54 protein-coding genes (2 of these 54 running past the window's edge) are annotated in these 57671 nt (G+C 34.9%); 45 read left to right on the top strand and 9 right to left on the bottom strand.

What is annotated here, in order from left to right:
* The 5 genes in view from MKY80_RS11790 to MKY80_RS11770 are tightly spaced (at most 45 nt apart) and all read left to right on the top strand, a layout consistent with a single transcriptional unit that may run on beyond the window.
* Positions 1 to 484, top strand: the end of a protein-coding gene (locus tag MKY80_RS11790; RefSeq protein ID WP_008177727.1) for a bifunctional 2-methylcitrate dehydratase/aconitate hydratase. The gene continues 950 nt to the left of window position 1, outside the view; only the last 484 of its 1434 coding nucleotides appear in the window; the start codon falls outside the window, past its left edge; it ends in the stop codon at positions 482 to 484.
* 42 nt (positions 485 to 526) lie between these two features.
* Positions 527 to 1441, top strand: coding sequence for a methylisocitrate lyase (prpB, locus tag MKY80_RS11785; protein WP_342529337.1), 915 nt, complete (start codon positions 527 to 529; stop codon positions 1439 to 1441).
* Between the two features lie 45 nt (positions 1442 to 1486).
* Positions 1487 to 3145, top strand: coding sequence for an acyl-CoA dehydrogenase family protein (locus MKY80_RS11780; protein ID WP_089986475.1), 1659 nt, complete (start codon positions 1487 to 1489; stop codon positions 3143 to 3145).
* A gap of 10 nt (positions 3146 to 3155) precedes the next feature.
* Positions 3156 to 3941, top strand: coding sequence for an enoyl-CoA hydratase-related protein (locus MKY80_RS11775; protein WP_239354633.1), 786 nt, complete (start codon positions 3156 to 3158; stop codon positions 3939 to 3941).
* A gap of 14 nt (positions 3942 to 3955) precedes the next feature.
* Complete coding sequence (locus tag MKY80_RS11770) at positions 3956 to 5014, top strand: enoyl-CoA hydratase/isomerase family protein (RefSeq protein ID WP_089986477.1); 1059 nt, start codon at positions 3956 to 3958, stop codon at positions 5012 to 5014.
* A 116-nt stretch (positions 5015 to 5130) separates the two neighbouring features.
* Here MKY80_RS11770 and MKY80_RS11765 read toward each other — a convergent pair whose 3' ends face one another.
* A complete protein-coding gene (locus MKY80_RS11765) occupies positions 5131 to 5763 on the bottom strand; it encodes a YitT family protein (RefSeq protein ID WP_090001399.1) in 633 nt (210 codons plus the stop codon).
* 122 nt (positions 5764 to 5885) lie between these two features.
* Between MKY80_RS11765 and MKY80_RS11760 the strand changes: the two genes are divergently transcribed.
* The 7 genes from MKY80_RS11760 (at position 5886) to MKY80_RS11730 (ending at position 13719) form a co-directional block, all read left to right on the top strand.
* Complete coding sequence (locus MKY80_RS11760) at positions 5886 to 6404, top strand: GNAT family N-acetyltransferase (RefSeq protein WP_008177739.1); 519 nt, start codon at positions 5886 to 5888, stop codon at positions 6402 to 6404.
* 473 nt (positions 6405 to 6877) lie between these two features.
* Positions 6878 to 8701, top strand: coding sequence for an IucA/IucC family protein (locus MKY80_RS11755; RefSeq protein WP_090001401.1), 1824 nt, complete (start codon positions 6878 to 6880; stop codon positions 8699 to 8701).
* Entirely contained in the window at positions 8673 to 10424 is a 1752-nt protein-coding gene (locus MKY80_RS11750; RefSeq protein WP_342529330.1) for an IucA/IucC family protein, read from the top strand. The genes MKY80_RS11755 and MKY80_RS11750 overlap by 29 nt, the downstream gene beginning before the upstream one ends.
* Positions 10424 to 11656, top strand: a complete 1233-nt coding sequence (locus MKY80_RS11745; protein ID WP_342529328.1) for an AMP-binding protein — start codon at positions 10424 to 10426, stop codon at positions 11654 to 11656. Before MKY80_RS11750 ends, MKY80_RS11745 begins: the two co-directional genes overlap by 1 nt.
* The gene (gene asbD / locus MKY80_RS11740) at positions 11653 to 11910 is read left to right on the top strand and encodes a petrobactin biosynthesis protein AsbD (RefSeq protein ID WP_008177745.1); all 258 of its coding nucleotides are present in this window, start codon (positions 11653 to 11655) and stop codon (positions 11908 to 11910) included. The genes MKY80_RS11745 and asbD overlap by 4 nt, the downstream gene beginning before the upstream one ends.
* A gap of 13 nt (positions 11911 to 11923) precedes the next feature.
* A complete protein-coding gene (locus MKY80_RS11735) occupies positions 11924 to 12898 on the top strand; it encodes a DUF6005 family protein (RefSeq protein WP_089986480.1) in 975 nt (324 codons plus the stop codon).
* A complete protein-coding gene (locus MKY80_RS11730) occupies positions 12895 to 13719 on the top strand; it encodes a sugar phosphate isomerase/epimerase (protein WP_342529323.1) in 825 nt (274 codons plus the stop codon). The genes MKY80_RS11735 and MKY80_RS11730 overlap by 4 nt, the downstream gene beginning before the upstream one ends.
* A 141-nt stretch (positions 13720 to 13860) precedes the next feature.
* Here the strand turns inward: MKY80_RS11730 and MKY80_RS11725 are convergent, their stop codons facing one another.
* Both MKY80_RS11725 and MKY80_RS11720 read right to left on the bottom strand, forming a co-directional pair.
* Positions 13861 to 15339 carry an Lsa family ABC-F type ribosomal protection protein gene (locus MKY80_RS11725; protein WP_008177752.1) on the bottom strand — a complete coding sequence of 493 codons (1479 nt, stop codon included), beginning with the start codon at positions 15337 to 15339 and terminating at the stop codon, positions 13861 to 13863.
* A gap of 449 nt (positions 15340 to 15788) precedes the next feature.
* Positions 15789 to 16754: an arsenic resistance protein gene (locus tag MKY80_RS11720; RefSeq protein WP_096364606.1), complete on the bottom strand. Its 966-nt coding sequence runs from the start codon at positions 16752 to 16754 to the stop codon at positions 15789 to 15791.
* A gap of 547 nt (positions 16755 to 17301) precedes the next feature.
* On the opposite strand from MKY80_RS11720, the gene MKY80_RS11715 reads away from it, so the two are divergent.
* From MKY80_RS11715 to MKY80_RS11675, 9 genes are all read left to right on the top strand, one after another.
* Positions 17302 to 17670 carry a DUF2089 domain-containing protein gene (locus MKY80_RS11715; RefSeq protein ID WP_342529317.1) on the top strand — a complete coding sequence of 123 codons (369 nt, stop codon included), beginning with the start codon at positions 17302 to 17304 and terminating at the stop codon, positions 17668 to 17670.
* Positions 17671 to 17682: 12 nt separating this feature from the next.
* On the top strand, positions 17683 to 18072 hold the full coding sequence (locus MKY80_RS11710; RefSeq protein ID WP_036126002.1) for a hypothetical protein: 390 nt from the start codon (positions 17683 to 17685) through the stop codon (positions 18070 to 18072).
* Positions 18073 to 18082: 10 nt separating this feature from the next.
* The gene (locus MKY80_RS11705; RefSeq protein WP_008177759.1) at positions 18083 to 18364 is read left to right on the top strand and encodes a hypothetical protein; all 282 of its coding nucleotides are present in this window, start codon (positions 18083 to 18085) and stop codon (positions 18362 to 18364) included.
* 368 nt (positions 18365 to 18732) lie between these two features.
* Positions 18733 to 19170, top strand: a complete 438-nt coding sequence (locus MKY80_RS11700; RefSeq protein WP_008177764.1) for a winged helix DNA-binding protein — start codon at positions 18733 to 18735, stop codon at positions 19168 to 19170.
* A gap of 402 nt (positions 19171 to 19572) precedes the next feature.
* Positions 19573 to 20451 (top strand): Hsp33 family molecular chaperone HslO, encoded by an 879-nt coding sequence (hslO, locus tag MKY80_RS11695; protein ID WP_342529312.1) that lies wholly within the window; start codon positions 19573 to 19575, stop codon positions 20449 to 20451.
* A 379-nt stretch (positions 20452 to 20830) separates the two neighbouring features.
* Complete coding sequence (locus MKY80_RS11690) at positions 20831 to 21922, top strand: low temperature requirement protein A (RefSeq protein WP_089986484.1); 1092 nt, start codon at positions 20831 to 20833, stop codon at positions 21920 to 21922.
* A gap of 862 nt (positions 21923 to 22784) precedes the next feature.
* A complete protein-coding gene (locus MKY80_RS11685; RefSeq protein WP_342529309.1) occupies positions 22785 to 24092 on the top strand; it encodes an opine metallophore biosynthesis dehydrogenase in 1308 nt (435 codons plus the stop codon).
* Positions 24093 to 24190: 98 nt separating this feature from the next.
* A complete protein-coding gene (locus tag MKY80_RS11680; protein WP_342529307.1) occupies positions 24191 to 24943 on the top strand; it encodes an SDR family oxidoreductase in 753 nt (250 codons plus the stop codon).
* A gap of 59 nt (positions 24944 to 25002) precedes the next feature.
* A complete protein-coding gene (locus MKY80_RS11675) occupies positions 25003 to 25830 on the top strand; it encodes a GNAT family N-acetyltransferase (RefSeq protein ID WP_342529305.1) in 828 nt (275 codons plus the stop codon).
* Between the two features lie 62 nt (positions 25831 to 25892).
* Here MKY80_RS11675 and MKY80_RS11670 read toward each other — a convergent pair whose 3' ends face one another.
* Entirely contained in the window at positions 25893 to 27371 is a 1479-nt protein-coding gene (locus MKY80_RS11670; RefSeq protein ID WP_090001421.1) for an L-lactate permease, read from the bottom strand.
* A gap of 142 nt (positions 27372 to 27513) precedes the next feature.
* Here MKY80_RS11670 and MKY80_RS11665 point away from each other — a divergent pair, with 142 nt between their 5' ends.
* The 6 genes from MKY80_RS11665 (at position 27514) to MKY80_RS11640 (ending at position 32999) form a co-directional block, all read left to right on the top strand.
* Positions 27514 to 28080, top strand: coding sequence for an XRE family transcriptional regulator (locus MKY80_RS11665; protein WP_008177781.1), 567 nt, complete (start codon positions 27514 to 27516; stop codon positions 28078 to 28080).
* A 343-nt stretch (positions 28081 to 28423) separates the two neighbouring features.
* Positions 28424 to 29548, top strand: coding sequence for an ABC transporter (locus tag MKY80_RS11660; protein WP_170844146.1), 1125 nt, complete (start codon positions 28424 to 28426; stop codon positions 29546 to 29548).
* 17 nt (positions 29549 to 29565) lie between these two features.
* On the top strand, positions 29566 to 30777 hold the full coding sequence (locus MKY80_RS11655) for an ABC transporter permease (protein WP_089986489.1): 1212 nt from the start codon (positions 29566 to 29568) through the stop codon (positions 30775 to 30777).
* 11 nt (positions 30778 to 30788) lie between these two features.
* Entirely contained in the window at positions 30789 to 31709 is a 921-nt protein-coding gene (locus MKY80_RS11650; protein ID WP_089986490.1) for an ABC transporter ATP-binding protein, read from the top strand.
* 73 nt (positions 31710 to 31782) lie between these two features.
* Positions 31783 to 32412, top strand: coding sequence for a DUF3885 domain-containing protein (locus MKY80_RS11645; protein WP_239354617.1), 630 nt, complete (start codon positions 31783 to 31785; stop codon positions 32410 to 32412).
* A gap of 179 nt (positions 32413 to 32591) precedes the next feature.
* Positions 32592 to 32999, top strand: coding sequence for a stage III sporulation protein AH (locus MKY80_RS11640; protein WP_342529295.1), 408 nt, complete (start codon positions 32592 to 32594; stop codon positions 32997 to 32999).
* Positions 33000 to 33299: 300 nt separating this feature from the next.
* On the opposite strand, the gene MKY80_RS11635 is transcribed toward MKY80_RS11640, so the two are convergent.
* Both MKY80_RS11635 and MKY80_RS11630 read right to left on the bottom strand, forming a co-directional pair.
* Positions 33300 to 34208: an ABC transporter ATP-binding protein gene (locus tag MKY80_RS11635; protein WP_008177795.1), complete on the bottom strand. Its 909-nt coding sequence runs from the start codon at positions 34206 to 34208 to the stop codon at positions 33300 to 33302.
* Positions 34208 to 34894, bottom strand: coding sequence for an ABC transporter permease (locus MKY80_RS11630; protein ID WP_036125970.1), 687 nt, complete (start codon positions 34892 to 34894; stop codon positions 34208 to 34210). Before MKY80_RS11630 ends, MKY80_RS11635 begins: the two co-directional genes overlap by 1 nt.
* Positions 34895 to 35119: 225 nt before the next feature.
* On the opposite strand from MKY80_RS11630, the gene MKY80_RS11625 reads away from it, so the two are divergent.
* From MKY80_RS11625 to MKY80_RS11585, 9 genes are all read left to right on the top strand, one after another.
* Positions 35120 to 35851: a response regulator transcription factor gene (locus MKY80_RS11625; RefSeq protein WP_342529290.1), complete on the top strand. Its 732-nt coding sequence runs from the start codon at positions 35120 to 35122 to the stop codon at positions 35849 to 35851.
* On the top strand, positions 35848 to 37569 hold the full coding sequence (locus MKY80_RS11620; RefSeq protein WP_342529288.1) for a HAMP domain-containing sensor histidine kinase: 1722 nt from the start codon (positions 35848 to 35850) through the stop codon (positions 37567 to 37569). The genes MKY80_RS11625 and MKY80_RS11620 overlap by 4 nt, the downstream gene beginning before the upstream one ends.
* Before the next feature lie 804 nt (positions 37570 to 38373).
* A complete protein-coding gene (locus MKY80_RS11615) occupies positions 38374 to 38808 on the top strand; it encodes a hypothetical protein (protein ID WP_008177804.1) in 435 nt (144 codons plus the stop codon).
* Between the two features lie 125 nt (positions 38809 to 38933).
* A complete protein-coding gene (locus tag MKY80_RS11610) occupies positions 38934 to 39707 on the top strand; it encodes a hypothetical protein (RefSeq protein ID WP_342529285.1) in 774 nt (257 codons plus the stop codon).
* A gap of 36 nt (positions 39708 to 39743) precedes the next feature.
* Positions 39744 to 40193 carry a hypothetical protein gene (locus MKY80_RS11605; RefSeq protein ID WP_342529283.1) on the top strand — a complete coding sequence of 150 codons (450 nt, stop codon included), beginning with the start codon at positions 39744 to 39746 and terminating at the stop codon, positions 40191 to 40193.
* A 19-nt stretch (positions 40194 to 40212) separates the two neighbouring features.
* Positions 40213 to 41124 carry a tetratricopeptide repeat protein gene (locus MKY80_RS11600; RefSeq protein ID WP_008177808.1) on the top strand — a complete coding sequence of 304 codons (912 nt, stop codon included), beginning with the start codon at positions 40213 to 40215 and terminating at the stop codon, positions 41122 to 41124.
* The gene (locus tag MKY80_RS11595; protein ID WP_171364878.1) at positions 41117 to 42403 is read left to right on the top strand and encodes an ATP-binding protein; all 1287 of its coding nucleotides are present in this window, start codon (positions 41117 to 41119) and stop codon (positions 42401 to 42403) included. Before MKY80_RS11600 ends, MKY80_RS11595 begins: the two co-directional genes overlap by 8 nt.
* Before the next feature lie 260 nt (positions 42404 to 42663).
* Positions 42664 to 43077 carry a DUF4279 domain-containing protein gene (locus tag MKY80_RS11590; protein WP_342529279.1) on the top strand — a complete coding sequence of 138 codons (414 nt, stop codon included), beginning with the start codon at positions 42664 to 42666 and terminating at the stop codon, positions 43075 to 43077.
* A 78-nt stretch (positions 43078 to 43155) separates the two neighbouring features.
* Positions 43156 to 43812, top strand: coding sequence for a Type 1 glutamine amidotransferase-like domain-containing protein (locus MKY80_RS11585; protein WP_342529277.1), 657 nt, complete (start codon positions 43156 to 43158; stop codon positions 43810 to 43812).
* 342 nt (positions 43813 to 44154) lie between these two features.
* On the opposite strand, the gene MKY80_RS11580 is transcribed toward MKY80_RS11585, so the two are convergent.
* Positions 44155 to 45054: a PhzF family phenazine biosynthesis protein gene (locus tag MKY80_RS11580; RefSeq protein WP_008177815.1), complete on the bottom strand. Its 900-nt coding sequence runs from the start codon at positions 45052 to 45054 to the stop codon at positions 44155 to 44157.
* Positions 45055 to 45145: 91 nt separating this feature from the next.
* On the opposite strand from MKY80_RS11580, the gene MKY80_RS11575 reads away from it, so the two are divergent.
* Entirely contained in the window at positions 45146 to 46060 is a 915-nt protein-coding gene (locus MKY80_RS11575; RefSeq protein WP_342529274.1) for a LysR family transcriptional regulator, read from the top strand.
* A gap of 89 nt (positions 46061 to 46149) precedes the next feature.
* On the opposite strand, the gene MKY80_RS11570 is transcribed toward MKY80_RS11575, so the two are convergent.
* Positions 46150 to 47061, bottom strand: a complete 912-nt coding sequence (locus MKY80_RS11570; protein WP_171364874.1) for a DNA-3-methyladenine glycosylase — start codon at positions 47059 to 47061, stop codon at positions 46150 to 46152.
* A gap of 164 nt (positions 47062 to 47225) precedes the next feature.
* Here MKY80_RS11570 and MKY80_RS11565 point away from each other — a divergent pair, with 164 nt between their 5' ends.
* The 4 genes from MKY80_RS11565 (at position 47226) to MKY80_RS11550 (ending at position 50037) form a co-directional block, all read left to right on the top strand.
* Positions 47226 to 47939 (top strand): 2OG-Fe(II) oxygenase, encoded by a 714-nt coding sequence (locus tag MKY80_RS11565; protein ID WP_089986501.1) that lies wholly within the window; start codon positions 47226 to 47228, stop codon positions 47937 to 47939.
* A gap of 87 nt (positions 47940 to 48026) precedes the next feature.
* Positions 48027 to 48665: a bifunctional transcriptional activator/DNA repair enzyme AdaA gene (locus tag MKY80_RS11560; RefSeq protein WP_089986502.1), complete on the top strand. Its 639-nt coding sequence runs from the start codon at positions 48027 to 48029 to the stop codon at positions 48663 to 48665.
* On the top strand, positions 48649 to 49182 hold the full coding sequence (adaB, locus tag MKY80_RS11555) for a methylated-DNA--[protein]-cysteine S-methyltransferase (RefSeq protein ID WP_342529266.1): 534 nt from the start codon (positions 48649 to 48651) through the stop codon (positions 49180 to 49182). Before MKY80_RS11560 ends, adaB begins: the two co-directional genes overlap by 17 nt.
* 36 nt (positions 49183 to 49218) lie before the next feature.
* Positions 49219 to 50037, top strand: a complete 819-nt coding sequence (locus tag MKY80_RS11550; RefSeq protein WP_342529264.1) for a radical SAM protein — start codon at positions 49219 to 49221, stop codon at positions 50035 to 50037.
* A 696-nt stretch (positions 50038 to 50733) separates the two neighbouring features.
* Here MKY80_RS11550 and MKY80_RS11545 read toward each other — a convergent pair.
* Positions 50734 to 53283, bottom strand: coding sequence for a Spaf_1101 family AAA-like ATPase (locus MKY80_RS11545; RefSeq protein WP_342529262.1), 2550 nt, complete (start codon positions 53281 to 53283; stop codon positions 50734 to 50736).
* 268 nt (positions 53284 to 53551) lie between these two features.
* On the opposite strand from MKY80_RS11545, the gene MKY80_RS11540 reads away from it, so the two are divergent.
* From MKY80_RS11540 to MKY80_RS11525, 4 genes are all read left to right on the top strand, one after another.
* Complete coding sequence (locus tag MKY80_RS11540) at positions 53552 to 54193, top strand: TnsA endonuclease N-terminal domain-containing protein (RefSeq protein ID WP_342529259.1); 642 nt, start codon at positions 53552 to 53554, stop codon at positions 54191 to 54193.
* Positions 54186 to 56108, top strand: coding sequence for a hypothetical protein (locus MKY80_RS11535; RefSeq protein WP_342529258.1), 1923 nt, complete (start codon positions 54186 to 54188; stop codon positions 56106 to 56108). The genes MKY80_RS11540 and MKY80_RS11535 overlap by 8 nt, the downstream gene beginning before the upstream one ends.
* Before the next feature lie 15 nt (positions 56109 to 56123).
* Complete coding sequence (locus tag MKY80_RS11530; RefSeq protein WP_342529256.1) at positions 56124 to 57107, top strand: ATP-binding protein; 984 nt, start codon at positions 56124 to 56126, stop codon at positions 57105 to 57107.
* A gap of 75 nt (positions 57108 to 57182) precedes the next feature.
* On the top strand, positions 57183 to 57671 hold the start of the coding sequence (locus tag MKY80_RS11525) for a hypothetical protein (protein WP_342529254.1). 828 nt of this gene lie beyond the right edge of the window; 489 of the gene's 1317 nt are visible here — the first part of the coding sequence; its start codon is at positions 57183 to 57185; its stop codon lies off the right edge, out of view.

The raw sequence follows: 57671 nt of genomic DNA, 5'->3' as shown, positions 1-57671 counted from the left end.
TACGACGCATGAATCAGCCATACGAATTATCGATAAAGAAGGGCCACTTCACAATCCTGCTGATCGTGATCACTGCCTTCAATATATTACAGCTATTGGTCTTATTTATGGTGACATTACAGCAGATCACTACGAAGATGAGGTGGCTGTAGACCCACGTATTGATGACTTGCGAAATAAAATGGTTGTCGTGGAAAAAAGCCAATATACAATCGACTATTTAGACCCTGATAAACGATCCATTGCGAATGCTGTTCAAGTTTATTACAAAGATGGTACATCATCCGAGCTAATTGAGTGTGAATATCCTTTAGGACATCGTTTCCGCCGTGAGGAAGCATTTCCTCAGATCATTGATAAATTCCAGCAAAACATTAGTACGCATTATTCTCAAAAACAACTCAATACAATAAATGAGGTTTGTGCAAATAAAGAGCTGCTTGAACAAATTGCTGTCCATGAATTTATTAATCTATTTATTTAATTTAGAAGGATTCCGAACGCAATAAAGAGGAGGTTTTTAAAAATGGCGTGGATTGTTCAAGAAGCGAAGACACAAAAACAATTAGCTGAACAATTTAAAGCTCTTATTGCTCGTTCAGCTATTTTGCAAATACCCGGAGCACATGATGCAATGGCAGGTTTAATGGCTAAAAAAGTTGGCTTTGATGCACTGTATCTTTCGGGTGCCGCGTATACAGCGAGTAGAGGCCTGCCAGATTTAGGGATGATTTATTCAAATGAAATAGCTCAGCGTGCTAGTGATATTATTCGGGCTACTAATTTACCTATGCTAGTGGATATTGATACGGGCTTTGGTGGTGTATTAAATGTTGCCCGTACTGCTCGTGAAATGGTAGAGGCAGGGGTCGCTGCCGTACAGCTAGAGGACCAAAATCTTCCTAAAAAATGTGGACATTTAAATGGCAAAACTCTTATTTCAATAGAGGAAATGATACAAAAAATAAAAACGATTAAACAAATAGCCCCTACATTAGTAATTATTGCTCGCACGGATGCAAGGTCTGTTGAAGGCTTAGAGCAGGCTATTCTAAGAGCCAAAGCATATGTTGCTGCTGGGGCAGATGCTATTTTTCCAGAGGCATTACAAACTGACAAGGAGTTTAAACAATTTGCCAATGAGTTAAATGCACCCTTATTAGCCAATATGACTGAATTTGGTCAAACTCCTTATTATACCGCTAAGGAATTTGAAAAAATGGGCTACTCGATGGTCATTTATCCTGTTACGTCTATGAGAGTTGCAGCGAAAGCATACGAGCGTATATTTGAATTAATAAAAAATACTGGAACACAACAAGAAGCAGTTGAGGATATGCAAACAAGAAGCGAATTATATGAAACGATTTCCTACTATCAATTCGAGGATTTAGATCGTGAATTAGCGAAAACCATTTTACCTAAGGAGGAAATAAAGTAGGGGAGCTGAATGGTTTCTCTCCACTTTCTTTCAAGGAGGACTCATATGGATCAACTAGAAGACAAAATGACGATCTTTACACCAGAGGATTTTCATGATGAAGAGGAGCTCATTGCAAAAACTGCTGAGCTCTTCATTAAACAGGATGTCTCACCGAATATTTCATCTATTGAACAGCAACAGTATGAGATCACTCGTCAACTATTTCAAAAAGCAGGTGATCTTGGCTTACTGGCCATTGAAATTCCCGAGGCTTATGGAGGACTCGAGCTCCATAAAACAATTTCCGGTCTTGTAGCAGAGAAAATGGGTTTTGGGGGCTCTTTCAGCGTTTCCTACAATATCCATGCTGGGGTGGGCACATTACCCTATGTCTATTTTGGCAATGAGGAGCAAAAGCTGAGGTACTTACCAAAGCTTGCATCTGGAGAATGGGTTGGTGCCTATGCACTTACAGAGTCCGATGCAGGTTCTGATGCACTGCGCCCCAAAACGAATGCTAGATTAACAGAAGATGGTACAGCATGGATAGTAAACGGAGAAAAGCAATGGATTACGAATGCTCAGCTAGCAGACGTCTTCGTTGTTTTTGCCCAGACGCATAATGGCATGACTGCGTTAATTGTCGAACGCTCCTTTAAAGGGGTATCCGTAGGTCAGGAAGAGGAGAAAATGGGCATTAAAGGCTCTTCAACGGCAACGCTCATTTTAGAAGACGTTATAGTGCCAATCGATCATGTTCTTGGAGAGGTTGGCAAAGGGCATATTGTCGCTATGAACATCTTGAATATGGCACGTCTAAAGCTAGCCTTTTCCAATATAGGAACTGCCAAACAGGCATTTCAATTAGCTGTGAATTACGGAAAGGGACGGAGACAATTTGAACGATCTATCGTTGATTTTACAATGATACAGGAAAAACTTGCTGACATGGCCGTATTGATTTATGGAGCAGAAAGTGCTGCATACCGAACGGCTGGAAAAATGGATGAGGCTATTGCATCAGGAAGTAAGGAAACGATGGTCCAGAAAATATCCGATTTTGCACTCGAATGCGCACTCCATAAAGTACATTGTTCCGAAGCACTTGGAAAAATTGCTGATGAAGCTGTCCAAATACATGGTGGATATGGCTATATGCAAGAATATGATGTGGAACGTTTGTATCGGGACGCAAGAATTAGTCGTATTTTCGAAGGTACAAATGAAATCAATCGCCTCACATTGGCTAAAATGCTGTGGAAAAAAAATGTACAAACAACTGCAATTGCAGATGATTTTATTCACTGTCAACCATTAGAAAAAAATCACCATTATATCCTTCTCTCCAAGCATTTGATGCAACTAGCAATTACAGTCATTACGAATGCACAGATTCAACTCGAGCAGGAGCAAGAATTTATGCGTTTGTTGGCGGATATAGCCACGGAAAGCTATGTCATGGAATCAGCTTGGCTGAGGTCGAAAAAAGCTGTACATGAGCAAACAAAACAATTGATGACAGACATATTATGCCAAGAGGGTTACCGAAAAATAGAAGAAAGTGCGATTACTATAATTACGGCTGCTGAAAGCAGTGAGCAAAAACGAGTAAGCTTGCTAAATAATATTCGACAGTTAAATATTCCACTACAGCAAAATCTATTTATGAAAAAAAGGGCACTTGCGAGAACATTCATTGACAACCCAAAAATGATTAGTTAGGAGGAGCAACATGATGGATACATTGGCAAACGTTACGAAAGAGGGGTCTATTTCTATTATTCATTTAGATCATCCACCTGCAAACACTTTGTCATCAGCCTCTATTGAAAACCTGCGTCGTATTTTCCAAGAGCTAGCGGAGGATGAAGATACAAGTGCCATTATTATTACAGGCACTGGCCGATTTTTTGTCGCTGGGGCTGATATAAAGGAGTTTGTTTCAGCCTTTGGCCAACAGGACAAAGCATTACAAATGGCTCAAGCAGGGCAAGCGCTATGCGATGAAGTAGAAGCCATGAAGAAACCAGTTATTGCGGCCATTAATGGACCGGCCCTTGGAGGAGGACTCGAACTAGCGTTAGGATGTCATTTCCGAATTGCTTCGAATCAAGCCATTCTCGGCTTACCAGAATTAAAGCTTGGGCTACTCCCTACATTCGGGGGGACTCAACGACTTAGCAGAATAACAAATCAAGCAACGGCGCTCCAATTAATTTTAACAAGTAAACAATTGAGTGCAGACGAGGCATTACAGCTCGGTATTATCCAACTCGTAACAGAACCTGAGGGACTTTTGATGACGGCTAAGACTGTTGCGCAGTCTTTTGTTGAGGGTAAAAGTATGACAAGTGTCTCTCGTACAATTGAATGTGTAATTCAAAGCACGAAGGCTAATTTACAACAAGGACTAGAGCTTGAACGAACGCGTTTTGCTGAGCTATTGTTAACAAATGATGCTAAAGAAGGTGTGCAGGCATTTATTGAAAAAAGACAGCCACACTTTAAACATTGTTAAAGGAGGGTTCCAACATGGCAAACGAAGTATTATTTTCGGTCGAAGATGGAGGTGCGGCAATCATTACATTGAATCGCCCTAAAGCTTTAAATTCTCTTTCCACTGACATGCTTAACCCCATTAGAGAAAAATTAAAAGAATGGGAAGCGAATGATGAAATACGTCTTATTCTACTACAAGGGGCAGGGGAGAAGGGATTTTGCGCTGGGGGTGACATCAAAACACTTTATCAAGCACAATCCAGTCAAGATGCATTACAAGGGGCTGAAAACTTTTTCGAAGTAGAATATGAAGTGGATTTGGTGATCTATCATTATCCTAAACCCATTATTGCTTGTCTTGATGGCATTGTCATGGGAGGTGGAGTCGGTTTAACCTATGGAGCAAGCCACCGAATCGTTACAGAGCGTACAAAATGGGCGATGCCGGAAATGAATATTGGCTTTTTTCCAGATGTTGGAGCGGGCTATTTCTTAAACAAAGCGCCAGGTTTTATTGGTTACTACCTAGCATTAACTGCATCCACTATTAAAGCAGCAGACGTCCTTTTTGCTAATGGTGCAGATCATTATATGACGAGTGATAAGCTATTTGATTTCCTTCAAAGTGTAAAACAGACGGACTGGCATTCTAACAATATAAACTCAATCTTAAACCAACTAATAAAGAAATATTCTAGTAAGCCAGCCGCGAACAGTGAACTTGAGAAGCTTCAAACAGTAATAAACCATCATTTTTCAAGAAATACAATAGAGGAAATCATACAATCCCTAGACTATGACCCAAGCGAATTTGCTCGTGACACGAAGCACTTGCTTCTATCGAAATCACCCTCCTCTTTAAAAATTACGTTACAGCAGCTCATTGACGCTCGTGAAAAAACAGTAGAAGAATGCTTTAAGACCGATTTCATTTTGGCAAGGAATTTTTTAAGACATAGGGATTTCTATGAAGGTGTACGCTCCGTCGTCATTGATAAGGATCGAAATCCTCATTATACCTATCAATCATTAGAAGAATTTACCGAAGAGGATAAGAAAAGGTTTTTTCAAGAAAACAGTGTAACATTATAGATTTCGTTTAAAAATCCTGTTAGTAGCAGGATTTTTTTATGGAAGAAATGGGGGACTGCCAGCTACTAGGCAAAAAAACTTTATCAAATGACATCCCCCCATTCAAAACAAGAATACTAGCTTTTGAGCTCTTCATTTTGAGATTGAGTAGAGCGGTGTAGGATGTTATCTAGTATTCTACCAGTAATCGGCATAAAGAGATGGAGGATGAACCCTCCAAAACAAACCGTTATGATTGTGCCAAAGCCAATTGGGCCTTTCACTATTAACGCTAGCACTAAAAACAGGATATAAATAGTCGTTCTTGCAAAAAAGATGCTCCTTTTCGTTAGCTCTTTAATTATTAATGTTAATCGGTCAACAGGAATCGGTGCAAAATTCGTATGTAAATAGGTGGCAGTCCCTAACCCAATCACAACTAAACCAACACCAAAACAAACAACTTGATTATACCAAGCTACAGGTGTTAACTGATTGTGTAACAAAAATAACCACAAATCAATCCCAATTCCCGTAATAAAAGCAGTAATAAAGCCCAAAAATTCGGGCCTTTGTTTAGTTAGTATGGAATTACAGCCTATTAAAATAATGGCCAATATAATTTCCCAGCTACCAACTGTCAGCCCTATATTTTTAGATAGTCCTACTAAAAGAGCATCGAAGGGGGAAGTACCTAGATTGGATCGAATAGTTAAAGAAATGCCCAGCGTTAAGATGAAAATGCCTATGACATAAAAAACATATTTCACTTTTACAACCTCCATTCATATTTTTATTGCATATACAACAAAAATAAGTTACATTCAATATATACTCTTTTTGTTGCATTTGCAACATAAAATCTATAAAGAGTTTTAAAGGAGTGTAATCAATGTCAATCAAATTAGCAAAATGTAGCTTAGGTGATTTAAAAAAACTCCAAGAGGTGAGTATTGAAACATTTAATGATACCTTTAAAGATCAGAATTCACCTGAAAATATGACTGCTTACTTGGAAAAAGCATTTACAGAGTATCGGCTGGAAAAGGAATTATGTAATGAAGCTTCAGAATTCTATTTTATTTATGACAATGATGTCATTGCAGGTTACTTAAAGGTGAATGTCAATGATGCCCAATCTGAACAAATGGGGAACGAGTCCCTTGAAATTGAGCGTATTTATATTCGACAGTCATTTCAAGGAAGAGGTCTTGGCAAATATCTTATGAACAAGGCTATCGAATTAGCTGAAGCCCAAAATAAAAGTAGCATCTGGTTAGGGGTTTGGGATAAAAATGACAATGCTATAGCCTTTTATAAAAAAATAGGCTTTGTTCAAACTGGAGCGCACAGCTTTTACATGGGCGAGGAAGAACAAGTAGATTTAATTATGACAAAAACACTCATTTAAATTTTAAATGGCAGAAACGTTGATATCGCAACATTTCTGCCATTTTTCTATACATACTTAATATTTTTCTGCATGAACATCTAGATGCCATAGCTCGTAAAAATAAAAACATTCAAGCCATAAGAACCATTTCGAAATGGAGCTCTCCCTTCTATTTCTTTGTAATATTTCATCTTTATAACCCGTTAAATATTAATAATCTTTCATAACTGATACAAATAACGACGTATTTTTCTATACTTTTACCTATTTCGATGGTTTATATTGCCATATAGGTCTTTAGACAGTTGAGTCATTTCCAAATTACCTATAATATGTAATTAATATTGAAAACGATAATCATTATCAATTGTAATCAATGTTCTAATTTACTTCTCAGTCTTTCTAATAAGGGAGACTCATTTTTTTAACAACGAGTGATAATGATTATCAATTAATAGTAAAAAGGCTCTGTGAAAGGATTGGTTTATTTCATGCAACAGATTGCTAAACAGATTGCAGAAAATGCAACGTTTCAGGCGTTTATAAATTGTTATATACGAGAGGTGAGAAGCGGGCATTGGGTCAAAAAGGAGGAGTGGATTAAAGAACAACGACTATCAGCACTGATTACAGAGGCACATATATTAGAGCTTGAATTACCAAAACAAAACATACGTTTTGCATTTGGGGTGGAATATAAATCTCTTGTCGGAAGACAGGTAATTGGTACGCCGTGGAAGTATTGTACAAAACAAAAACAATGGCTTGTCGAGGATAAATTATCGATACTTATTACGCTCATTCAGGAACTACATTTGATGGCTAAGAGGGATAGCAGTCTTAATCTTTCTTCCCATTTTGACGAACTCATTCTTCGCATAATTGAAAGCTACCAAACGATGGCCAATTATATTGAAAATAGTTTGGAAGGTGACAAGCAACCTGGGGCTAGCGGTACGTTTATTGAAGCGGAGCAGTCTCTCTTACTTGGTCATTGGCTTCATCCAACACCAAAAAGTAGACAAGGGATGGCAGATTGGCAACAAACCAGTTTTGCTCCAGAGTTACAAGGTTCTTTCCAACTTCACTATTTTCGTGTCGACCGTAAAATGGTACAAGAGTCCTCCGTATTAGAAAAAAGTGCGAGTGATCACATTGTTCAATCGTTAATAACATCACAGCCTAATTTTGTTACGTCCGTGAAGGATTGTTTCATTCCGGTCCACCCCCTACAAGCACAATGGCTTCTACAGCAACAATATGTAAAAAAGGCGATTGCTGAAGGATTCATAAAATACGAGGGTGCGCTAGGAGCTTTTTATACAGCAACCTCTTCAATCAGAACGGTTTATAACTCACAGGAAGAAATGATGTATAAGTTTTCAATTCCTGTCAAAATAACAAATTCATTGAGAGTCAATAGAACTCATGAACTTAAAGCTGGGATTGCTATGGCTCGATTAATGAAAAAAATAGATTTTTTACAAAATCATCCATCCTTTCAGATGATTCATGACCCTGCTTATATGACTGTAGAGTTTCCTAACCAGACGGAATCAGGGTTTGAGGTTATTTTTCGCTCAAACGTATTTCCTAAAGGCCAAGATGAAGGAATCTGCATGATCGCTACGCTTGTGCAAGAGCCCCTGCTAGAAGAAAAATCAAAGCTATGTCAGCTCATCATGAAAATTGCTCAATCCGAACTCCGGTCATTAGAGAGTGTCAGTTTAGATTGGTTTAAAGTTTATTGGACATGTGCGATTGAACCATTATTAAAATTATACGATGAGCATGGGATCGCTCTCGAAGCCCATCAGCAAAACAGTCTATTAAACATCTCTTCTGGTTATCCAACCACATATTATTATCGTGATAACCAAGGTTATTACTTATCAAAAGCCTATAAAGATGTACTTCTTGCAATAGAGCCATCTTTACATGAAACGGAAGAACTGTTTTACGAAGATGCCCTTATACAAGATAGATTTACGTATTATTTATTTATGAATCAACTGTTTCCTGTTATTTCTCGATTTGGAGCGGATCAACTTATTAACGAAAATGTTCTTTTGAAGTGGTCTATAGAACAACTGCACTTATTAGAAAACGAATTGACAGGTTTCGGGAAGGCATTTGTTCGGAACATTTTAAATCAAGAAGAGCTTGCCTTCAAAGCAAACCTTTTAACAAGGTTCCATGATGTAGATGAACTTGAAGCCGAACTAGAACAAGCCGTATATACGAAAATTCCAAACCCATTTGTTCGACAGTATGAGGAGGCAGACTATGCAGCAGCTACAGCCTTTAGCTTCTAAAAGAGGAGAGCTACGTGTAAGGCGACAGCTTGTAGAAGCGATGATCTTTGAGGGACTAATCAACTATGAAGAAACACGTCTGGATCAATGGACTTCAATTTTTACTCTTATTGGACAGACATACACCTTTCGCTGTGAAGGAAGAAGAATGGCATTTGATCGCATCCGAATAAAGGGAGATCATATTTTTCTAATAAGCAAGGATGAGACGATACAGGAGGCAACATTTGAGGAACTAGTCGATGAATTACTGACGAGTCGTCAAGATAAAGTTCGGTTACTGAAAGAACTTCATTTAACGAGTAATCTTTGCGATTGGAATGATAGACATCTCCAAATGCCGATGTCGAGAAGAAATTCGAGCTATGAGGAATTAGAATCGGAAATTATTGAAGGACATCCGTATCATCCTTGTTTTAAATCTAGAACCGGTTTTACGATTGACGACCATATAGACTATGGCCCTGAAGGAAAGCAATCATTCACCCTTCAATGGGTGGCAGTGAGAAGAAGCTATGTACGAATCGCTGTTCTTGAGAAAGAAGAAGATTTCTGGAAAAGAGAGCTAGGGCATTTACTGTGGGACGACCTTCTTAGCAAGCTTGCGAGATTCAATGGCATATTCGAAGACTATACGTTCTTACCTGTTCATCCATGGCAATGGCGTACCATGAAACAGGAGCTTGCTGAATTAATAGAACAAAAGGATTTCATACCTCTAAATGTGAAAGGCGATTACTATAGGGCAACTCAATCAGTGCGAACATTATGGAATTCTTCACATCCACAAAAAGCACAATTAAAATGCTCAATGAATATGGTGAATACCTCTTCATTACGAAAGTTACATGCTCATGCTGTTTGTGCTGCTCCTCATATTTCTGCATGGCTTAAACAGGTACTTCAATCAGATGCCTATTTACAAAAGACTGTTATTGTACTGGAAGAATACGCAGGCATTATTTTTGAACCGCATGCCACAAAGCATAGTAGCAAATTAGAAGGTCAGCTTGGCACCATATGGCGAGAAAGTGTGCGCGTGTATATGAAGGAGGAGGAGGAAGCAGTACCCTTTACGGTACTCATGATGATGGAGTTAGATGGGCGTTCGTTTATTGATGATTGGCTATGCCGATATGGAACGGAGGCGTGGATAAAACGCTTGATTGAAGTGAGTGTTATTCCAATTTGGCACCTACTTGTCGCTCATGGAATTGCAGTGGAGGCCCATGCGCAAAATATGATTTTATTGCATGAAAATGGGTGGCCGACTCGGGTTGTACTGAGAGATTTCCATGACAGTATCGAATATACGGAAGAATTCATAGCAGATAGAAACCTCATTCCCGATTTTGGAATGATACATGACCGATTTAAAGATGCACCTGCCGATGATTATTATTGGATGTCTTCTATAGAGGCTTTACGTGAGTTAGCGATGGATACACTATTCGTGTTTCATTTAAGTGAGCTATCTAATTTGCTAGAAGAGCAATATGGATATGAAGAAATACGCTTTTGGAATCAAATTAAGGACGGCATACAGAAGCACTTTGAACGCTTTCCATCTTTCCATACAAGAAATGAACAGCTTCAGTATACTAGCACACCTATTTATGTTGAATCCTTACTAAAAAAGAAATTGCAAAATAAAGAAGAAGGTAATTTTCGCCATATCGTCAACAATGCGTTGGCACAAGCGAATGAAAAGGGGAAATCGTGATGTTTTATGTCAATGATCAATTTTATACAGTAGAAGATATTGAAAAACAGTTTGATATATATGAACGCTTACCACATCTAAAGGAATGTAACAATCGGAGATTAGCAATTTGTACAGATGATATTTTCCAATATATAGCTCTTTGTTTATACATTCGTGAAAAAAGAGGGTCAGTTGTCCCAATCCATTCAGCGACGCCAAAAGAGGGTGCCATAAGAATCGCTTCGACAGCGGGTAGTCATCTGTTACTGTTCCAATCCATTGATGATTTCATCGAATTATCCAATCTTTCCAATAACCAAGAAGGGGTATTAGTTCAAATGAGCTCTGGTACAACAGGAGCTCCGAAATGCATTGAACGAACGTGGAGCTCAGTGGACGAGGAGATTGAAAGCTATGTTACTACATTACCTGTTGATTCCTTGACAAATTCTATTGTTGCTTGCCCGGTTACTCACTCTTATGGATTTATTTGTGGTGTCCTAGCTTGTATAAGAAGAGGAGCAAAACCGGTTATTATAACGAATAATAATCCTAAATATATGTTGAAAAAGCTAAAAGAATATCCTCAGCACTTACTCTATGGAGCCCCAGCATTACTTTATACATTAAGTCGATTATTACCGATTGATCAACAATTTGATCGTGTGATGACGTCAGGGACTGTGATGCCACATGGCTGGTTAACATCATTAAGAGAGAAATCTAACCAAGTCCTTCAGCAGTATGGATGCTCCGAATCCGGCTGTGTTGCCATTCACCCTAATGTGGAAGATCCGAAAGAAATGGGGTATCCTCTTCCTCATGTGAAGGTGACAGCTGGTGACAAACAAACACCAAGCGAGATTATCATTGAAACATCTGCACAAATTATTTATACGAAAGATCTTGGCTATCTAGAAAATAATATTCTTTCTTTTCTTGCAAGAATCGATGACACGATTAATGTAGCGGGCTTGAATGTGTATCCGCAAGAAGTGGAAAACGTGTTAATGGATGAGCCAAGAATAGTAGAAGCAGTCGTATATAAGAAACAAGACCATTTATCAGGAGAGCGAGTTTGCGCACTCTATGTGTCTGATGAACCGATTGATCATATAGAACTTAGAGAGTGGTGTCGGAAATTTCTTGCTCCACATCAAATTCCGGTGGAGTTCGTGTTTGTTCGTGAAATCGAAAAGCTACCTAATGGAAAAATAAGTAGAAAAAAACTTGGAGGCATACCCGTATGACACGGCAACAACTGATCAAAAGCATCTATGATATTATGGAAAATTCATTAGAGTTGCAGACATTGTCTTCTTTTAATGAAGATGCCCGATTAAATGAGGATTTGTATATGGATTCCATTATGGTCCTTCAACTCATTCTTCATATAGAGTTGGACCTTGGCATTGCCATCCCTGATGAGGTGCTTGTTCCTAAAGATTTCAAAACAGTAGGGACACTAGCAAACTTCTTAGAAAAACAGCAAAAGGTAGAATAATCGGAGGCTAAAAATGATAAAAGTTCATTGTTTTGTAAGCTGTGTTTGTGAGGTTATTAAGAAGACTAAAGGCGTCGATCATAGGCCTTATTATTTTGGGGTATGGGATGCGGATTTCGATGTGCTTGATAATGGTGTGCTTACATACCACTCTGATGAAATTGATCATGATTTCTTTCAAACATGGTATGAAATGCTTTATGGAATCAAGCTTCACAAATGGTATGACGAAAATCAAACAAAACACGAAAATATAAATAAGCTACTAGCGTTATTAGAGCATAAATCTCCCCAGCAACATGTAATGGTGATGTTAGATTTATCAAAGCTTCCAGAGCGAGAGAATAAATTTCATCAAAGTCCATTTCCTCATTATGTGATGCTAGAATCGACAGAAAATGAAGAAGAGTGGTTTATGTATGACCCTGATTTTCGCTGGGAGGGGTTATTACCGAAGGAAAGAATTATAGCTGCCATCCTAGAGCCAACTGTAGGAGGAGGTTATTATTTTGATTCCGAGACGATCATTGCTCCAACTTCTGATACAGTTGAAGCCTATTTTAATACATGTATCAAGCTCCAGCGTAATCCATTGACAGATGCCATTGCTGAAATAATTAATGAGCATACTGCAGAAAAAGACAAAGAAAGTATCTCAAAACTTCCGGCTGCAATAAAACAATTGCCAGTTATAGCGATAAGAAAATATGCATATGAGCATGCATTTGCATATTTTTGGGAAGCCCTTGGCCGTGCTGAGGAAGGCTTTGACACATGGTGTGATGAAATTGAGCGTTTAGTGAAGGGCTATACAACGGTTCAATATCGAGTGATGAAACTTGCGATGACGCATGATTCATTATTAATAGAAGATATTTATGTGAAGCTAGAAGAACAAAATCTACTTGAGTTCAAGATTAAGCAAGGATTACAAGAATGCTTTCAAGCATGGTTAACACTACAACACAAGAAAGAGGTCACATTATGAAACTATCTATTTGTACAATCTCGTTTCGACACCATCTTCATTCAATAGATCAATTAGCTCACTTTGCCAAAGCACAAGGCTTTCATGGTATTGAGCTTTGGGGTGTTCATGCAAAGAACTTAGCAGATGATCTTCATTATGGAGCAGATTGGCTAAGATCCTTCAGTTTGGAAACGAGTATGCTTAGTGATTATTTACCATTAGAGGCACCAGTAGCTGAAATGATGGCTGAAACAGAGAGGTTATCTGCACTTGCAGAGCGCTGGGGAACAAACAAGATTCGTACTTTTGTCGGCAAGCAGGGCAGCTTAGAAACGAGTAAGAAGGAAAGAGAAGAACTTACTTTCAGACTTGAATTGATCTGTGATTATCTCGAGTCAAAAGGACAATACTTGCTTGTTGAAACTCATCCGAATACGTTGACAGATAATCTACCCTCAACCATACAGTTACTCGAAGAAACGAATCACTCAAGCTTACGAGTTAACTTTGACGTTTTACATGTATGGGAATCAGGGATGGACCCAATTATCGCCATGAAGCAACTTCGTCCTTATATTTCACATTTTCACTTGAAAAATATTGCCTCTCGCACACAACTGGATGTTTTTGCTCCACACAATGTCTATGCTGCATCAGGGACTCGAGAAGGGATGGTTCCATTATTTGAAGGGGCCATTGATTACGGTGAATTCCTAGCAGAAATAGATTCAAATGGGGAGATAGATGCTTCATTAGAATGGTTTGGATCAAATGTAAAGAATGTTTTAACAAAGGATATACAGGATATAAAGAAGGCTTTACAGCTAGTGCAAATTTAGTATAAGGCTATAGAGAATCCCAAGAAAAAACATTTGTCACCTTTTCCTTGGGATTTCTTTTTTATATTGCTTTATTATTCTAAGCGATACGTCTGGAAAGCAACTGATTACAAACGATCAGTTTTCAGCTTCCATACTTAGCTACATAGAAATAATTTTGGTCGCCACCGTTTGCTGAAATACCTGGTCATGCTCTACAAACACCATTGTAGGATTAAAGCTCTGGATGAGCTCTTCAATTTGTAGACGGGAATAGATATCTATAAAGTTTAATGGTTCATCCCAAATATATAAATGAGCTTTATCACATAAACTTTTGGCAATAAGTAGTTTTTTCTTTTGCCCACCTGAATAATGAGCAATATCCTTCTCAAATTGAATTCGATCAAAATCCATTTTACGAAGGATGGATTTAAATAATGTTTCATCAATCTCATGCTCTTCAATAAAATCAGATAATGATCCCTTCAAGTGGGAAGTATCCTGCTGAACATAAGATATAATAAGACCTGAGCCTACATGGATAGTACCCGTATGCTGTATGTCGTTTCCATGAATAAGTTTTAAAACACTACTTTTACCGCTTCCGTTTTTTCCATCAAGAACAATACGATCACCCTGTTCAACTTTAAAGCTTAATGGTTGATTAATCATGTGGTCATCATATCGAACAGATACATCGGTCAAAGTTATAAGTTCCTTTGACTGAAATGCCAATGGCTCTAGTTTCAAAGACTCCGTTTTTTCTACATTTTTTAGCAATTTTGATTTTTCATCAATCGCTTTTTGCTGTCTTGATTCAATGTGCTTCGCTCTCTTCATCATCTTAGCTGCCTTATGTCCGACAAAACCTTTATCTAGCTTAGACCCTGAATTCGTCGTCCCATTTTTAGAAGCCTCAACTTGATTGGACCAGCCTGCCGAACGCTTCGAGGAATGTTTTAATCTTTCAATGTCCTTTTGTAGACGATGGTTTGTTGCTTCCTCATGTTCCTGCTGTCTATCAAAATTTAACTTCCATGAAGAATAGTTACCACTTTGAACGTCAATATTGGCTCGATTGATGGAAAGGATATGGTCCACACAGCCATCTAAAAACGTTCTGTCATGCGAAATCAAAATAAATCCTTTTTTCTTCTTTAAATAGTTAGCGACAATTTTTCGTGCATCTGTATCTAGATGGTTAGTCGGTTCATCAATTAATAGAAATTTTCCCTCCGTCAAGAAAAGGGCAGCAAGCAAAACCTTCGTTTGTTCTCCGTTCGATAATGTATAAAAGGGGCGATACATAACCTCAGCATCTACATGTAGATACGATATTTCACGAAGATACTCCCAATCCTCTGCCTGCGGGCAAATCTCCTCAAAAATTTCATACGTATATTTGTTCCGATCTGCAACAGGGTAGGGGAAATAAGTAAAATCTACTGAAGCATTAATTTTCCCACTATACTCATATTTCCCTAATAATAACTGAAAGAATGTTGACTTCCCGCGACCATTTCGACCGATAAATCCTAGTTTCCAATCCGTATCTAATTGAAAGTTAACACCTTCAAAAATAGGATCAAAGCTACCTGGATAGGAAAATGTTAAATTTTGAACTTGTATCATTGACATGATAACTCCTCCTTTGTATAGCAAACCTTTTTTCTTTCTTTTATACAAAGTCGGCATATCCATCTGGAATCCATGTCTCCGCATAAGTAGGATGGATATTAACGACTTATACGGAGATTTACATGTGTAACAATTGTGTCTAAATCGCTCATTTTCCACACTCCTTTTTTAGAATTTTGATGTAACTATGAGAGAATAAAAAAATCCCCCCAATTGTCATTGGAAGGATTAGTCGGTTACAGGTATTGATTAAGGACTTTTTTGCCATAGGAAAATGACGAAAAAAGTATAAACTGATTGATAAAAATGGACAGACTAATCCTATATTTTGTAGTTTGAAGTAATTGATTTCAACTTAAAATATAGTTTAGTTCATCATTGTTCATCCATCAGTCCTCTCATAATTGTATATTCATCGTACCAAATTTTTTCTTGAATTACAAATCAGCCTATTGTTCGTGTAAAAATAGATGGGGCACAACACGAATATAAATGATTTCTCCTATAATTTCGACAATCGTTTGTGTAACGATAATAGCAGCCACTACTGTATGTATTGGATCTGGCAAAGATAGGGCCAAGGGTAGAACAACAAGCGAATTACGTGTTGAACCACTAAATATTAAAGCTCGACCAGATGCAGGATCAAGTTTGAATTGTTTGCCAATAAATTTTGAAATAAATGGCATGATAAGCATAAAGGCCATGTAAACGGGAATGACCTTAACTATCAAATCAATAGATGTCGATAATTTTCCGATTTGTGAAGCGACAACAACAAACAATGTCAATGCCATAAAGGGAACTGGTAGCCATGCAGAAAATTGAATGATTGTATGACCGACTATAGATTTTTTAGCAAGTAGCTGAACAATAATCGCGATGACTAATGGGATGACGATGAGCTTAAAAAATGCCTCTAGGAAAGGGCCCGCTTCAACTATTTCCGCTGCTTCATGTCCAATAAATATCCACAAATAGAAAGGTAGTAATAGCATTTGGGTCATGAAAAGAATAGGTGTTGAAATCAGCATGGCTTTTTCATTTCCACCACCGAGTGCTGTAAAAACAATGACATAATCAATACAAGGTGTCAGTAATACCAAATAGACGCCAAGTAATAAAGGTGGGTGGTTTGGTAAAAACAAAGTTAATAGCCATACAACAATTGGTACCGCTATATAGTTGACCGTTAGCAATGCCCCCAAAAAACGACGAATAGCAAAAGCTTCTTTTAAAGAGCTGAAAGGAATTTGTGAAAACATGCTGTACATTAATAATGCAATAACAAAAGAAAGGGTAATGTCCAAGCGTGTGCCTATATCAGGGGCAAATAACCCTATAGCTCCTGCCAGTAATAAAACGAATACATACAGGGAAATCTGATTTTTTTCTAATGCTTCTCTTGAAATCATTGTGATTTTACTCCTATTTATTAAACCTAGCCGATAAACATTCCTCTATTAGGGTACCATACAATATGAGATTGGAACTATATAGTTCTTGTTATTTTACTTAGTGAAAATTACCATAAGACGGGTAGCCAAAAGGTGGATACACTCCAAACCATACTGAGAGAAAAACATTGTTCCTATAGAATTGCGTGCAAAATCTCCAAATTGTGTTCCTCTGAATGCACCATCCTTTCGCATATTGAAAAATTTATAGACTCCTTAAAACCACCTACTACAAGTGGATACCATTCAACTAATGAGTTATGTTTAGGAGGTGAAGTTGTTTCAGTATATAAAATTAAAATCATCGGCAGGGGGATTGGTTCCCCTTATTGTCTTACATACTTCAAGTTGGTTATCTTTAAAAAACGCCATATATCTAAAACTTAATTATTTTAAACTGTTAATTAACATTTTTAATTTTTAAGTACAAAAAATTAATTTTGGTTATTTAATTTTTAAATTCTTTGGTATATAATCAAATCAACCTAAAGAAAGGAATTTCATTATGGCCTATCAAGTAATCACAAATTGTCCTGTTTGCAGTAACACGTTAAAAATTACCAAGTTGCAGTGCTCTCACTGCCACACTACGATTGAAAATGAATTTGAATTATCGAAACTGGCATCCTTATCAAAGGATCAGCTTCATTTTGTGGAAGTATTTTTAGCGTGTAGAGGGAATATTAAAGATGTTGAAAAAGAACTTGGAATTTCCTACCCAACGGTTCGAGGAAAGCTAACAGATATTATTTCATCCCTTGGATATGAGCAGAAGAAGAAGAAAAATGAAGTAGATAAAAAGAATGTTGTTACTCTGCTAGAAAATGGCGAAATCACAGCAGAAGAAGCCATTAAGCTTTTAAAAGAAGAATAGGAGGAAATGATCATGAAAGAGGAAATTGCACGAGTATTAACGATGGTTCAGGAAGGGAAAATTGATGCAGAAAAAGGCTCTGAACTAATTCAAGTATTGCAAGATAAAGATGACGCGGGAAATAAGCTTTTAGATAAACCAGCTAAATATTTAGATAAAACATTAAAAGTTCGTATTGTTTCAACTGAAAATGATAACGTAACGGTTAATTTACCCATCAAGCTAGTGAAAGTTGTTTTAATGGCTGGACACAGTATCGCAGCTAGTATTCCACAATCTGAAAAATATGTGAAAGATCTAGATATCAGCCTTATAATGGAAGCCATCGAAAATGAATTAGATGGCCAAATCGTTGATATTAAATCGGCAAACGGGGATTCCGTTTCTGTGTTCATTGACTAGTGACCGACTGATGATACATGTTAAAGTGAAAACAAAGGATGTTCGACTTACCATCCCAATCCCATATGCGATGTTAAACATTGTTATTTCCATTTTGTCTTCAACATTATTTCAGCGTAATATAAACAAATGGACAAAAGAATACTTTGAAAGAAAAAAACTGGACTTTACCTTGCCGCCAATAGACAAAAAAACACTCAAGCCCATTGTCCAGGAACTGAAGAATTATAAAGGGATCTTGCTAGTTGATGTCAAAGCACAGGACGGTACAGTGGTAAAAGTTAAACTATAATTTATTGAAATACAACCACTTACATCTAAAATAGTAGGTGGTTTTTTTACTTATTAGCTACGAATAGACAGGTAACACACCTTCAAAAAACCTTGGATTTTCATAGTTTTTTCCAGAAATTTTATTTAAACCACTACCTAAATCGTCCATTTTTTGTACCTTATTGTTTCCTTTAGTGAAATCACCACACTGCATCATAAACTTTTAAAAACATCTTACATCGATGTACCTCCTTATTGTTTCATCACTTTAAAATCTTGATCATAAATAGCTACTGAAAATCATTGTGAAAGGAAAAGGGAGCGTATTAAAATGTATATTAGTTGAAATAACTTCAAAATTGAACTATTCTAAAGGCGGTGATACGAATGGCAAATATACAATCACATGAAGCAATTTTATTGAACTCCATAATTTCTACCGCTGTACAAGATGAATTAAAACAAGAGTTAAAGCGACTAGGCTATACTGACTTAGCCCCAAGCCATTTCATGCTGTTATACATTGTGTACAAAAATGGGGGACGCATACAAATCAAATGTATTTGTGATGCAATGCTCAAACAAAAATCAACCATTACTGAAATGATTATCCGTTTAGTCAAAACTGGTTATCTTGTAAAAGAGGGGCATAGTGAGGACAAACGAGTAATGTATGTCGTTGCAACTAAAAAAGCACTGGATGTCCAGAAATATTTTGAAGAAATCTTTGATCATCTTACAAACAAAATGTTTCATGGATTTAATGAAGAGGAGAAAGCTACTTCTTTTTCTTTACTTCAAAAAGTGTTAGGTAATTTGAGTTAGAGCAGATCTGTTCTAACTTTTATTTCCCCTTGTAGTTCATAATTGAACTATTTGTTTTCTTTTGTCCTCTCAAAATGTTGATTTATGTTGGGCATCAATATAAATAGGTGAAATATTGGAATTATGCACTAATATGTGTATTTCCACTGTGTGCGCTTTACAATACTTAGGTTGATTATACAGAAACGGGAGCCAATGAAAATAAAAGAGATTATGACAGTAAAAATATCCTAAATTTCCACAAACGGTACTCGCATGATATGCAACTGAGGGCTTTGTTAAATGTATAACACGATAATAAAGCCGAAGGGAAATTGTTGGGTTAGGGGCGTCAGAAGATGCTGATTTATGAAACGGAACCCTCAAACATCTATTAAAAAATTGAAGAAATGAGAGATAATAATGAAGGATTATTTAGTGAAAGGTTTAGCATATAACGGACAAGTTCGAGTTATAGCAGCAAGAACAGTCGATACAGTAGGGGAAGCTCAACATCGACACTATACATGGCCGACCGCATCAGCAGCGTTAGGACGTTCAATGACTTTCGGCGTGATGCTTGGTTCTATGTTAAAAAATGAAGACAAATTAACCATTCGTATAAATGGTGGGGGTGATTTAGGTACAATCCTTGTTGACGCTAACGCAAATGGTAAAGTACGAGGCTATGTAACAAACCCGCAAACACATTTCCCCCTAAACAGTATTGGGAAATTAGATGTTAGAAGAGCCGTGGGAACAGATGGCATGGTAACCATTTCAAAAGATATCGGTCTACAACACCCCTTTGTAGGACAGGTACCTATTATTTCAGGGGAATTAGGGGAAGATTTCACATACTATTTAGCACAGTCTGAGCAAATTCCTTCTTCCGTTGGGGTAGGAGTTATCGTTAACCCTGATAATACAATCCAAGCAGCAGGGGGCTTTATTATTCAAGCATTACCTGGCACGGAGGCAGAAATTATTGAAGAAATTGAAAAACGCTTAGAAAGTATTCCATCGATTTCAGCAATGGTACGTGATGGACTAACACCAGAAGAAATCCTAACAATGGTTGTAGGAGAGGGGAATGTAAAAATTCTCGAAACACAAGAAATCCTATTCCAATGCACTTGCTCAAAAGATCGCTCAACGAATGTGCTAGTGAGCTTAGGTAGCGAAGAACTCCAAGATATGATTGATACAGATGGGCAAGCAGAAACACAATGTCATTTCTGTAATGAAACGTATCAATTTGACAAAAATGAATTAGAAGCAATGCTAGAACAAGCCGTTTAATCTTTAAAATAAGTTACTTACTATAAAAATACCTCCTTTGAATGTAATATCCAAAGGAGGTATTTTTTTAGAATAGCTAAAGTTTTGGCATACGGACAAGCATTTTAGATTTTTCATCTAAAATGATAAGACTGAGATCCCTGTATCATTATTTCTGTAAATATAGGTCTATTTTTACTCAGCTTTGCTATGTTACCAATTTTCATACTAGCATTGTTAAGTGGGATGGATCGTATTCGCAAGGCAAACAAAAAATGAACTGACTCCAGTTCCTTTTTTGTTTGTCTAAAATTTTTTGATTTAAGCTTAAACAGGTTCTTTATTAAGAAAAGCATTTTATTATATGATTAGCTAATAGGATTTGAAGGAGTATGATGAGATGGAAGAAAAGAAAATAACATGGTTAGAACTTTTTTATGATTTGATTTTTGTAGCAGCTGTTTCAACTGCCACTAATGTATTACTTCATGTTGAAAAAGGTGAAATTCGCCCAGAGTATTTTTTGAAGTTTGTTTTAATATTTATCCCTATTTGGTGGTCTTGGGTAGGACAAACATTGTTTATTAATCGTTTTGGACAGGATTTTTTACACCAAAGGATTTTTACAATATTCCAGATGCTATTTGTCCTGATTATGACATCTAGCTTATCGGTTAACTTTGATCAATACTATTTGCCATTTCTAATTGGCTATATTGGATTAAGAGCCCTTACTGCGGTCCAATATCTAGTTGTTCACCGTTATGAAGAAGGCAATAGAAAGGACGTTGCTCACTATTTAGGCACACGTTTTTGGATTGGCATAATCATATCCTGTTTTTCTATCTTATTTGATTCATGGATTCGCTATAGCATATTATATATAGGCATTCTGATTGATATCCTTGTACCTTTTTGGGGACGTAAATATTTGGTGAAGGCTCCGACTAATACATCTCATTTATTAGAACGTTTTGCTTCATTGACATTAATCCTTTTCGGAGAATCAGTTGTTAGCACCTTGTATGTGCTACAGCCACAAAAAGGGGATTGGGATTCTATTTTATTTTCAATCATCTCGTTTATTTTAATTGTTTCGATGTGGTGGCAGTATTTCGAAAATGTAGAAAAGAAAGTGGATAAATCAATCGAAACATCTGGTCAGACCATTATTTATGGCCATCTTTTTGTATTAATGTCTTTGAGCATGATTGCCGCTTCCATCAAGCTTCTGTTTCTAAATGAGGTTCGTTATTCATTTGATTTATATTTTATATTCGGCTCTGTATGCCTTTATTTCATGACAACTAGTATAGTTTTTCATCAGTATAGGTTTAAACAAGATCGTTTAACGCTTTATCATTTAACATTATTTATTGGGATCTTAGCCACTTTCTTTATCATTAATTTGATAGTAGAAGTCCCAAACGTTGTCATCATGGGAGAGTTGACGTTGTTTTTTATCATATACGCTAAATTAACAACTACATGAATAAAATGCTATAGAACTAAAAGACATGCTTATTTAAGTACTTAACGAAAGATGTCTAGGAACATCTTTGTTCTTAAAATTTTTAAAAGTAATTCATTTCGTTTTTGACCTCTGCTGAGCTAAAGAAGACGTTAGCCAATTAATTCAATAAGCAAAAGGCTATGAATGATCATCATTCATAGCCTTTTTAATTTTATCGATAATGTAAGCCAAGGCACATGGTATACAATTTTCTAACATCATTTATGGCATCTAATTTACCTAGTGGGCCTCTGACGTCCCGTAGCAAAACCATTCTAGAATCTTCTAACCACTAACAAAATGAAAGCTAAATCAAAGATGACATAAAAATACAATTTATACTGTGACATTAAAAAATACATCGAAATAGTCATAAAGAATACGGCATATATTGAATTTTAATCCTCTAAAATAGAAGTTGGGAAGTGATCGATATAGATATCATTAGTCGAGAATCTAAAAAATAACTCTTCTGTCTGTATTCATAACATAGAAAAAGAGTCTAATAGTTTTTAGTTAAAGGACCTCATGTTAGTATCTGATCTTTTTATAAAGAAGTATTCTCTCAATTGAACAATAATCAGTAAGGAAACACGCCGTTGTACAAGATTATTAGCTCAACTTTTTTAGCGTAAATATGACATAAACCAATAATAAGCCGGATTAAGTAAAGATGTTCTAGTTGATATGCGTCATGGAGAGGGGCTACCATCTTTTTTAATGATTCAATGTAAAAAGTAGACCAGAAAAAATGGCGAATAATGGTGAAATAATACTTCCTCAAAGTGATGTTATTTTACATCAAAAAGAACAATGACTTTTTTTAGATGAGGAGATAGCTATGACATATTTTAATAGTTTGTTGATATTAGGAACAGGACCAACAGCCATTCAATTAGCTGTAAATTTTAAAAGTCATCTTAATAGTAAAGTAGCTATTGCAGGTCGTGAATCTATACGCTCTAAAATTTTCTTTGAAACTATCGTTCAACATCAGCTTGCACTTCAGGTTTCTATTCAAAATACACAACATCAATCTGTTGCAGGAGAATGTACAATTGATGGATTATTTAAAGGATACCATACAATATACGGTAATTGGGATACCGTTGTACTAAGCGTTACTTCAGATTCCTATATTACTGTATTAGAACAAATAGATAACAAAGTCTTGAGGGAAGTTAACTGCTTTATATTAATTTCACCAACGTTCGGCTCAAGTCATTTAATTACCAATTTCCTAAAGAATCTATCTACACATGCAGAAGTCATTAGTTTTTCAACCTATTATGGAGATACTAGATGGTTGGATGACATTCCGTCAAATAAAGTAATGACAACTGGGGTAAAGAAAACACTTTATATTGGTTCAACTAACTCAAAATCAGAACGATTAGATGAATTATGTATATTATTTAATTGTTTGGGAATTCAATTAACAAAATTCACATCTCCACTTGAAGCAGAAACAAGAAATATATCTTTATACGTACATCCTCCCTTATTTATGAATGATTTTTCCTTACAAGTAATATTTGATGAACCAAAGACACCAAAGTATGTGTATAAACTTTATCCTGAAGGTCCCATCACATACACAACAATCCGTCATATGCTAAATTATTGGAAAGAAGTAATGACAGTGGTGAATGATTTCAATATTCAACCTCTAAATCTATTAAAGTTTATGGTAGATGATAATTATTCGTTGCATCCCGCAAGTATAGATAGGAAAGATATAGAAAATTTTAATAACCTTGAGTCTATCCATCAAGAGTATTTGCTCTATATTCGTTATGCATCCTTGTTAATTGATCCATACTCTAAACCAGATCGAGAAGGAAAGTACTATGATTTCTCAGCAGTTCCTCTTAAAAGGATTTTTATTAATCATAATAGAGAATGGGATATTCCTAGAATGCCAAAAGAAGATTACTATCGTGTAAAAATCATTCAGGGTGTTGCAAAAGCCTTGAATTTGAAAAGTCCAACACTAGATTATTTTGTACAAACCTATGAGGCAAAACTGCAACAAGTAGTAGCTTCATCTGAAAATAAAGCATATTCAGATGCCTTCCAAGTAAAATCTTTTTCACAAGACATTGAGTTAATTTGTAAGGAATTAATTTCAAGTAAATACCCAAAATAGTAATAGTTATATTTACATGAATATACGAACCTTCTTAAAAGGTTTAACAATGTTAAATAGAGAATAACTAATATAAACGTTTTGTTAGGAGAGAGGCTATGCATAACTTATCCGGCAAGGTTATTCTCATCACAGGCGCGAGCTCAGGTATTGGACTTGCTACCGCCGAGTTAATGGCGGCTCAGGGCGCTAAAGTAATTATTCATTATCATACAAATGTGAATGGGGCCATGGAGGCTGTCCAACGTATTCATGAAAAGGCTGGAGAGGCGATTGCCATTCAAGCTAATGTTAGAAATAAAGAAGAAGTGAACGCAATGGTTGAACAAGCTATTTCCTCCTTTGGCACAATTGATGTATTAGTGAATAACGCAGGTGGTGGCATCCGCCAAAGTACATTTATGGATATGAGTGAGGAGCTATGGGAGGAAACGTTTCAATTAAATGTCACTAGTGTTCTCCTATGCTCCCAAGCTGTATTAACATATATGATTCCCGTAAAATCCGGAAAAATCATCAATGTCTCTTCAGCGGCTGCACGAATTGGGGGGGCAGGGGAAAGTATCCATTACGCATCTGCAAAAGGGGCCATCAATACAATGACAATTGGCATGTCCAAAGAGCTAATTGACTATGGAATTATTGTGAACGGGGTTGCGCCTGGAATAGTAGAGACACCTTTTCACGATAAATTCGCTCCTGGCGATCATCGTCTTGAGCGGCTGTCTTCTACTGTACCTATTAAACGGGCTGCAACAGCTAGAGAAGTAGCAGAAGTCATTGCCTTCCTTTCTTCTGATGCCGCCAACTATATTCTAGGTGAGATTATAAATGTTAGTGGCGGAAGGTAAATAACATAGTAGCTTATGTAGCAGTGGGTCTTTCATTGTAGAAAAGGTAGGGATGTTGGATGATCGTAGAATTAGATAAGGCAGATTTTAGTAAATGTAGGGAACTGTTAAATGAGCAGCGGCAATTAGAAGCAAAAGCAGTTGTGGAACGTATAAATCCGGGTCGTATTTTTGTAGATAACCGTGATAATCCGTCATCCGGGCTAATTTGGTTAGGTAATAATGATGGATTTATATTTTTTGGAAGTGAGCAAAATGAGGAATTTAACAATGAATTAAACAATTTGATTGACAATATAATTATCCCAGCAGCAAAAAAAGTGCAACTAAAATGGTTTGAAGGCGTTGGCAATCATGAAAAATGGAATCCTATTATTGCAAGCGTTTTTGAACATCGCCATTTAGGGAGCTGGCTTCAAAGAGTTTACACTTTACAGCAGGGTGATTATAAAGGGGACACTGTACCAATAGTGAATCATGAATATGAGCTATGTAAAATCTCTGCTACACTTCTTGACAATAAGGATCATTCAATCCATAACATCGTTTTTTTGCAATCCAAAATAGAAGCATTTTGGTCTTCAACAGATATTTTCCTCAGCAAGGGCATGGGCTATTGTATAATTCATCATAATGAGATTGTGAGTACATGTATTTCAGGCTTTGTTGCTGCAAATGTACATGGCATAGATATCGAAACGATAGAGGCTCACCAAGGAAAAAACTTAGCCCAAACACTCGCACACCATTATGTTCAAGAATGTTTAAAGAATAATTGGATTGCCTATTGGGATTGTATGGATATGAACAAGCCTTCTGTTGCAATTGCAGAAAAAATAGGGTTCAGAAATAGGTTTCATTATACTGGCTATGAATTTTCACTGTAACTTAGATAGAAATGATGAAGATTTTTAACTAGAATCCACTTTCAAAGTGGATTCTTATCATGTTATCGGAATATGAAAAACAGGAATAATTCAATTAAAATAATAGTCAAAGTTCCTAAACCAACAAAAAGTATCTTTTTTTGAATTTCATTTTCGTCCGTACTTATTTTACATACTGAACAGCTTAAAGCTACCCTCGAAGGATTGACCATTGTCATTAACGAAGAACTTACATTTTGCGAACATGCCACTAGAATAGGGGACATTCCTATATGTAGGGCTGTTTCTGTTTGTAATCTAATGAACATCGTATTTGAAGCGGTGTTACTTCCTGTTAAAAAGCCGCCAATTGCACCGATTAAAGGTGAAACAAAAACATAGAACTGACCAAAGGATTGTGCCGCTAGTAAAGAAAGTAACTGAATCATTTTTGCCTCGGACATGATCTCAGAAACAACTACATACAAAAAAGTTGTTATGATAACTGGATAGCATTTTTTGAAAGTCGAAATAATACTTTCACTTATTTCTAAAACTTGTAGTCGATAGAAGAAAATAGTAAAAATACACACGATACATAGAAAAAAGCCAGGAGAATACAAAATGGATAGTTCAAAATTATATTTTTCAATCGTTAATAGGAATGTCCTTGATAAATAATTTTTTAGAGGAATAACCATTCTTGAGATAAATAAAAGGACTATTAACAGTAAATAGGGTGTTATATTTTTAATTGTATTTGATTCTTTTTCTAGTGAAGCCGTCCCATGCGTTGTATTCCTTTTTTTAATCATCAAAAAAATAACGAAGATGACCGTTAAAGATCCAAATAATCCTGCAAGCTCTACACTCACAAATCTATTGCATACCCAAACAGAAGCCCCTAATATTAATCCTACAAATAATACGGTGAATAGCCTTTTCTTCAAAGCTCTAAAGCCTACTCCTATGTAAACTACTAATAGGGCATAATAAATATAAATGGGTAAACACATTAAAGCACTGCCCATCCCCATTTTATCTAAATCTACATTACCTAATGTTGCCCCGATTATTGTTCCCATGGCCAGAGTTCCCCAAGGAATGATACATAAACTAATTAAGGCAATAAGAGATGACTTCATTGGACTAAATCCTAATGCAATAAGTAAAGGAGCTATGACAATGACTGCCAAACCAAAGCCACTAACAGATTCAATTAATGGGGATAGTCCTAATGCTAAAATGAGAATTTGAAAAATCTTGTCATCGGTAGCTTTAGTTATAGAGGAAGCTATTCCATCAATGGCTCCCGCTTTATCCATTAAGTGAAATAAAAGAATACCGAAAAATAATATATAGGCGATAACTGACGTAGTTAGCGAGCTTTTTATGATCGGTTCTGTTAAATCAAATATGCTACTATGAAAGAAAGGGGATAGTGCAATAGCCGCTGTTAAAAAGCAGGCTACTATTCCAGTAAAAATAGAAGACTTTTTCAAAACAAAAATCATAAAAATAATACTAATTAAAGGTAGGATAGCAAGTAAAAATTTTAACAATTAAATCACTCCCTTTGATTTCATGTAATTTTCCTATAGTGTAAATTTTTATTCTATAGTGTATTATTTTACGTTAAAATCCGTAAAAGGGAAGAGTTTTTTGAATTTTAACTCATTTTAATTAAAGAATGGAGAAATACGAATGGAATTTGGAAAACAAGTAAATTTTATTAGAAAAAAAAGAGGCATGAGTTTACAGGAGCTTTCAGCGTTGAGTAAAGTAAGTACATCTATGCTTTCTCAAATTGAACGTGGCGGAAAAAATCCAACAATTACTGTAGCTTGTCAGATTGCGGAGGCTTTAAATACCACTTTATCGGCATTATTAGATTCGCAAGAAACGAGAGAAATAGTTGTGATAAGAAAAGAAAAGAGGCCCGTGTACTTTGATGAAAGCTCTGGTTTTCAGAGACATTTATTGTCTCCATCCTTTCCGTCAAGAGGAATTGAATTTGTCAAAAATGTAATTCCACCCCTTTCAGAATCTGGAATATTCCCAGCCCATAAATCTGGAGTTAAAGAATACATATATGTGGAAAAAGGTAGCTTAAACGTGGAACTATCAAAAGGGGCTTATAAAGAACAATTAAATGAGGGGGATTCATTCTTTTTTGAGGCAAATACGGAGCATAGATTTATCAATGAGACGGATCATGAATGCATTTATTTTTTAGTTATTGATTCAACTCAAAGTAAGAATGGTAGTTGAACTGCCATTTTCAGATGTCTTAATAATAATTGATCCATTAAGGACTGTCAAAAGCAGTCCTTTTATTTATGTCGTTTTTCATTAAAAGCACACACTAGATCATTACTACTAAAATGACAATCTAAAAATACGTAACAAGAAAAATACTTAGAATGGTTAAATAGTTCAGCTATTAAAAAGTAATGAGATTTTATAGTTTTATATTATTTATTTGCTATCCATCCAATAAATAGCAAATTTTTATTCGTACTATTCATACCCTTTAAAATACAAAAAATTGAAAAAATATCCACAAAGCATTATCATAGTATTCTAAAGACTTTCACAATTAAAGGCGAGGAGGATGCCAGTGTTAAAAGCATTAAAAGTAGGTCTAGTAATTGAGCGAGCAAATCGAAGAAATTTAGTTGCACTAATTGCTGTTGTAATGATCGTTTTTGGCTTTATGTTTTATATAAAGGCGCAAGCCGTTGGTAATCAGCTTATTGAGAAAAAGGGTGATTATTATTCAACACAGGCTATATTATCAAAGTTTCAAGTGAAGGATGCTTCGGAAACAGGTGATGGTAGCGACATATTTAAAAATTTGACGAAGCAAAAAAGTAAGATTGCATTGCAAATAGCCACATTAACGATGGACAGACAATCCATGTATTATGAGTCTTCACTTCAGCTTGCTGAATTAAGACAAGAGGCATTCCAATTAGAAGGATACCATGATATCGCAGAATTATTACCCTCTAAATTACAAAATTCGATGGACTATCTTTATTTTAAATGGATGAATGATGCGGGAAGGGATACAATAACCGACTTATTTCAATACATACCTTTCTTATTATTTTTCTTTAGTTACGTAGGCGCGGGCTGGTACATATTTATTAGCTTCCAAACAAGTTCTATTTTGCTAGATGATTTTGAGCATTCTAGTTTAATTCAAGGCTTTCCTGTTCGTTTTGATTCCTATATTTTATCTAAATGTATGATTTCTTTGTTAGCCATCCTAACAAGCTTTTTACTCATTTTTATTTGCGCTAGTCCTTTATGGATCGTACATGGACTTGGTAACCCACTAGATCCTGTAGGAATTTACGTAGGAGATGCTGTATTAATCTCTTCCGTCCAATATATCGCGATGAGCCTTGGCTATATGTTCGTCATCTCCATTTTCGTTATGCTGCTGTCGATTATATTGAATGTATTACTGAAAAATATGTATTTAACATTATTTGTGCATTTTATCTTGTTCTTTTTACCGATGATTTTCCCATCTTTAATTAGTGTATTTCCCTATAATCCTTTCAATTTCATGAACTTCAATGATATTTTACGAGGCGTACCAGTAGATTTAGCACAGCCTGTTGATATTACGATGAATCTAGGATTAATCATATTGTTTATCTGTATTATTTTAATGTTATTCGCTATTAAAACGTTTTTCTCAACAGGAAAAATCAAAAGGGCATAGGGGAGGTATTCATTAGCATGTGGAGTTATTTCAAATTTGAATTCAAACAATTTTTTACGAATAAGAAAAACTTAGCCATCTATTTTTTGCTTGCTTTTGCAACCTTCTTTTATGTGTTTAAAATAGCACCTGCATATAATCCGATTGAACAAGTCGAATATGAAGAAATTGAGGCTCGCTATTTAACACGGCAGGAATTTTTAGATTCGATGGAGGGTCAAAACATATATAGACTACATCCGGCCATCATCTTTGCAATTGATATATTTAAGCAAATTAATCCAATAGATAAAGCGAGATTAGAAGCATTAGATGAGGGGGATCTAAAAAAATATGCAGAGGTAACTCGTGACTGGTACTACTTTACGAATGCGATTACATACAAAAGTGATTCATTCTCCTATAACTCAAAGTATTTTATAAAAAATAATGATTATGCAGAAGATGATGCCTTTTATGCTTATTTAGAGCAGGCAGCCCGTTATGATACGTATGCGAACGCAAATTATGAATTATCAACGGAAATTTTCGAACAGCGGACAGCGCTTCAAACGTTCGAGCGTTTATTAAAGGGATTACTACCTGTTATTTTAATTGTGTGTGTACTACTTTTAGCCATTGATATCGTCACAAAAGATCGACGTCATCCATCCATTATCAAAGGATTCCCTATTAGCGATTGGAAAAAGCTATTGGTGAAAATGGTCGTTGTCCTACTAGGGAGTTTAGTATTATTTGTACCCCTTTTAGCTGGGCTCATTATTATAGGCTTACAATCCGGCTTTGGAAATTTCAATTTACCATCACCCATGTATGCTCCTCATCTCGAATGGCGCCAGGAAGGTAAATTTGAACCGATGACTTTAGGGATGTTTTTAGGACAAACCCTCATCCTGCTTTTAACTTGGTTTATGGTCATCATCAACGTTGTACTATTGTGCAGTATCATATTCCGTAATGAGATGATGAATTTTGCCATCGGCTTACTCCTTATATTTGGCGAGAAGTTTTATTTCAGCCGATATGTTGGTTACTTTTGGGATATTCAAATCTACCCAACTTCTTACATTCAAGTCGGACAAATTGTTTCAAAACAACGAAATTTTTATTATATGAACGATTTTTTAGATTTCAATTTAGGATTACAGTTGCTACTTGTCTTAGCTGTAGTCATCATTTTATTCATGCTGCTTACTGTTATGAATAGACGTTATAAGCTAATTAAATAGGGGGGACACAGGTGATTGATATTCAAAATATTACTGTGCAATTTGCGAAAAAAACAGTGTTAAATGATATTTCAATGACATTTGAGCAAGGAGAAATGATTGGACTTGTTGCACCAAATGGAACAGGAAAATCCACATTTATGAATGTGTTGATGAATTATGTAAAGCCAATGAAAGGGAAAGTAGTATTTAAAGATGGAATAAGCTACTCGAATAAATCAAATGAAGTAAAAATTCATAGTTTTGTGTCGATGATGCCAGACCAAAGTGACTTGTATAATCACTTAAGCGGGCGCGAACATTTAAAAATGTTTGCAACAATGTGGCAATCCGATTTAAAACTGATAGATGAAACCATCGAAATTTTGAATATGGGGCATTATGTAAATAAAAAAACAGGCACGTATTCCCTCGGTATGCGTCAGCGACTATGCTTTGCTATGCAAATAGTTACGGATACGGACATTATGATGATGGACGAGGTGATGAACGGACTTGATCCAAATAATGTAGAAATTATTTCGAAGATATTAGTAGAGAAAAAGGCGGAGGGAAAGGTTATTATTATTGCCTCACATTTACTCGATAATTTAGAGAAATATGCAGATCGAATTTTCTTGTTTAACGAAGGAAAACTAGTGGATACGAATCAAATAATAGAAGGTTTCAGTCAAGCGCATATTAAAACGATTCGCGTGAACAATCTGGAGAGTGCAACTGAAAAACAACTGTCTGAGCTGTTTCCAAACATAAAGCTGCAAACACTTACAAATGGTATAACATTAATTCATTTACCAAGCTCTGAGGCCGCTTTATTAAGTTCACTTACATCTTTTTTAGTGGAGAGAAATGTAGTGGATTTTGCATTCGGAAAAGTGACATTAAATGATTTGTATTCTATGTATTATCATGAGTATAAAAATGTGACCTAGTTTTTTTGAATTTTATGCTAGATGATGTGGGAAGGTGTAATATTTAATTAAAACTAAAGGAAGATTTGAGTGAATGACGATAGATGTTGAACAATATTTAAATAAGACTTTTCCTGGACTCACGTTAACTCCTAGCCTTTATCAGCAATGGGATATTGGCATTCACGTTGAATTCGGGGCTGGATTTTATCAATGGAAAGATAATGGCCGTCTAAATCTAGCAAGGTTTCATTATGTATACCATCAAGCTTTGGCCATTTTTAACGAAATATTTTCGTATTCAGATGAGATTTTACTTGTGACAAATGTTTATCAGCATAAGCCTGCTGAAGGTAAGAAAAAGCGCATAAAAGTTTATGATCGTTATATAAAAAATAAACAATTAAAATACCATTTAAAACAACAAACCTTGCCATATGTATGGGATGATGAGGATGTTTATATTTCACGATTTTCCTTAAAGTGCCGCAAACAAGATATTCACTATGTATTACTCATCAAAGCAGCCTGTAACGAGGATTTTCGCTTGAAGCCCAAATTTGGTACAGGCTATAGTTATCCAGATGTATTTTTTATTAATTTGACGAAAAATGTTATCTTTTTTATTTATGATGATAGAGGTTGTGAGGTCATCGCGACGAATAAAGAAACGATAAAACCTTTAGGACTAAAATTTAGGAACTGGATAGATAATCGCAAATGAGATGACATCGTTGCACATTCTCAATAGAACGAATGGATGCAGGAATTAATCAACATAAGCTTTTATGATTTTGCATCCATTCGTTATGACAAGCAAAGGATAGGAAAAATAATCACTTAGTGTTTTTTACAATGGTTTTCATTCAAAATCATGGAGTTGCTACCCGCAGCTCTTTTTTTATGGAGCAACGCTATCAACATCTTATCGATATACTAGCGAAACGATGTAACCGCTTTGCCTTTGTTGAGAACAGACAATTGATGGAAAATGAAGAATTACGGTTAGCCGCTGTTGATGAGCTATTGGCTCCTATTAAAAGTCAGCTTATCGAAAGAAAGGTTCAAAATGAATGGGTGGCGACGACAACGCTTGGCGAAAATACGGCATTTGTTTATTATTTTCTATTAAATGATACGACTGCTCAATTTTTGAAGGAGCGTACCGACTCACTTTTTGGTTGGATTACGCCAGAATTACCGGAGGATTTAATGTTTTATGACGATGAACAATGTTTATTAGCAGCTTGCTCGCACGAGGGTTTCTTCTGGATGGATGAAAAGGTATGGGACCGTTTTTTATTAAGCTAAAGATGTATGCTTGTTACTTAATATAATGAAAAATAAGGGGGAGTACTTTATGTTATTTATACTGTTGTTTGTTATACCAGTATTAGGAGTTTTATATTTTTTAAATTTTACTACTTTTTTAAAGAAACTAATAAATGGAAAAAATACGTATAATCAAAATGTACTAGGAGCAATTTTAACCTTTATGCTGATCTTTACAATCATGTACTGCTTTGCTGGACTCCATTAATGGTTTAACGAGAAAATACCAAAAGCACGAATACGTAAGCAACTCCTTTAAAAGTAGTTGCTTACGTATTGTTAGTCATTCATAAATATCTCTTCTAATGAAGGTCGATTTGTTTGAATATCAAAAATGTCTGTATCAAATTTACATAAGGAATGCACAATGCTAGCAATATCTGATTCATCACGTATTGCCACAGTAATGTGTTGATTATCCGAATAGTTAATCGTCGTCCAAGCTTCGATTTCTTCGCGAGCATGACGGTACAACGTGTCATTTTTAGGTAAGAGCTTAATAGTTGTTTCAATAGTAGTCTGAAATTGCTTTTGTAATTGATCGATGGTTCCTAGACCTGAAATAATGCCGTTTTTCATAATAGCAATCCGGCTGCATAGCTTTTCCACTTCATTTAAATTATGTGATGTCATAAAAATAGTTTTGTTTTGACTGGCTAATGTTCGTATGAATTTTTGCATCTCTAACGCAGATTCCGGGTCCATCCCCGAAGTAGGCTCATCTAGGAAAATTAAATCTGGATTTCCGACGACAGCCTGTGCGACGCCTAGCTTCTTTTTCATCCCGAACGAGAATTTTTTTGTTTTAACATGTACCGCATTCTTTAAGCCTACCTGCTCTAATAAATCTACACATTGTTGTTTAGTTACCTTGTGCTTTTGTAATTTTGCAAAAAATTGAAGATGTTCCAGAGCAGTATCATTGCCATAAAACTCGGTATAGTCTGGTAGAACACCCACCTTGTGTTTTACACGATCAAGCTGATTGTTAGGTACACCTAAAATTCGAAATTGCCCACTAGTTGGAAGAACAATCCCTGTAAGCATATTAATGAAAGTTGTTTTCCCTGCACCGTTTCTTCCTAAAAAGCCAAAGATTTCTCCCTCCTGTACTTGTAAATCGATGCCCCGTACAACTAAATGCTTGTGATAGGATTTTTTTAAATCCATTGTTTCAATTACGGTCATTACAAATCCCTCCTATGAAGACTAAGTATCGAGACTCCTACCATAATAGCTGCAAATAACAGAACAACGAGCCATCCCCATGTTCCGCCCTCAAGCATATAATGATACGGAGTCATATATTTAATGATTTTTAACCAGAGTTTTTCTGAAAAAAGGCTCCATAAACCGAATGTAGGAATAGCCATACTAATTAGTAATCCAATAAACATGGACATCGATCGCTTAGGAATGAGACATGATAGTAGCACACATAATGATACGATGTACGCTAGCATAACAAATAAGCTACCGAATGTTTTAATATAAAATTCATGAGAAAAGAATGCGATTATACTAAATGACGCTAATAAACAAATAAACCAGTATGAAAAAATTCCTAATAATTTGCCTACAATAATAGAAGATCGAGATGTTTTTGTTACTAGGAACCGAATTGTCCTACTTTCCGTTTCCCTATTAATGGTGTCGTGAAATAAAGAAAAGATAAATAAAAAGCCCATTATATAAATTAGAAATACCAGTCCACTTACATAGCCAGCCTCAGCAAATTTAATGCCAGTAAGGAGACTGCTATTTGTGACAAAATCAGATAAATAATAGGAGACGGCAATAAAAATGCCAATCGTAATAAGTGAAAAGATACTGCGAAATGATTGAATAAACTCCTTTTTCCAAATAGCAATCATAGTGGTTCCTCCATAATAGAAATTTATTTTTAACACTCTTTAGAGTATAAAGGCTGATTTTTACGTAAGCCGAAACGGTAGATGACATGTTAATAAACTTTTATGAACGTTGTTTATGTTCTGTTTATATTCGCTTTGTAGTGGTGACAAACTAGCAGTATTATTCATTGGAAAAAACATGTTAAAATGAATTCCATGTTAGACGGGAAAGGACAGATTTTAAATATGAATTTACAAGATGTGGCCATTTTACTTGTTGATGATGAATCAGCCATTTTAGATATGTTACAAATGGTTTTAATGAAAGAGGGCTTTCGACAAATAGATCGTGCAAGTACTGCTCAAGAAGCGTTAAATGCATGTAATAAGAAGCCATACGACATGATTTTATTGGATGTCATGCTGCCAGATAGGAGTGGCTTTGATATTTGTCCATTTATTAGGGAGACAACAGAGGCCCCGATTTTATTTATTACAGCAAAAAACTCAGACTTAGAAAAATTAACAGGCTTTGCTATGGGCGGGGATGATTATATTACAAAACCATTTAACCCATTAGAAATAGTCGCTCGAATGAAAGCGCAACTACGCCGCGTTAAATTATATGAGGAGGAAAGACCACAGCACATATCTTTAAATACGTTCATTTACGATTTTGGTCGATTCCAGGTGAATGAGCGTGCAGGGGAATTAATGGTGGATGGACAAGTCATTTCTTGTCCCGCTCAGGTCTATCAATTACTACTCTTTTTTTGCAAGCATCCCAATCAAATATTTACGAAAAGTCAGTTATATGAAGCTGTCTGGGGTGATCATAGCTTTGGGGATGATAATACGGTTACCGTACATATTGGCCGTATACGCGAGAGGATAGAAAAGGACCCGAAGGACCCCGAATTGTTATTAACCATTAGAGGACTAGGCTATAAATTAATTCAAAAAGAGGGGATGGTATGAATCGAATTAGTCGTCGACTTGCCTTTACCTTTATTTCACAAATTGTTTTTGTATTAGTGGCTTTAGCAATAGGTACCATCATTTTTTTAGTGTATGTTGGGTTGCAGTTAGAAAGTAAACCTGAAACACAGCATGTATCAAGTAGAAGCAATAGTACATTAAGGCAAACATTTTCAATTGAAAATGGCCATGTGTCGTTAGATGCTAACAAAATTTCTGATATAGAAAAGCGTGAGGAATGGCTACAAATAATCGATGCTCACGGAAATATGTTGGCCTCTTCCAAACTACCATCTGATGTTCCAACGCATTACGAAGCTGGTCAATTAATAGCCTTTTGGCAAAAAAGCATCCCGTTCCCATACGAGCTCATTATTAGCCAGGAGGAGAAGGGTGGACAAACCTATTTTGTTGTAGTTGGTCAAAAACGTCCTGCACGACAGCTAGCAGAAAAACTTCCAATTGAATGGGATGGAAAGCGCCTCTCTCAGCAAGGGGAGCGGCTATTGGAAGAAACTCACGGAACGCTAGCCATTTATTCAGCGAATGGGGAGATCCTCCAACAATACGGGAATGTGGAAAATCCTCAAGCAAAACTTTCACTCGATCATTTACTTGGGGATGAGGCTGATCAGCTTAGAAATAATGGCAGCCAATATATACATTTTGATGCAGAGAAACAGCAAACATGGGTCATTGAAGTACCATCCGCTGCAGTAAAGGTGGAGGAAGGTAAGCATAATACCTATTTAGGAAAAGCATTTCTTCTATATGGAGTAGCCCTTATTCTATTCATCATCGCCACAGCGTTTTGGTACGGTAAACGATTTGGGCAACCCGTTCTCTATATTGTTAACTTTATTCAACGATTGGCAAATGGTAATTATCACGAGCAAGAGGCTAAGAAAAAAGATAGGTCCCTAAATCGTCGTGGCAAGAAGAAGCGGTCCTTCCGTTTATTTCGAGAAATTAATGATTCCTTGAATGATTTGAACCAGCAGCTCACGCAGAACGAAAAGCTTCGCAACCAAATTGAAAAAACTCGCGAAGATTGGATTGTTGGGGTCTCTCATGATTTGAAAACACCTTTATCTTCTATAAATGGTTATGCGCATGTCCTTGAATCAGCCCCCTACAATTGGTCACAAGAAGAGTTTCAACAGATTGGGAAAACATTACGTGAAAAATCAACCTTTATGTCTGAATTAATCGATGATTTAAGCTTAACGTATCGCCTAAAAAACAATGCCTTGCCCATGGTTCGTCAAACGCAAGAAGTAAATGAAGTCATTCGAAGAGCCGTTATTCATTTTATAAATGATCCGCAATTTACTTTTTATAATATTTCATTTCATGCTTCTGAAGAGCCGATATCATACCCTCTTGATATGAAATGGTTTACGCGTATTATTGATAATATGATTTCTAATGCTATTAAGCATAATCCGACAAATACGAGAATTGATATTATTGTGCAGAAGGAAAGTGATCATTACTTCACTGTTCGTATTCAGGATAATGGTATTGGAATGGATTCATCCACGTTAGATCAATTATTTGAACGCTACTATCGTGGTACGAATTCAGAGGAAAACACAAGTGGTTCGGGGTTGGGCATGAGCATCGCTAAACAATTAACACTAGCCCATGGTGGAGAAATAGCTGCTTCTAGTACTCCCGGAGAGGGTACTGTCATTGTATTAAAATTTTATTCATGATGGCAGTCCTGCCTTTTATGTCCTTAAATTTTGGAAATAAAGGGTAGGACTTGTTTTCTGCTTGGATGTAATTTTATTTTATTAAATCCGTCACAACTTGAACAAGTAAGAATAAAAAAGCGATAAGTTGAATCCATGTTGTTGGATGTGGGGAATAGCAGTAAAGTATAAAGAGGAAAGCGCCTGTACAGCTTGACAATGAGATCATTCTTGATAACTCGACTGCTTTTAAATAATGGAGAACAAGCAATAAGCATGCTGATTTATATAGGGCAAAATGTAAATTGTAATAGATACAAAAGGGGAACATCAAATTTGGATGTTCCCCTTTTGTATGCTGAAAATAAATCTATGAGGTAGTAATGAATAAAAAATGGGAAATTTTGATCTAATAACTAATTTTGAGTATTTAGGGAGGGAAGTCCAGTAGCGATTTATTAGAAAAAGTAAGTAAACTTTGGATATAGGGATTGGAAAGAAAATACGTGAATACATAGAATCAAAAGTAAAAAAAAATAAAAACGAACTATTAATAAAATAAACATTTGAAATGTTCGTATTTTAGCCTTCAAAATGCGCTTTCTCCACCGACTGGAGACTGTCCATTTTGAATTAAACACGAATATTTAATGATTATGAAGATGTTTCTAACATTCAGCGATGAAAACAGTAATTTTAACAGAAAGCATTTCAATAAATGATCTGCCTATACATTTAAAGAAATAGTTTCCATTATTGATAAATAAATGTATAATACGAAATGTCAATGGGATAGGTACTAAATAGAAGGAGGCTTATGGTTAGTTGCATTCACTTTATACACCAAGCTTAACTAATAAGAAAGTAAGGAGGACAAAAAGCTTTAGCATACATAATTTAGTCATCGTTGCCTTTATTGGAGGTCTACTTGCCATTACGATCGTTGGATTTATAAATGCCAACGCCCTCAAACTAGAGAAGCATTACATCAGACTACTAATAGTAAGCAGTGTAATTCTCCATACGGCTACTATAATCTTTTATGTTTTCCTTCCTTTTTCCGCAGAAATGGATTTGCTAATCAATCGGTTACTGGCTGGAGTAAGTTATTTTATCTTTTTGGTGATTTTGAAAAGACCTTATAAAGAACATTTAGTATTTGTGGGGGAAACAAAATCCCTGTACTGGATAGGGATTATCTATTGTTTAATTTCCATCTTTATAGATGGTTTTCTTAGAAATAGTGTCCTAGCTAATTAGGGAAGGAATTTATGTGCATGAACAGTGAAAAAGAAAATACACCTATGGCTCTTATTGAACACTATTTTGCGATTGGAAGATACACAAATGTTATTTCCTTAGTGAAACAACGGATGGCTGAAGATATGGAAAATAAGGAATTATGGTATATGCTAGCTGTCAGTCATTATTCCATAGGTCAATATGAAGAAGCACTTGAGCCATTTCTTAAAGCATTTCAGTTAGGGTATGATAAAGGCGTCATTTACTATTTTTTAGGCGGCATCTATATGGCAACGGAACAGTGGCAAAAAGCAGAAGAATCTTTTTTGGAAGCATTACATAATAATCCAAATGATGCGTATGTTTATTCAGCATATGCAATTTTGATGAAAATGACGGGTCATAGAAAAAAAGGCAGTTTATTAGTAGAAAAAGCTCTAGCATTAGATCCTAACAGCACAGCCGTTTTATACCACTATTCACTTACTGAAATGGCTGCAAAAAAGGAAAAGCACAATTCTGCACTAGCACTTTATATGAATTCAGCGGATAGTGAGTTTGCAAAGTTAATTCATCTTGGCTGGAGTGCTGCCTTTAATAATCGATTTAAGGAAGCTAAAGAATATTATCGACAAGCTTTTCTTATAAAACCTGAGGATAAAAGAATTTTATCGAACTTAGAGGAATTGGAAATTAAAACTCACCCGCTTTTGCTTCCTTACCGTATAGTAGAGCGAATAGGCGGTATTGGATTTGTATTCATGATGTGGCTTATACTTTGTCTGCTTCTTGACAAGCTTATTTCCAATGATAACTTTATCAATCACCTACTTCGCTTTTCTATTTTTTTCACACTTTATTATTTTATATCTATTCCCATTGTAAAAGGCTTAAGAAAATGGAAGAGCCCTAAATAAGGAAGAAAAAATTGAAAAGGAGACAACTAAGGAATAATGGAACATATTTATCAACCTAGTATATTAAACGAAAATGAGGATCGAACACGAAGTTATGTTGTAAACAATTTATTTTTCGTCGCTTTTTTTGGTGGAATTTTTGCCATTGTAGCATTAGGTATGCAAAATGCTAAGAGGTTAAAACTTGAAAAAAAAAATATCCTAATACTATCGATTCTTAGTGGTTTACTAATTACAGGAAAACTAATCATAGTTTATGTCATCGGACAAGGAATCCTAGCGATTGATGAAGACTACATAAAGGTTTTTGGACGAATTATTGCAGTGGCTGGATTTTTTATTTTTTTCGCCTTTTTAAATAAGCCCTATAAAGATCATCTAGCTGTTGGTGGACAAACTGAGTCCTTATGGATGCCAGGCTTTCTAGCATGTATTGTTTCTGGATTTATCGAATTTATCGCTATGGCATACCTATTAGCGCTTTAAAAAGGAGCTTTACTACAGAATGATTGAACATAAAAATATTGAAATGAATGAAAACTATGAAGAGGCAACATTTGAAATAATAGAACACTATTTTGAAATAGGGAAATATGCACAAACGATTGAACTTATTCATGAGGTGATAGCTGAACATCTTGAAAACAGTCGACTCTGGTTTATATTAGGCTACAGTTATTATGTTATGGATGATTACAATAGAGCTGAATTGCAATTAAAGGAAGCCCTGCATTTGGGTTACAGTGAAGAATTGGTTTTCCATATTCTTGGATATATTTATATGGAAAAGGAGCGTTGGAAGGAAGCTGAAGAAGCTTTTCTCGAAGCATTACGAGCCAATCCAGATAATGCTGAAAACCATGCTGCTTATGCAGTTCTAATGAAAAAAATGGGGCATCGAAAAAAAGCAAAACAATTAATTACTAAAGCGCGTGAGATGGCTCCTGAAAATAGTTTTGTATTACGTAACTATTTTATATTAGAGGAGATTAATAGCCCTAAAAAACAACGAATCCTTGCATTGGAGCAATATATGAATTCAAGTGATAGTGAATTATCTAAACTATTACACTTGGGAATCCATGCATCCTTTCATAACAAAGAAAAAGAAGCACAAGAATATTTTAGACAGGCTTTTCTACTTAACCCTGAGGATAAAGGATTGTATGAATTATTAGAGGAGTCTGAACTGTCAGGACACCCGCTATTAGCACCTAATCGCCTCGTTGAATATATAGGTGGTACTGCTGTCATTTGGCTAATAGGAGTGGTCATTTACTTTTCATTAATAGGTTCAGGTTTTAATACGGTAGCGGTTCTATTTATAAAATGCTATATTGCATTAGCTCTATATACATGGATATCAATTCCTCTTGTAAAGGGATTAAAAAAATTAAGGGGCTACAAATATGGATAAAATAAAATGGTTACAACAAATGGTAGATCAAAATGCTAATGATCCACAAGGGTATTTATGGCTTGGCAAAGAACTAGCTGATCAGCATCGTTGGCTTGAAGCGGTTCAAACTTATTCTTTAGGTCTTTCTTTTTGCTCGGACGATGAGCTAAGAAATGACATCATTCAGGAATTAACAAAGGCTGGTTTACAAATTCAACACTCTCCAAAGAATGCTAGCTCTGCTGGAATTGACGATGAAGACAAGGCTGAATTAGCTATTGTAGATCATTGTCTAGACACAGTAGCAGAGGTGGAACTGGATAGTCCAGATAACATTCCTGACATACAGTTAAAAGATAGAAAAGTAAAAAACCTTGAACCGAAGTTTAGGGTGATTGATGGGGATGCACCTAAAAAGGCTATAAAAAAAATCGATGAAATAGTGACTTTTGCGGATGTTGCTGGTCTTGAGGATTTAAAGAAAACGATCAACTTACGCATTATTAGTCCATTTTATAACAAGGGATTGTTTGCAAAGTTCCGTAAAAAAGTTGGGGGTGGCGTTCTTCTTTATGGACCACCTGGCTGTGGGAAAACCTATATCGCTAAAGCGACAGCGGGAGAATGTAAGGCGAATTTTTATCCCGTTCATATTACAGATATCTTAGACCCTTATATAGGAGTAAGTGAACAGAATTTAAAAGCTATATTCGATAAGGCTCGCTTCCAAAAGCCTAGCATTATGTTTTTTGATGAAGTAGATACTATTGGCATGAGTCGTTCACAAACGTCCTCCCATGTTCGTGGCATAATCGATACGTTTCTAACCGAGATGGAAGGTGTGGATACAAACAATGATGAGGTTCTGGTGATGGCTGCTACCAATACACCATGGGATGTTGATAGCGCTCTAAAAAGACCTGGTAGATTTGATCGGCTCATCTTTGTAGCGCCACCAGATGAAAAAGCAAGAGAGCAAATTTTTAATTTGAAATTAAAGGGAAGATTTGTTGAAAATGTTGATACAGCCGTATTAGCAGCCAAAACGCCATTTTTCTCAGGTGCTGATATAGCTAATGTAGTGGAATTAGCTACTGAATATGTGCTAGAAGAAATATTACTTTCAGGTAATGAAAGACCCATTACTACCGACGACTTAGTAAGGGCACTACATGAACTTCAGCCTTCTACATTAGATTGGCTTCGTACAGCAAAAAATTATGTTAAATACGCAAATCAATCAGGGTTGTATAATGACGTAGAAAAATATCTTCGAGCACATGCACGGTATATATAAGTAAAAATGGCTATCTCCAAATATTGATAGCCAAACATGAAAAAAACCTTTTAAACATTCAAAGTTTAGAAGGTTTACTTTTTTACATGGTACTTTATATAAATAGGTAGTTACTTTAATTGCATATTTTTGGGCATGAGCATTGCTAAACAACAAACAGTATCCCATGGTGAATAGTACTCCCGGAGAGGGTACTGTAATTGTATTTTTAAATTTTATTCTTGATGGCGTTTAATTAATTCCTCAAGAAAGGAGAAAGAATGCAAAAGCCAACAACTAATATAAGGTCTTATTTTTGTGTATTTGGAGATAATTTTCCACTAGATGAATTCACACAAAAAATAGCAATTACACCAACAGAAACACGTACAAAAGGTGCACACTATACAATTGGAAAAACGCAACACGAAAGTTATACTTCATCGTGGACTTACGAAATAGATGATCAACTAACAAGTGATCCTACTTTACAAATAAATGAACTAATAGATATTTTTACGAGTAAGGTAAACATTATCAATCAATTTAAAAAGAAATATAATTTAAAATGTAAAATAGCGGTTATCCTTGTTTTTCCTGAAACTTCTGGTCTTTTCATAGATCAAAAACTTATTAAATTTGCTTATGACACCAACTCAGAATACGATATTGATATTTATCGTGATGAAATATAAATTGCAAAAAGAAAAAAACCTTTTATTTCGTACTACAAACAGAACTTATAAAAGCAGGTATTAATGACGGAGGTACACATGAAAACACACTATTATTTAGGTTGGTTTAATGATTTTTTTCCAGAGAATCTAGGCAGGGTATTACAGGAGGATATAACTGATAGAAAATCGCTTGCTATGATTAGCTCGAATCCACTTTTGTATGAAGAGGAGGGTGCTACTGAACGCTCATGGCTTGACCAAGCAGGTATTCTATTCGATGACTATCATCTAATTAATTATCACGTACAGAAGGAAGATGCCCAAGCCTTTATTCGAAATGCGTCAGCCATTTTCTTGTTAGGTGGAGATACTCTTAAACAAAATGAGTTTTTAATAGACTATGAATTGTCGGATTTAATCAAAAAAAGCACAGCGGTTGTGATGGGGGCAAGCGCAGGAGCCATCAATATGTCTGCTAAATGGTTATGCTCGAAAAACTTTGGCTATCCAGTTGAAAAAACCTCTATATACGACGGAATTGGTCTTGACAATTTTTCCATCCTGTCGCATTTTGATCTTGAAAATAACATGGAGTTGGTGCAAGATGAGTTGTCTGCTTTATCGGAAGAAATAAATATTTATGCGTCGAACAAGGATTGCGCTGTACGTGTAAAGGGAGGCAACATCGACATTTTAGGCAATGTCTATTTAATGTCCCACACCAAAATCCAGAAATTGGATGAGACGCTCTAGCTATGGTGAAATTATGCAAAGTTAAAGCGTGTTTGGATCAAACTTATGTCCAAAACACGCTCTTTTCTTAATATCAATTTGATCAAACCTTGGCAACAAAAAGTTTAGGCTTTATCATGAAGTGTACTTTTTGTTCGAGATGGGTCTAGAAATTGTGGAGAGTTATAGTAGTACCACATTGATATGATTGGTAATGGTTTGAGGTACCTTCTTTGACTTTAAAATGTGTTTCCACCAAAAATAAAACTTCTCTAAATGCGCAAAAAGCGAAGAATTTAGAGAAGTTTATTCTATCTTGGAATTAAATACTGAAAATTCAGAAAATAATATATATATTGCTCTTTATACAAATATTTTTCCTTCAATGGAAACAACTGCAGCTCCTGCTACTTCAATAACAGCATTCTCCGCATCAGGTGTAATCGTTACATAAAGAATCCCTGGTCTATTGATCGTATGTCCTTGACCAATCATTAATTGATGTCTTTCTTGTTGAGCTAGTATATTCTCAAGATATAAATAACCGCCTAATGCACCGTTTGCCGCACCTGTAACTGGATCTTCATCAATTCCTATATTGGGGCAAAAATCTCTTGTGTAAATATCAAATTGCCCATTTGTGTCAAAGGTAAAGAGGTGAGTGGTTGAAATGTTAAAATCATTGTTCATCTTTTTAAGCTCGTTTAAGTTAGGCTCTGCTTGGTCAATTGCTTGACGGGTCTTCACTGGAACCATAAGATGTGGGACACCTGTATTCGCTATTTTTATTGGATATCTATCATCAATGTCTGTTTCAAGTATACCTACAAGATCCGCAACGACTGCTGGGCTAATGTCGATACTTTTTACTTGAGGACGTACTTGAGTCATAGATACTCGCGTTAATTGATTATTTTCCATCAGCCATTTTACAGGAATTAGGCCTATATTGGATTCAAAGACTATTTTATCGTCCTTATCAATCCAATTATACTTAGTAGCCATTAACCATGCTGTACCTAATGTGGCATGACCGCAAAAATCAACCTCTTTGGTTGGTGTAAAATACCTTATTTTATAATTGGCATTAGCATTCGTTGACGGTAAAAGAAAGGCCGTTTCCGAAAGGTTTAATTCATTCGCTATTTTTTGCATGTCTTCGTCTGTTAAGTTTTCTGCATTCGGTATAACGCCCGCTGGATTCCCTCCAAAAGTTTCTGTTGTGAAAGCATCTACATAATAGAACTCTATCTTTTTAGTCATGGCTATCTCCTCCTTTATTCTAAGATTATTGTATTATGATAGAATTAATAAGTAAAATTCATGTTTTTGATCATCAACATGAGGAAGTTGAATGGAAAGATTAATCGTACATGGGGGTTATATTGTGAACCTGTTGCAAATAGAAATATTCGTCAAAGTAGTCGATATGGGTAACTTCACAAGAGCAGGGGAAATATTGGCGATGACACAATCCGGAATCAGTCATAATATCGCTTCTTTAGAGTCAGAACTCGGTATTACACTTTTGAATAGAGGGAGAAATGGAATCTCATTAACAGATAGTGGAGAACGTATTATAAAACATATGAGAAATATCCTAACAGAAGCCGAAAGCATTAAACAAGAAACCGCTTCAATTTTAGGTATACAAAATGGAAAAATAAATATTGGTAGTTTTTCAAGCTTCTCATCAAAATTGTTGCCTACTATCATATCAAGGTTTAGAGGAGAATTTAAGGGAATTGAAATAAACTTTTATGATGGCAGCTATGATCAAATAACGCGTTGGGTAGAAGAGGGGAAAGTGGATATTGGTTTCACGTCTTTAAGTAACCCCTTGGATCATTTGAAGACAATTCCTATATTAAACGATAGATTGGTCCTCACATTACCAATTCATCATCATCTTGCAATAAATGGACAAGTAAAAGTGGAAGATCTTCAGGGGGAGGCTTTTATTATGCCCAAGCTAGGATGTGAGGTAAGTGTTATGAAATTTTTAAAGGAACAAGAAGTTTCCCCAAACATCCAGTTTAATGTGGAAGGTAATCAAACTATCATTGCAATGGTACGGGAAGGATTAGGCATTACCATCATGCCAGAGCTAGCTTTACCCTATAATTTACAAGGTACCATTGTAAAACCTCTCTTACCCGAACCTTCCCGTGAAATAAGCATTATTACTCGATCAAAGAAGCAATCCCTTCCTGCTGTCAAAGCGTTTATAAAGACAACGATGGATTGTATAGAAGATTTACAGCTTTAATATGAATTTAGAAACGAAGAGGCAGAGAGCATGTTTTGATTCATTTTTTCAAAGCATGCTCTTTATAATTGGTCTCAAATAGAATTTATTTAGTAAAGGACACGCCATAAATAAAAGGTGGCGTAGGATTCCCAGTTTTTCCATGGTATCGATAATTCCGTGATTTCATCTTTCGTCGGCTTTCGATTCATATTTTGTAATAGTTTTATCGAATTAATAAGACCCACATCATCGATTGGAAAGGCTGTCTGGAACCTAAGGCAGCGCATTAAAACATAATTGGCTGTCCAAGGGCCAATTCCTCGTATTTTAATTAAGCTTTTTTCAGCATCTTTAAAATCCATTTTCATTAATTTTTCCTTCGACAATTCTTCACTTGCCATTAATTTCGCAATGCCAATGATATATTCGCTTTTTTTCACCGTCATTTTAATATCTGCAAGGTCTGAGGGTGTTAACTGTGCAATTCTTTCGTACGATGGGAACACCCAATATTTATTACCATTCCATTCGATGAAATCGCCAAATTTTTCTACAAATTGCCTCTTTAAGATGTACGCGAAGGCTAAGTTAATTTGTTGGCCTAAAACTCCCCAGCATAAAGCTTCAAATAAATCAGGAATGCCAATTACTCGTAATCCATAGAAGTTTCGGGCAGGTACTTTAAGTAAAGGATCTGCTTTTGCCATTTCATAAAAGGGTGTTAAATCGTTATGAAGATCAAACCACTCATCCATAAATTTGACAATCTCTTCGCATTTCCACCTCTCAATAGGTTTAGATTCATTTAAGAATTGAACAAGCATTTGTTTATTATTAATGACGTTTATCTGTACTAAGGACCGAATTTCACCGATAGTTATTACTTTTGTAATGCTATCATTCTCTATTTCATACATGCATTCATTCTGTTCTCTTGATAGATAGCCTAGATTGGCATTCATGTTGAACTGTTCAGGTAGGGTAATGACAATACCATTCTTGACTTCATGCCATATCATTTTTTTCATTCTCCTTTACAAAATACATTGATGTCATTTTTACTTTATCACATCATCATCTTTAGTAATTTTGTTATCTTGCTATTACATTCTAAACACCTTATTTTTTTCAATGGATGAGGTTATAGTGTTAGTTATCAAGAATGCTAAATAGGAGGGATAACATGATACAGGACATAAAGGCACGTGTCGAAAACTTAGATTGGGAGTCCATTCAAAATGAATTAGATGAGCAAGGTTTTGCAAAGCTTCCAGCAATTTTAACAAAAGAGGAATGTGAATTTTTCATGGAAATGTATGGGGAGGAAGAGTCCTACAGAACGACAATCAATATGACGAGATATCGCTTTGGAAATGGGGAGTACAAATATTTTTCATATCCATTACCCGACATCCTTCAACATTTAAGAGAGTCTTTTTATGTAGAATTAGCGAAAACAGCTAATCGGTGGCTGAGCTATTTAAAGAAAACGGAGCAGTATCCAGAACAACTTCAAGATTTTTTGAATACCTGTGAGGAATTTAATCAAACGAGACCGACACCTTTACTATTAAAGTACGAAACAGGCGGATTTAATTGTTTGCATCAAGATTTATATGGCGATCTATTTTTTCCGTTTCAAGTAGTGTTTGTATTAAATCAACGTGAGAAAGACTTTTCCGGTGGAGAATCTTTATTAGTAGAACAAATCCCACGTGCCCAAAGCAGGGGACATGTCATTACGTTAGAGCAAGGCAGTGCACTTATTTTTCCAACTAACCACAGACCTGTTCTCGGTAAAAAGGGTTATTATAAAAATACAGTACGGCACGGTGTAAGCACGGTTATTTCGGGAGAACGATATGGCCTTGGAATCATTTTTCACGATTCTAAATAAACATTAAATTTCAATATGTTGCTATTTCATTCTTTGAAATGTCCATTTTGAATGGATAGGGAGTATATTATAAGTTGAGGTGAGAAAATGCCAGATAGAATGGATCACGGCCACAAAGAGAGCTACACTCAAAGTCATTCGAATGATGTAGAACTGATAACAGAAGAGAAATGGCAAGCCATTATAAATAATGATATAACGTACAATAATCAATTTTTTTACGCTGTGAAGTCAACAGGGATATTTTGTAAGCCTTCTTGTAAATCACGCGTTCCGAAAAAAGAAAATGTATGTATATTTCAAAACGCAGAACAAGCTCTCCGTGCAAATTTTCGCCCTTGTAAACGGTGCAAGCCTACAAATGAAAATCTACCTGATAGCGAGTGGGTTAATTTAATTACGGAATATATTGATAAAAATTTCACAGAAAAACTAACGCTAGAATCGTTAGCAAGCATTTGTCATGGAAGTCCGTATCATATGCAGCGAACATTTAAAAAGATTAAGGGCATTACGCCAGTTGAGTATATACAGCAAGTTAGAGTTCACGCAGCTAAAAAGTATTTGATTCAGACAAATAAAGCGATTGGAGATATCGCCATTTGTGTGGGGATGGCTAATACGCCTTATTTTATTACTTTATTTAAAAAGAAAACGGGCCAGACCCCAGCGCAATTTCGTCAAATAAGGAAGATGGAGGAACAGGACAATGGAAAAATTGAATAAACCAACACTTTACTGGTCTTTACTAAAGTTTAAAGATTGGAACTTCTATATAGCGTCAACGTCAAAGGGTCTTGTGTTTATAGGTTCACAGAACAAACCATTTGAGGAATTAGTCGAATGGGCGACGAAACACTTTCCAGGAAGTCCGCTTGTTGAAAATGCTGAAAAACTTGAGCCCTTTGTCGTTGAAATCACTCAGTATCTAGACGGAAGACGGAAATCCTTTACGATCCCATTTGAGTACGTAGGTACACCATTCCAGCAAGCAGTTTGGCAGGCACTTTGTGATATCCCTTATGGGCAGACGAAATCCTATTCTGATATTGCAAATGATATTCATAAACCCGCAGCTGTTCGGGCAGTAGGTGCGGCTATTGGGGCTAATCCAGTATTAATTACGGTGCCATGCCATCGCGTAATTGGAAAGAACGGCTCATTAACTGGCTATCGGGGCGGATTAGAAATGAAGACTCTGCTCCTTAATCTGGAAAAGCGAGCTTCATTACACATTGAGTAATCTAATTATTGCTGTACAACGATTGGAGATGCCTTCATGAGTAGTGAATTATTCTATAAAAATCCAAAAACCATTCTGAATAAAGGGACTGGCTTCCTTTCCGGATATACGCATTCACTTAATCCTTATACAGGCTGTTCATTTGGATGTTCCTATTGCTATGTACGTGAAATGCCAGTATCTCTATTTCGGGAAGGAGAATGGGGAAATTGGGTAGATGTAAAAAATGGAGCTGCACATTTACTAAAAAAAGAAATTCGTCGCGCCAAAGCTAAAGGAAATGTCACCATTTTTATGTCATCAAGTACAGATCCATATCAACCAATAGAGCAAAAGGAAAAGGTGACACGATCTCTACTAGAAGTTATGGTAGAAGATCCACCTGACTTCTTATTAATACAGACTAGAAGCCCACTGGTAAGTCGAGATATCGATTTGCTGCAACAATTGAAGGAAAAAGTTCGAGTAAGTATGACGATTGAAACCGATTCTGAAACGATACGAAAACATTTTACTCCAAAGGCACCTCCAATCCAGGCACGCTTTAAAACATTGGGAAAATTAGCAGCTGCAGGCATACCAACCCAAGTTGCTATAGCTCCCATTTTACCAAGTGGGAACCATTTTCCGTTGAAACTAAAGCCATATGTCGATCGGATCTGTATAGATGACTACTTCATGGGCGATGGTAGTGGCGGTAAACGCACACGAAAACTCGGTATTGAAAAGAAATACGCCCAACTTGGTTTAGAGGAATGGTACGGACCACATGTTCTTAAAAATGTATATAACCGATTTATTGAAGTCTTTCCCGAAAATCAAGTGTATGTGAGCCAGGCTGGGTTTGAGCCTTAAAAAGACTGTATTTGGAACGATGAATAGAGATTTGAAAACCATACCAAATAATCATGCAATTAAAGGTTTTATCAAGGGTGCATTTTTTAATTGGAGTTTTAGCTGTAATAGCGAATTATTTAAGGGGATGATGGATTGATACTATGGGTACTATTAATTAATAAGCACGTAAAGTAAAGATGACATCTGTAAATAAAAAACGTTTGGTAACAACAAGCAGGTATAAATAACTTGCTTGTTGTCTTTTCATTAAATTTAATTTAAGCAGAGTCTACAGCATTTATGGTCTAGTGCATATAAAATTTTGTTGTCCTAAACAAAATTAACTGAGCGTTTACTACACTTATTTTTTTAATGTAAAAAGACAATTAGTTTTGGACATAATGAATGTCTTATAAATGCATGATATATAAGGATTGTTAAATATTAGTGTCCAAAACTAATTGTCTTAAAAATGGACAAATAGTTTTGGACTTCTTGTATTTTGAGACAATTAGTTTTGGACAAATGAAATTTTTCATGAAGAATGGAATCTTTCGATACTACACCTTTTGAAGATAGAAAGAAATATGAAAAACTTGAGCATGGGTTGTGAAGGGAAAGAATACAAAAAAGCAATACAGATAAGTCATAGGACTATTTTGTATTGCTTTTTTTACTTTTGTAAACGTTGAAGAAAAAAATGTAAAAATAAAATTAATTTAATATTGTTGAGTAAGTAAACATTTTATCTTTAAAAGCTTGCCCTCCACCTTCTAAATGTACCATAATCAGTTTCATAATTTTTTCATCACTAATGTATCCTGTCTTTTCAATATATCCTGACTTTCCATCTGAATTTAAAATTATGACCTGTTCAGCATCAGCATTAGTTACAATTGTAGAATTATGTGTGACAACTATAACTTGTCTATGATTTTTTATCTTTCTTAAACTTGCTACTAGAGTGTTATATATATATTGATTATCTAAATTGTCTTCTGGTTGGTCAATAATAAAGGGCGTATAATCCCCTATATATTTACCATATTCCATTATAAAAGTAAGGAGAGCTACTACCTGTTGTCCTAAAGAAAGAGTTTCAATTTCTCTAAAATTAGAGCTAAGCGTCGCTAATGATTGTTTTGAATTAATATTAAATAACAATGTAAAATCATCAATTGATTTTATATAGTTCTCAATGGATTGAACAGTATATTCTTTATTATTTTTAACAATATCATATAATGGTCCAAGCAATCTTCCAGTAGTAACATTGTCTATATTTTCAAAACCATTGGCAATATCCTTTGATGTCAATGGTTCTGTAGCGTATTTTTTTATAGGTTCAATCTTATTAATTCTTGCAAATTGTCTGTTTACCAACATATCTAAGAATTCTAAATATGTAATCTTATTTAGAATAACATCTAGGTAGGTGATTAAATCAATCCATTTTAGCTTAGTTTTCGAAATATACCTATCTAATTTGATATTTGAATTTCTAAAAAGCTCAAAAATATAATTGGATGTTTGATTTTTTAGAGGCGAAAATTTAATTTGTATGATATTACTATAATGATTATTAAATCCTTGAGTTTTTTCAAAAGCATTTTTCTCAATTTTTTCAATAACAGGATATAGTTTTGAGATAGATGTTTTAAGATTTTTCAAAAAATCTTTTTCCTTAGAATTTCTAAGTGTTAAAAGTATCTTACTTAGTTGATCATTACTAATACCAGCATGTATTACTTCCTTTATAAAATTACCTAATTTACGTTGTTGAATTAAATTTATAATATGGTTTATAGAATAATGCTTTTTATATACAGTAGTTAAAATCATTTCGCAATCGTTTATATCTGAAATTTCTATTGCACTTTTTCTATCAGGTATTTCATATAAATCATACCATTCTTTTGATAATTTTTTTTCATCATCTAATGAACTGTTTTTGAAAGCTGTATAGGAAAAAAAATCGTTTCGTGTTATATCATAATGATCATAAACTTGTGGAAGAAATCTAATAACATAATCTTTATTGTATGCTCTAAATACTACATAAATTGTTTCATATAAAGAGATAAATTTTAATTTATTGATAGACTCAGCTTCTTGAGTAAAGATGGTATCCATAATATTTAAAATTGTACTTTTTCCAGTTCCTCTTCCTCCAATAATACAATTAAGATCTTTTGAAAAATCCAGAATGAATAAATCATTTGATTGATTTTTTCTTAAGAAACTATTTTGTACAGGTTTTATAGCTATACCTTTAATAAAAATTGGCGTTGATTCTGGTTTTTCAGTGAAAATACAGAAAGTGTGATTTTGGAGTGCGATCTTTAATGCTTTAAAAGAAATTCTGTTCATTTTAATCCAAGTATTTTTAACACCTATTTCGGAAAGTAAGTGTGAATCACTTTCATGTATAAAACATATTTTCGAACTATCAAATGATTTGCTTGTTTTACTTTTCCAACCATCTACATTTAAGTTGGTAATACCGAGAATTTTGCAAAAATCAGGATTAAATAATTTTTCTTTATATAATTTTGTACCTACACCTTCATATGTATTTATATGAGCGATATAACCAATGCCCTGATTCTCTTTGATTAAATTAAGTATTGTATAGGTATTTTCAATTGTTCCAGATTTTTCATCATGAATTATCTCATTCAAGAAACGCTGTACATTATCATAGCTGCCTTCATCAAATATACCTACAACATGATTGCAATCAGAGCAACTTATTTCAACACCTAAAATTAATTTAATATCGGATATGTTTTTTTTACTTGGTTTAATTTTTTCCTGATAATATTGGTTTAGAGAATATTTTAATTTGTAGAAACCTGAAATTGTATTATGGTCAGTAATAACAGCAACTTCAATGGATTCAGTGTACATTTTATAAGCTATTAACTGATAAGAAAGATATTCTTTAAAACTTTCAAAAGGCAATTTTTTTTCAGTTAGTATCTTTAAATATTCTTCGTCTGAGAATTTTCCCGATTTAAAATCATTCAGATAAATACATTTTTCATTTTCGCTAAAGTATCCTAATTCATAAGCATATTCAATTATTTCCTCTTCAGTTAAATCGTAATAGTACTTATCAGGTGTTTTTAATCGATAATCATATGATGCAGGAGTATGAAAGTGTATTTCAGCTTTTTTTACTTTTCCGAATCTTTTTCGTAGATTTTCAATTTGATTGTAAACATCTAAAACACCTATTGCAGATTTTTTTAACCTTACCAAAAATACCACCTCAAGAATATACTATCATAAAATATATCCTAGCTACTGTGTTAAGCGTTCTTATGTCCTAAGAAGATTTTTAAAGTTAAAGTTTGTGATTTTTGCAGTTTATAAATAATTAAATATAAAAATATTTTATTTTTGAATAAAGTCAAATATTTTAAGAGAACTATGCTTGGTATAAAAGTTTGAATTTTCTAAAATTTGATGGTAATTTTAATTTAGTACAATATTCAATTACATAACAAACTGAAGGGAAGGGGATATCTTGTTTACACCAATTAATAAGAATTTTTCGAAAAAATTCGGAAATAATCGATGGAGCAGTTATAGTATAAAGCTACAACGTGATGTACACCTTTCTAGTAACTTAGAGTATGATAATTGGCTTTCTGTTGAATGTAATCCTTTTATTATTAATTTTTGTGAACAGCCATTTGAGATAAAACAAGTAATAGATGAAAAAATTTATACTTCTATACCAGACATGTGGATTTTATATGCAGATGGTACTGAAGAAATAAGAGAAGTTAAATACGAGAGAGATATTAAGGAAATTCGCGTTCAACGACAGATTAAAACACAACAAATATATTGTAAGGACAAGGGGATTATACATCGCGTTATTACAGATAAAGATATACGTTCTAATCAGAATCTTCTCTCTAATTATAAAACAATTGTAATGATATTAAAAAATCATAGTTCTTATGATTTGGGTATTCACGATTCATTAATAAATCTCATAAATACTAAATCTATTTCGATAGAACAAATAGCAATAAAATTATCAATTCCAGTTAATAAATTATTTCCAAATGTTGCTTTCCTATTGTTTAATGGTACTATTTCTGCAGACTTAAATCGTAATTTTTTTGGCAAAAGGCTGGAGGTATATAAAAATGATTAGAGACGAAGAGTTACTTAAACAGAATCTGCAATTAATGGAAAACTGGCCAACTGTTTTGGAGGATAATGTAAAGCCAGAATACCTTGAATTATATTTAAAACGAAAAGCAGCTGTTCAAGCGTATATTAATACAGATACTTCTTTACTTGCCATTTGTCAAAAATATGGCCTGTATAAGAGTGATTTTTATCGACTTCTAAAACGGTGTTTACTTCTGCATACCGATGGTCGTCCTTTTGGTTTTAGGGCATTAATTCCACATTTCAGAGTTGAAAAGCGAAAACTGACTAAATTTGAAACACTTTTAGAAGAACATCCAAAATTGAGAGAAAGCCTGGAAAAAGATTTTTTAAATAAAAAGAAAAAGGGGGAATTAAGAGAATTTAATATGAGCTTAAGGAAGATACATCAATATTTTATACAAAATTGTATAAAATCAGGAATCGATCTAAATGAATATCCATTAAATACAAAAACAAAAGCTAAAAAATCTGTTGAAAGATATTTACACAAATTAAAGGATTCACATTTTATATCTAGCGCCGCAAAATTCGGGGATGATGCTAATATGAAAGCAAAAAATACTGGTTCTGTTTTAACTGAATCTGAAATGACAAATATCATTCGGCCATTAGAGAGAGTTGAATTTGATGGTCATAAAATTGATGCATCAATTGCACTTATTTATACAACTCCAGAAGGTGATCAAGTTATTGATACAATTAATCGTATTTGGATTTTATCAATTATTGATGTAGCTACAAGAAGTATATTAGGTTATCATTTATGCGTTAATCAGGAATATTCTTCTGATGATGTTTTAATGTGTATACGCAATGCAATTAAACCTTGGGAACCGATGCAATTAACGATTCCTGGTTTAGAATATAAAGAAGATGTAGGATTTCCATCTTATCTAATTCCTGAAATGCAATATGCTATTTGGGATGAGCTATGTTATGACAATGCAAAGGCTAATTTAGCTAATATTGTACAGGAAACCTTAAGAAAATTTGTTGGATGTTCTGTAAATGCAGGTCCAGTTGCTACACCTGTTAGAAGAGCGTTTATTGAAAGATTTTTTAAAACACTTGAATCAAAAGGATACCAAAGATTGATTAACACAACAGGAAGTGGACCAAAAGATCCTAGAAGGCGTAAAAATTCTAACGAAATAGCAACAGATTATGAAATTCACGTAGACCATATACATGAAATAACTGATGTACTTATAGCAGAGTACAATGCTACTCCACACTCTAGTTTAACAGGATTAACCCCTTTACAAATATTGAGACAACGTATTGATAGGGGTATGTTTATTAATATGTTACCAAATGAAAAAAGAGCTGAGTTCTTGTTTTTTACACAAAAAGTGAAAAGAACAGTTAGAGGAAATATAACTAAAGGAATAAGGCCCTATATTTATTATGAAGGTGTTAGATATGTAAATGATTTATTAGTGAACACTTATAGTCTTGTAGGTAAAAAGCTAATATTGGCAGTAAATATTGATGATATTCGCTTTGTAAAAGCTTATTTAGAAGATGGTAGTGAACTTGGCAACTTAACAGCTACTGGTAAATGGGGACTTAGACACCACAGTTTACGAGAAAGAAAAGCCATAAATCGTTTAAAAAATAATGGAGAGATTCATATCAATATAAGTGATGACCCCATTGAAATTTATCATAATTACTTAATGAAAAATTCTTCAAGTAAAAAAATACGTAGTAAACTTGCTGACTTTCAAAGGAATCAAGTAAGTAAAAAAAAGCGATATAAAGCTGATACAACTGATAAAGGTGTTATGTCAGATTCAGTACATAATGACAGTCAGTATAAATCGAGATCAGCCTCTAATAAAAAACAAGAAAAATCATTTGAAAAGTTGAGAAGAACAATACAATTTTAGTAAAGGATGTTGTAAATGAAGATGCATTTTAAAAAGCCTAATATTAATGCTGAAACTCATCCTATCGCTATCGGAGATTATTGTATAGGCACCAATGCTATTAGTAAATTGTATAGCTATGTGACGAAATGGATTCGAAATAGATTACCTGGTGCTATAATTTATGGTTATCCGAGAATAGGGAAGACAGGGGCAGTTCGTTATTTAGTGAGTGTTTTACAGGAAGATTTAGGACCGAATTACCCACTATATCACATAACATGTAAGACAAGAAAAAACCCAAATGAAAATTCTTTTTTTGAGGACATGTTACTAGGTGTAAAACACGATCTAGCATTGGTAGGATCAAAATCAAATGTAAAAAGAAATCGACTAGTTAATTTACTTATCGAAAAAGCAGAACAAGCAAATACAAACAAGGTAATCTTATTCTTGGATGATGCTCAGAATCTTTTTGAAATTGAATATCGATGGTTGATGGATATTTATAATGAGTTGAGCTTAGCCCAGGTACATTTAATTGTATTCTTGGTTGGACAAAGGGAATTACTTAATCAGAGGACTGTTTATCGGGATACCGGAAGATATCAATTAGTTGGGAGATTTATGTCACAAGCCTATGAATTCAAAGGAATTCTGGATATAGAGGATTTAGAAGAACTTTTACTAGGTTATGATAAGTATTCTGAGTATCCAATTGGAAGCTCTTGTAGTTATACACAGTTTTACTTCTCAGATGCGTTTGATAATGGTTTTAGACTAACCTCATTAACATCAACAATTTGGGAGATAATTGAGGAATCAAGAAGAACCCATGGAATAAAAGGAAATTTAGATATTCCAATGCAGTATATTGTTTTATTTATAGAAAATCTCTTTTTACAGTATGGGGAAGAAGAGAAGGACTACGATATTATTCATATTTCATCTGAAACGTTAAAAGAAATATTTGAAAGTACAGGGTATTTAGAATGGGAGATATATGGTCGAACTACTTAAATTTTTTAAGGGGGAATATCTATTAACCTTTGGAACCCAGAGTGGATACAAACAAATGAATCTTTATGGGGAATTGTGGAAAAATTTAAATTTGCAAATGTTATTAATGGAAAAGAGTTTTTTAGGTATTATGCTATTCAATCAAACACTGTTTTTGTAAATCCAGATACACCAAAAGGAACCCTTATTGAGTCATCATATCTATCAAAGGAAAAATTACTAAAAACTTTCCATACAGATTTCGATAAATATATTAAGGATTATATTTCAACAATACCATTGTTAAATTTTAATTTGCCTGCTTTACATACTGATCTATACTTCTGTAAAAAGTGTATAGCCGAAGGTTTTCACAGTATGTATCATCAAACGATTATTATAAAGAATTGTCCTTATCACCCCTCTGAAGTCTTAACGAATAAATGTCCTTTTTGTAAGAGCATCTTCAGAAAATTTAATTTAGGTTATAAAGAAGATGCTTTTTGTTGCAAAAATTGCAAACGAAATATTTTAAAAAATATACAATTTCGTGTAATTTCTACTAAGTGGAAAAATAAGCATGAT

The sequence above is a fragment of the Lysinibacillus sp. FSL R5-0849 genome (assembly GCF_038595075.1).
Lineage (GTDB): Bacteria > Bacillota > Bacilli > Bacillales_A > Planococcaceae > Lysinibacillus > Lysinibacillus fusiformis.
Note: the sequence above shows the minus strand (reverse complement) of the source record. Positions and strands in the feature narration are given on the sequence as shown.

What these genes read in the sequence shown, in the direction of transcription:
- MKY80_RS11625 (WP_342529290.1), top strand. Translation starts at nt 35,120, where the DNA reads ATGAATTTACAAGATGTGGCCATTTTACTTGTTGATGATGAATCAGCC.
- prpB (WP_342529337.1), top strand. Translation starts at nt 527, where the DNA reads ATGGCGTGGATTGTTCAAGAAGCGAAGACACAAAAACAATTAGCTGAA.
- MKY80_RS11775 (WP_239354633.1), top strand. Translation starts at nt 3,156, where the DNA reads ATGATGGATACATTGGCAAACGTTACGAAAGAGGGGTCTATTTCTATT.
- MKY80_RS11755 (WP_090001401.1), top strand. Translation starts at nt 6,878, where the DNA reads ATGCAACAGATTGCTAAACAGATTGCAGAAAATGCAACGTTTCAGGCG.
- MKY80_RS11720 (WP_096364606.1), bottom strand. Translation starts at nt 16,754, where the DNA reads ATGATTTCAAGAGAAGCATTAGAAAAAAATCAGATTTCCCTGTATGTA.
- MKY80_RS11660 (WP_170844146.1), top strand. Translation starts at nt 28,424, where the DNA reads ATGCCAGTGTTAAAAGCATTAAAAGTAGGTCTAGTAATTGAGCGAGCA.
- MKY80_RS11560 (WP_089986502.1), top strand. Translation starts at nt 48,027, where the DNA reads ATGCCAGATAGAATGGATCACGGCCACAAAGAGAGCTACACTCAAAGT.
- adaB (WP_342529266.1), top strand. Translation starts at nt 48,649, where the DNA reads ATGGAAAAATTGAATAAACCAACACTTTACTGGTCTTTACTAAAGTTT.
- MKY80_RS11565 (WP_089986501.1), top strand. Translation starts at nt 47,226, where the DNA reads ATGATACAGGACATAAAGGCACGTGTCGAAAACTTAGATTGGGAGTCC.
- asbD (WP_008177745.1), top strand. Translation starts at nt 11,653, where the DNA reads ATGACACGGCAACAACTGATCAAAAGCATCTATGATATTATGGAAAAT.
- MKY80_RS11705 (WP_008177759.1), top strand. Translation starts at nt 18,083, where the DNA reads ATGATACATGTTAAAGTGAAAACAAAGGATGTTCGACTTACCATCCCA.
- MKY80_RS11675 (WP_342529305.1), top strand. Translation starts at nt 25,003, where the DNA reads ATGATCGTAGAATTAGATAAGGCAGATTTTAGTAAATGTAGGGAACTG.
- MKY80_RS11580 (WP_008177815.1), bottom strand. Translation starts at nt 45,054, where the DNA reads ATGACTAAAAAGATAGAGTTCTATTATGTAGATGCTTTCACAACAGAA.
- MKY80_RS11610 (WP_342529285.1), top strand. Translation starts at nt 38,934, where the DNA reads ATGGAAAATAAGGAATTATGGTATATGCTAGCTGTCAGTCATTATTCC.
- MKY80_RS11570 (WP_171364874.1), bottom strand. Translation starts at nt 47,061, where the DNA reads ATGATATGGCATGAAGTCAAGAATGGTATTGTCATTACCCTACCTGAA.
- MKY80_RS11535 (WP_342529258.1), top strand. Translation starts at nt 54,186, where the DNA reads ATGATTAGAGACGAAGAGTTACTTAAACAGAATCTGCAATTAATGGAA.
- MKY80_RS11725 (WP_008177752.1), bottom strand. Translation starts at nt 15,339, where the DNA reads ATGTCAATGATACAAGTTCAAAATTTAACATTTTCCTATCCAGGTAGC.
- MKY80_RS11635 (WP_008177795.1), bottom strand. Translation starts at nt 34,208, where the DNA reads ATGACCGTAATTGAAACAATGGATTTAAAAAAATCCTATCACAAGCAT.
- MKY80_RS11715 (WP_342529317.1), top strand. Translation starts at nt 17,302, where the DNA reads ATGGCCTATCAAGTAATCACAAATTGTCCTGTTTGCAGTAACACGTTA.
- hslO (WP_342529312.1), top strand. Translation starts at nt 19,573, where the DNA reads ATGAAGGATTATTTAGTGAAAGGTTTAGCATATAACGGACAAGTTCGA.
- MKY80_RS11680 (WP_342529307.1), top strand. Translation starts at nt 24,191, where the DNA reads ATGCATAACTTATCCGGCAAGGTTATTCTCATCACAGGCGCGAGCTCA.
- MKY80_RS11665 (WP_008177781.1), top strand. Translation starts at nt 27,514, where the DNA reads ATGGAATTTGGAAAACAAGTAAATTTTATTAGAAAAAAAAGAGGCATG.
- MKY80_RS11600 (WP_008177808.1), top strand. Translation starts at nt 40,213, where the DNA reads ATGATTGAACATAAAAATATTGAAATGAATGAAAACTATGAAGAGGCA.
- MKY80_RS11605 (WP_342529283.1), top strand. Translation starts at nt 39,744, where the DNA reads ATGGAACATATTTATCAACCTAGTATATTAAACGAAAATGAGGATCGA.
- MKY80_RS11760 (WP_008177739.1), top strand. Translation starts at nt 5,886, where the DNA reads ATGTCAATCAAATTAGCAAAATGTAGCTTAGGTGATTTAAAAAAACTC.
- MKY80_RS11780 (WP_089986475.1), top strand. Translation starts at nt 1,487, where the DNA reads ATGGATCAACTAGAAGACAAAATGACGATCTTTACACCAGAGGATTTT.
- MKY80_RS11745 (WP_342529328.1), top strand. Translation starts at nt 10,424, where the DNA reads ATGTTTTATGTCAATGATCAATTTTATACAGTAGAAGATATTGAAAAA.
- MKY80_RS11630 (WP_036125970.1), bottom strand. Translation starts at nt 34,894, where the DNA reads ATGATTGCTATTTGGAAAAAGGAGTTTATTCAATCATTTCGCAGTATC.
- MKY80_RS11590 (WP_342529279.1), top strand. Translation starts at nt 42,664, where the DNA reads ATGCAAAAGCCAACAACTAATATAAGGTCTTATTTTTGTGTATTTGGA.
- MKY80_RS11550 (WP_342529264.1), top strand. Translation starts at nt 49,219, where the DNA reads ATGAGTAGTGAATTATTCTATAAAAATCCAAAAACCATTCTGAATAAA.
- MKY80_RS11690 (WP_089986484.1), top strand. Translation starts at nt 20,831, where the DNA reads ATGGAAGAAAAGAAAATAACATGGTTAGAACTTTTTTATGATTTGATT.
- MKY80_RS11770 (WP_089986477.1), top strand. Translation starts at nt 3,956, where the DNA reads ATGGCAAACGAAGTATTATTTTCGGTCGAAGATGGAGGTGCGGCAATC.
- MKY80_RS11640 (WP_342529295.1), top strand. Translation starts at nt 32,592, where the DNA reads ATGGAGCAACGCTATCAACATCTTATCGATATACTAGCGAAACGATGT.
- MKY80_RS11585 (WP_342529277.1), top strand. Translation starts at nt 43,156, where the DNA reads ATGAAAACACACTATTATTTAGGTTGGTTTAATGATTTTTTTCCAGAG.
- MKY80_RS11575 (WP_342529274.1), top strand. Translation starts at nt 45,146, where the DNA reads ATGGAAAGATTAATCGTACATGGGGGTTATATTGTGAACCTGTTGCAA.
- MKY80_RS11685 (WP_342529309.1), top strand. Translation starts at nt 22,785, where the DNA reads ATGACATATTTTAATAGTTTGTTGATATTAGGAACAGGACCAACAGCC.
- MKY80_RS11735 (WP_089986480.1), top strand. Translation starts at nt 11,924, where the DNA reads ATGATAAAAGTTCATTGTTTTGTAAGCTGTGTTTGTGAGGTTATTAAG.
- MKY80_RS11730 (WP_342529323.1), top strand. Translation starts at nt 12,895, where the DNA reads ATGAAACTATCTATTTGTACAATCTCGTTTCGACACCATCTTCATTCA.
- MKY80_RS11655 (WP_089986489.1), top strand. Translation starts at nt 29,566, where the DNA reads ATGTGGAGTTATTTCAAATTTGAATTCAAACAATTTTTTACGAATAAG.
- MKY80_RS11530 (WP_342529256.1), top strand. Translation starts at nt 56,124, where the DNA reads ATGAAGATGCATTTTAAAAAGCCTAATATTAATGCTGAAACTCATCCT.
- MKY80_RS11620 (WP_342529288.1), top strand. Translation starts at nt 35,848, where the DNA reads ATGAATCGAATTAGTCGTCGACTTGCCTTTACCTTTATTTCACAAATT.
- MKY80_RS11645 (WP_239354617.1), top strand. Translation starts at nt 31,783, where the DNA reads ATGACGATAGATGTTGAACAATATTTAAATAAGACTTTTCCTGGACTC.
- MKY80_RS11700 (WP_008177764.1), top strand. Translation starts at nt 18,733, where the DNA reads ATGGCAAATATACAATCACATGAAGCAATTTTATTGAACTCCATAATT.
- MKY80_RS11750 (WP_342529330.1), top strand. Translation starts at nt 8,673, where the DNA reads ATGCAGCAGCTACAGCCTTTAGCTTCTAAAAGAGGAGAGCTACGTGTA.
- MKY80_RS11710 (WP_036126002.1), top strand. Translation starts at nt 17,683, where the DNA reads ATGAAAGAGGAAATTGCACGAGTATTAACGATGGTTCAGGAAGGGAAA.
- MKY80_RS11595 (WP_171364878.1), top strand. Translation starts at nt 41,117, where the DNA reads ATGGATAAAATAAAATGGTTACAACAAATGGTAGATCAAAATGCTAAT.